Here is a 57,671-nt window from a genome sequence, read left to right on the forward strand (position 1 = left end):
GAGGAAAAAGCAGTAGTTCTGGAGGCTGGCTGCGATGATTTTGTCCGCAAGCCTTTTCGCGAAGAAATAATTTTTGAAAAAATGGCACAGTACCTCGGCGTACGCTATCTCTACGAAGCGATTCCCTCAGAGGATAAACTTGAGTCGGAAAGCGTAGAGCGATTAACAGCTTCGGCTCTAGCGATTATGCCCGAGCAATGGCTCAGAAATCTGTCCGAAGCAGCTATTTTGACTGACGAGCAAATGATAAATCGGTTGTTATTACAAATTCCGGAGTCGCATCGAACTTTAGCTACAGCTATTCAGAAAGAGGTTGACAATTTCGATTTCGATCGCTTGATGAGTCTCGCGCAAGAGGCGGCTAACCTATGAATAATACGCAACCAAATTCTATGGGTGGAAGTATTTTAGTCGTAGATGATAATCCTGACAATTTACGAGTTTTGTCTGCATCGCTAACCGAGAGAGGCTATCAAGTGCGGTGTGTTAAAAATGGTGCGATGGCATTAATCACAGCCCAAAAATTACCTCCTAACCTGATTCTGCTAGATATTAGTATGCCAGGTATGGATGGCTATGAAGTCTGCCAGCAATTAAAATCTGACGATCGCACTCGCGATATTCCAGTAATTTTTCTCAGCGCTCTAGATGACGCACTTGACAAGGTAAAAGCTTTTCAGGTGGGTGGAACAGACTATATTACCAAGCCTTTCCAAATTGAAGAGATTATCGTTCGGATCCAACATCAATTAGCTCTACAAGTTGCACGAGCAGAAATCGAGCAGCTAAATAGCCAACTGGAACAAAAAGTCAAACAAAGAACTGCTGAATTAGAAGAGGTCGTTCGCCAACTCAATCAAGAAGTTGCCCAGCACCAAAAGACTCAAAAAGCTCTGCTCGAACAGGCTTTACAGGATGCTTTGACTGGTTTGCCCAATCGCACCTTGCTGATGGAGCATTTGCAAAAAGCGCTTTATCGCTATCAAAGAAATAAAAGTTATTTATTTGCTGTTTTATTTATCGATCTAGATCGCTTCAAAGTTATTAACGATAGTTTGGGACATGCTGTTGGCGATCGCCTTCTGGTTGCTGTTTCGCATATCCTTAAAGGCTGTACTCGCGAAACAGATACGGTAGCCCGTTTGAGTGGAGATGAATTTGCTATTCTGCTCGAAGATATCCAGGATCGTCAAACTGCGCTCGCGATCGCGGAGCGATTGCTAGAGCAACTTACCGCTCCAGTTTACCTTGACGATCGCAAGATCTTTACTGGTGCTAGTATTGGTATTGTGTTTGGGGCAGCTAACTATCAAAACGGGACGGAATTGCTGCGCGATGCCGATATTGCCATGTACCGTTCCAAGGCTTTAGGTAGGGGACGTTACGCGATCTTCGATCGTGAAATGTACGCGCAGACGCTCTATCTGTCACAAATCGAGACCGATCTGCGCCATGCGATCGAGCGTCAAGAATTTTTGCTTCACTATCAACCCATTGTTTCGCTCTCTACAGATAAAGTGACGGGTTTTGAAGCATTGCTGCGCTGGCAACATCCAGAGAAAGGATTAGTTTATCCAGGAGACTTTATCACGATCGCCGAAGATACAGGTTTAATTGTCACAATTGGTGAATGGGTTTTACAAGAAGCCTGCCAACAGCTATGGAACTGGCAACAAACAATTCCCTCCGCTGCATCTGTACATGTTAGCGTCAATCTTTCCAGCCGCCAAATTAAACAATTAAACTTTGTGGATAAGTTAACTCAAATCCTTAACGACACTGGCTTAAATGGTTCAAGTCTGAGGTTGGAGCTAACTGAAAGTATGCTGATGGATAAAGGAGAGCGAACAATTGAGCTTTTGTCTAAAATAAAAGCCCAAAACATCCAACTCAGTATTGACGACTTTGGCACGGGTTACTCATCCCTTAGTTATCTTCACCGCTTCCCAATTGATGCCCTAAAGATCGATCGTTCGTTTATCAATCTTATCGATCCCAATGGAGAGAATTGTGAAATTGTGAATACGATTATTATTCTGGCTCATTCCTTAGGCATTAAAGCGATCGCCGAAGGAGTAGAAACAGCCGAGCAATTAGATCGGCTCAAAAAACTCGGCTGCGATGAAGCCCAAGGCTATTTCTTCTCCAAACCCGTCAGTCACGAGCGCGCCGAAGCGCTATTAAACCAACTCTCTAATTAGCTATAGCGGTTTTCAGATCGGAAAGAGTAGGGGGTTTGGGGGCGTTGCCCCCAAGAAGGGGAGGCAGGGCGGTCTTGGGGGTTCCCCCCTAGAGCCACTGCCGTGTTCCACCCCTTCACCCCAAAAATAAAACCCGTTCTCAAGTGAAAACCGCTATAAGTCGGCGGGAAGACCCGCGCTGTATGCGTAGCATCAGCGTCGGGATTCGTCACGAAGAATGTTGCAGTAATGGATAACGCACTGGGATTTCCGTTACCCTGGTAATGCGATCGCTAAACGTCTTTAACACTTCGGTCGTGACTTGCTTTAGTTGCTTAGCAGGATAGGAGCAAGCTTGGGGAAGATTATTTCCTCGCGCTTCCAATTCATGCGTGAGAGGGCGAGGTCGGGTTGGCGTGTTGAGTTGAATTTCGTCCGGCTGTAATGTTTGCATTTGCCGGATGTACTCTTCCTGCTCTCGCTCGCTCCAGACCGCAAGCAGCATTGTCTGAACTGCCAGATGTCCTGTATAGATTTGGCGAAATTGCAGTAATCCCGCCCAAATTTCCTGGAGGTTGATGGCTGGTACGGGATGGTTAATGCGACGGAATAGATCGCCAGAAGTGGCATCAACTTTGACAGCAACCCAATCGGCGATCGCCAGTTCTTCACGTACAACTGGATCGCTCAGCAAGCTACCGTTGGTCAGTACGCCGACGGGCTTCGCAGTCATCTCCTTTACTACTGTCAGAATTTCACCTAAATTCTGAGCTAGAGTTGGCTCGCCGCTACCGCTGAGGGTAATCGCGTCCACATTGCCGAGAGGGAACAGTTGGAGATCCTGATGGATTTTCTTGGTGGATATAAAAAACTGGCGATTGCTACTCTGGTGCTCGATCCTGCCCAACTGGCAGTATACACAGTTGAAAGAGCAGGCAGACATCGGTCCAATCGGATCGATTCCTAGCGATCGCCCGAACCGCCAGGATTGCACTGGACCGTAAACAGAGGTGAAGGGTGCAGTGACTGTAGACATCGCTTCAGATTAACCTCCAGGTATTGACGATCGAGAATTCTGCATCACAATTTTAATTATAACTGAACTTACGTGGAAGATCCTGGAACCCTTACCCCTAAGACCAAATCCGCGTTAACTATCCCTCATATTGCCTGGCGACTGAAAGTTGCGCCTAGACAAGCAAAGTCCGCGAAGGCGGACTTCAAGTAAAAGGGGGTAACTAAACAGGACTAAGTTGGCGGCATTACCACTTTTTGGGCAACTCCCAGCTTCTTTAACAGCCAGATCGCCCACCAGGTTGGATCGTACTCCCACCAGCGCCAGCCTGCTTTGGCAACGTTAGGATAGGCGTGATGGTTATTGTGCCAGCCTTCACCATAGGTGAGAATAGCTGCCCACCAGAGATTGCGCGAGTTGTCATTTGTGGTAAAGGTACGGTATCCCCACAGGTGCGTGACCGAGTTAATAAACCAGGTGCTATGCCAGAGCAAAACTGCGCGAACGAACATACCCCAAATGACGAACGACCATCCCCCCAACACGTACAGCAACAGTCCTAACGGGATTTGCAGCAACAAAAAGTAGCGATTTAGCCAGCAATAAAATCGATCGCGTGCGAGGTCAGGAGCAAACCGCTGGTACTTCTGATAATCGAAGAATTCAGAGTTAGGATAGAAAATCCACAACATATGACTCCACCAGAATCCCCGTTTGGCCGAGTAGGGGTCTTGTTCGATATCTTCCGTGTGCGCGTGGTGGAGGCGATGACCGGCCACCCAGAAAATCGGCCCTCCTTGTAAAGCTAGGGCACCAATCAGGGCGATCGCGTACTCTAACCATTTGGGCACCTGAAAACTGCGATGGCTCAATAGGCGGTGATAGCCCAAACAAATGCCAATACTGCCAAATAACCAGTGCAAAAAGATAGTCGCAATTAGCGCAGACCAGGAGAAGAACCAGGGAGCTAAAAGTGCAAGGGCGTGAACGATCGTGAAAAAGCATACCGCTGTCCAATCAAGCGGATAGCGAGTCGGAGTTGTTTGCAACTGTTTAGCAGTCATTAAATTACCTCACAAAATAAAAAATTGTTTCTGTAAACATCCATTGGTTAAGGGTAGATTTTGTACGATTGCTGCCGATCGAAATCGAAAGTTTCTGGCTAAACCTGCCCCTACCAGCCTTACTGACTGCACTTCAACGCAAACCTTGCTAGCGTGAAAACTTGGGGACTAAACTTACGAGAGAGCCGGAATCGCAGTTACTAGTTAAATAAATGCGCCCATCTGGTTGAACTGTATCTGGTTGAACTGTAAGTGAATACCATTGGGATTGAGCTGCTCGGTGTTTATGGGAAGCCGTTGAGCGATCGCCGAATCGATATACTTACTCCCCGCATAGATGTGGCGAATCGCTTCAGCCATTTCTTCAACGGATGCATTCTTGCGACAGTAACCTTCCGCTCGCACGGCCCATGCATCCAGGAGTCTCTGTGGATCGCCGAGATCGAGCAGAATTAATAATTTAGAGATAGTTATCCCTGAATCTACCTGGCGTTCGCGCATTTGTTGGGTAAATTCTGCAATTGACATATCGGGCAAATCAGCATCGACGATCGCTACATCGACATCGATCGATTCCAGCAACACTAAGCCCGTCGTTCCATTTGTGGCCTCGCTCGCCACTTCGATTCCAGGCTGCGATCGCAAAGCTACCCGCAGCGCTACCCGAGTCTGTTCGTTAGTTTCAATTAGAATTGTTTGGATATCGTTCATGGTTAGTTTAAATATGCATTATGGGTTCAGCCTCGGTGTCTTTTGGTGGTTCCTCTGCTCCCAAAGCCTCGCAATGGTATTCCGGTAAATCGTTCGGAGCACCGCAGGCAGAAATGCTACTGGCTAACGTACCCTCCACGCTCGGCGTCCAGGTGGGCATTTCACTCGTGACAGCAACTGCTGCCTTGGAAGATTGTTTGAGAGCGGCTAGCTGTTCTGGGGTGAGAATGCGATCGCGATCGAAGCCAAATTCGATTTCCGTATGCCATCCTTTTTGTTTCAGTCGTTTGAGATTGTAGAAACGCTTATTGAGCGTGGTCTGCACGAAGGCTTTTAAGCATCCCAACAGATACTTGCGCTTGAATGGATCTTTAACGAACCAATATTCCAGCATTTTGTGCGAATAGAAGCGGGCATAGTTACGCAGGATGCCTTTTAAAAGTTCTTCGCGGGTGATGGCATCGGGCTTCATAATTGGCGTGACAAAATTGTAGTGGGAATAATCCCGTACTTCCACCTTGTCTCCCAATTCTTCAAATAGTTCCGAAAACGGCCAGGGCGTGTAGATATTCCAATTAGTCATATCGGCTTGCCAGTCCCGCGCCATCCGATAGGTTTCTTCTATCGTTTCCAACGTTTCATTGGGCAACCCCATAATAAATTGGACTTCTGCCACAATGCCATTTTCCCGCAATAATCGCACCGCTCGTTTGTTATCTTCGATCGTAGTTTCCTTGCGGAACAAATTGAGATTTAACTGTGCCGCTGCCTCAGTTCCCAAAGAAACGTGGATCAGACCCGCCTGACGATACAGCGGCAGTTCTTTCTCATCGCGGAGAATGTCAGTGACGCGGGTGTTAATGCCCCAGTACACTCCTAGGTTGCGCTCGACCAACTCATGGCACAAGGCCATAAACCGCGATTTGTTAATCGTGGGTTCCTCATCCGCCAGAATAAAAAATCCAACGTTATATTGCTTGACGAGCGTTTCAATTTCATCCACGAACTGCTTCGGCGATCGGGAACGATATTTGCGCCAGAATTTCCATTGGGAACAGAAGCGGCATCGGAACGGACAACCCCTGGCAAAGTTGGGCACGGCAACCCGCACATTGAGCGGTGTATAAATGTACGTCTTCCAATCCAATAAGCTCCAATCGGGACAGAGGGTGTTGAGATCTTTAATCGGTGGATGATCCGGCGTAGCAACTATTTGTCCATTTTCGAGGAATGATAATCCCAGAATTTCGCGCCGATCGCATCGGTCGGTACCGTTTGCGATCGCCCGCATTAAATTCACTGTAATCTCTTCTCCCTCTCCCCGAATGATGTAATCCACCCAGGGGGCTTCCTTGAGGACTTCTTCATACATGTAGGTGGGATGCACGCCACCCATAATTGTAGTAGCCTGGGGACAGACTTGCTTCACGATTTTAAGTGTAGCTTGGGATTGATAAATCATGGGCGTGATTGCTGTTGCCAGCACCACGTCTGGTTGATGCTGGGCAACGATTTGAGCTAGGGCATCATCCGGGATGTAATTTGTCATGGCATCGACAAACCGAATATCGGTAAAGCCAGCAGCCTTCAAAGCTCCGCCTACATATGGTACCCAGCTAGGGGGCCAATTCCCAGCAATTTCTGCACCCCCAGAATGATAGTTGGGTTGAATCATCAAAATTCGCATGGCAGCACTCCCAGTTCTTAAAACGCAGGTATAGGTGTGAAACCCAGAATTCCCATTCAGTTCAGGCAAGTTGCCAGATCGGCATCAGGGGTGGTAATGGGCTGTAAGTTGTATTGCTCCGACAGGAGTTTGAATACATTCGGAGAAATGAACGCCGAGTTTTGTGAGGGCTAAAACTTTTGGGACAATTCATACGGACTTGGAAAAACCTCGGATAGCTTCGGGTTTGAGATAGGTGTCAAATACAGAGGCAATATTGCGAATTAACAAGCGTCCGAGGGGAGTCACCTCAATCCCATCGCCCCGGCGCTCGATTAAGCGATCGGTTTCTAGAGCATCTAATCTGACAAGTTCTTCGGCGAAATAATCGTTAAAATCCAGATCGAAACCAAGATGATATTTCTCTTCCAGATCGGGCGCTGATAACTTGAACTGACACATCAATTCCGCGATCGCAGTGCGTCGAATCAGATCGTCTCGGTTGAGTTGAATGCCTTTTTCGATGGGCAATTCACCCGCGTCGATCGCTTGATAAAAGTCCTTTAATTTTTTGTGGTTTTGGCAATAGACATCTTGCAACATGCTGATGGAAGTGATGCCAAAGCCCAACAAATCGGATTCGGGTTTGGTGGTATAGCCCTGGAAATTACGATGGAGTTGACCCGCCTGCTGCGCGATCGCTAGTTCATCGTCGGGCTTGGCAAAGTGATCCATACCAATAAATACGTAGCCATGTTGGGTTAATTGAGCGATCGTGCTTTGCAGAATCTCCAGCTTTTCGGCAGCATCTGGCATTGCAGATGTCGGCATCCGCTTCTGAACTGGTTTGATCCAGGGAACGTAGGCAAAATTAAATACGGCAATGCGATCGGGATTTAATTGCACGGTCTTCTGCACGGTGTCTTTAAACGTCGCGTCTGTCTGGAAGGGTAATCCATAAATCAAATCCACATTCACGCTCTCAAACCCGGCTTCCCGCATCCAGGCCATCACGTTAAACAACATCGCCTCAGGTTGCACGCGATTGATGGCCTCCTGTACTTGCGGATTGAAGTCTTGAATGCCAAAGCTAATGCGGTTAAAACCTAATTGGCGCAGAAACAGAATGTAGTCGCGATCGACATAACGAGGATTAACTTCAATCGATATTTCTGCGGCAGTATCGAAGCTAAAATACCGATTAAATTGATTCCAGAGAAACTCCACCTGCGCTCGATCCAAATAATTCGGAGTGCCTCCACCCCAATGCAACTGATGTACCCGCCGATTCGCATCCACCAGACTGGCAACCTGCCGAATTTGGCGAGCGAGATAACCTAAGTAGGGCTCTGCCACCTCTTTGCGCTGGGTGATAATGGTATTGCAGCCACAGAAATAACAAGGTGTTTCGCAAAACGGGATGTGGCAATAGAGAGATAAGGGAGTTTGCTTGCGATTGCCGACAGCGATCGCGGTTTGAAATGCGTCGCGGTCGAAGTCAGATTTTAATTCTGTGGCGGGAGGGTAACTGGTGTAGCGAGGTAAGGGCTGGTTGTATTTATGCAACAATGCCGCATCAAATGCCACCGTTTGCGATAACTTTCTCATTAATTAAAATTTATCCTTTATTATAATAGCGGTTTTCAGATCGAAAAAAGTAGAGAAGTTGGGGGCAGCACCCCCAAGAAGCGGAGACGGGGAGTTATTGGGGGTGCCCCGCTACAGCCACTGCCTTGTTCCACCCCTTCACCCCAAACAACCTGTTCTCAATTGAAAACCGCTATAGCTTTTATAGCGACAGCGTAACGCACGGAGGTTGCTGTCAGCGATGCGTTAGCGATCGATGTAACGCATCCTACCCAATTGGAGAGGGGGCAAGGGCACAGCCCCCATTTTGGTTCTATTCCTCTCTCCCTCTGGGAGAGGGTTTAGGAGTGAGGGTTTGGAATTCCCCGCGTCAGATGACAAGAAATTAATCCGTTCTAAATCGCAATCGATTCGCGTTCGGCTCCATGATGGTGACGTTCGGTACTGCCAGGGCGGTCTTGTCGCGTAAGCAGATCGAATGTATGTTCTCCGATCGCCGCTTTTACGTCGGCTTCGAGTTCGTGTACGACATCGCGATTGAGACCAAAAGCACAATTCGCTTCAGCAACGATACGATCTACCGTGGCGCTATCTAAAGGCAGAGCATCCAGTGCTTGACGGTAGCGCTCCTTAAATGTTCGCCTCGCTTCCGGGGTTGAAATCCGATCGAACTCGTAAAACTCAGTGCCTTTACCCGGTGGCAAAGGTAAAGCCGATCTAATTACGTTCTTCAGGCTTTGTCCGCCGGATAAATCTCCCATGTAGCGCGTGTAGGCATGGGCAATCAGCAGAACAGGATCTGTAGCTGAGAGCAGTTGAATGCGATCGCGATACACCTGACCCGCTGGCGAAGCCACAATTTGTTCCTGCCAATTTTCACCGTAATAGAATGCGAGATCGCGACCGAGATTTTCAGTGCGATTCAGCTCCGGGAAATAGAGAGCGCTTAAAATTGGATGATTGGCATGTAGTTGCAAAGCAGTTTCCAGGGCATTGTAGACAAAATACAGATCGGCAAATAACTTGCGAAGGGGTTCCTGTTCCACAATGCCTTTCATAAAGCATTTCATAAATGCTGTATTTTCGGCGGCAGTATGGGATTTCTGGGTACCTTCCCGAAGGCTCGTCGATAGGTTAATCATATTAATATCTCCTAATTAATTGAGTTTCTAGAAGCTTCAGCGTCAACAGAAGGCAGTAAATAAATCCGCAACAACTGCCACACAATTACAGCGATCCAGGGTATCTTTTGCCAGAATTTGATGGCGGGATGATTCTGGCGACTAGAGATGTCCGTTAATTTCTGATTGGCGATCGAGCATTGCTCTAGACGTGGGAAAAATTCTGGATGATTAGTGTCTAAGATACTGGGGAACGCACTTTTCGCCGTTTCATTGGTGTGCTGAATCACTTGTTGATTGTATTCATGGGGATCGATCCCAATTGATTCGTAAAAGTCTGCGCGTTCCAACACTGTCAAAGTGTGGGTGGCAAACACTGTCAGCAGGAAAAAGCGCGACCAGAGCCTCGATTGCCAGGTATTCCAGAGTTTGGGCTGCGATCGCAACAACACCTTAAAGAAATCCCCATGCCGATTTTCGTCCTGGCACCAATTCTCAAAGTAATTGAACAGGGGATAAAAGCGATGTTCTGGATGCTGTTTGAGGTGACGATGCACTAGAATGTATCGCCAGTACCCAATTTTTTCAGACAGATAAACCGTGTAGATCACCCATTCGGGCGGGAAGAAGGTATATGTGCGTTTCTTCGTTAGTTCGACCAGATCCAGTGACAAGCCAAAATCTGCCATGGCTTTATTCAAAAAACCGGCATGACGTGCTTCGTCCCTTGCTAGGAGCTGAAATGCCTCCGACAATAACGGATTGCGGTCTTTCAGCTTACGAGACAGTTCTTTGAACAATAAAAAGCCAGAAAACTCTGAGGTGCAGGAGCGCTCTAGGAAATCAATGAACGCTCGTCGCGTTTCGCCATCCACTCGATCCCAACATTGCTTGAATTCCTCATCCCGGACGAAATGATAGCGGTTATAGTCGGTACGCAATTCTGCCAAAACTGCGTCTAGCTCTTCCCGTTGTGCCGACAGATCCATCTGGGCAACGGCATCAAAATCGGTAGTGTAAAAACGTGGTGTTAAAAGGGTTTCTTGAACGGGTTCTTTAATACCGGCTGGTAGCTCGGCTGTATCGGATTTTGTTACGGAACTAACCATAGAGTAAATGGTTCAGAATAGATGACTGTAAATCACTTTGCTTGAATCTGCGATCGCCTACAAGTCAGTTACCAGAGTCATCCTATAGTTACCGCAGGTAAAGCATAGAGGTGAATTGGTGGCTAGAGCCATTTATAAAGAAATATTGAAATTCCGATCTGGTGAATCAAAACGAGTTTTAAGCATCTTAAGATCTAGAGATAGTAAAGATCGCGCTGCTATCAAGCCGCTATCTATCCTTGGGGTTATGTAGTGCGAAGGAGTCCCAACCGTAGTATGTGTTAGGCGTTAGCCGTAACACGTCACAGGTATCTTAGCTTTCATGCAAGTCCCTTAGTATCGCGCTGTTGTTTATCCTTGGGGTATGTAGTGTGACGGGAGTTTATGTCAGAAGTCATCCAGTTTTCAGAGGTTAAGTGTTCGGAAATTAAATGCCCGATTCAGTTTGTCCTGGACTTGTTAGACAATAAGTGGTCGATTTTGGTTCTCCGCGAACTATTTGGCGGCACTCGACGCACCCATGAATTGCTTGCCGCTCTCCCCGGCATCAGTACCAAAACCCTAACCCAACGCCTGCGAGAACTGGAAACGCAAGGGCTGGTCGAGCGCCTTGTCTATGCCGAAATTCCACCTCGCGTCGAATATTCCCTCACGCCTAAAGGTCGCCAGATCCAGCCAGTAATGGCAGCCCTGCATCAAGTAGGATCGCAATGGCTGGAGCAGGAAACTTGTGTTTGTCCCCTAATACCAAATCTGTAGTAGCTACGACATTTAAGAGAGAAGCATCAACCTGTGTTTAGAGTTTCAGGATCGGGCTACTAGCGAAAGTTAGCCAAAGCTTGGATTTCGCCAATTCTAGGGTGTTGTCAGTGCTGTTTTTGCCTAGCAGCATTCCGATTGCCAATAAATCTAATTCCAAGGAAAAGCAACCGCTGCTTTACTTGAACTGATTCCTATGGCTTGAGGAGTAATAATAGCTGAGTCATGGTGATTGCACTCTAACCTAACCAGAACGAAATAGTTGATATTGATAAAACCCTCGCTTTCAAGGGCTTGTTTTAGGCAATGAGCACTTATACCAGTTCGGAGAAAATCATCGATCAACGTTATTTTCGTACTTTTGGGCAGTCTGAAAATAGCTTCTCTAACTACTGGAGTTTAGACTAAAAGGCAACAAGAAGCATCTCGCTAGATAGAAACTAGCGAGAGAGAGGATAAAAGGGAAGAAGTTGAGCTAAGCAGTTGCAGCGGAAGCTTTTTTGAGGGGCTTGGCATAGCGTTTTTTGACAGTAGGATAACGAATCCGTTGGGTTCGTTTTTTCCCAAGAGGCCAACCTGGAGACTTACCGCGAGGTTTAGGGTCAGGGGAAGGAGAGCCAATCCTGACCAAAACTAAAGCAAAAGCATTTGCAACTCGACCAGGAGACAATTTAGTCATCGGTTTCTGCCAAGGCAGAGGAGAGTCTTGGACAAGTTCACGAGCGAGCCACAATTGCCAAGTAAGTAAAGGCATCAAGTCCGACCAAGTCTCCATCTGAGCAGGGGTAGAAAGCTGAGGGATTGTCCAATGGAGACGTTGACGCACCAAGCGATACCAATGCTCAATGGCAAATCTGCGCAGATATTTTTGCCATACCTCACTCAAGATTGGCTCGTCTTTAGCGACCCAAATCAACCACAGGGGTTTCGATTCAGGCATATCAAGACGTTCGACCAGAATGAGTGTAAAGGGATGGTCTGCGGCTTGCTTTAAGTGCAGGTTTGGCCATCGACGAATTTGCAATCGTCCCAGTTTAGGCTCTGCAATTGTGATGTCTGCTTGGGGAATAGACCAAGTGTCAGAGTCTTTGAGGCTAAATTTCTCTCCATGCTTATGGGGTCGCCCATGCCCCTCGTAATCCTTTGGGGCATGATACAGAACCCGGTTGGGGCGTAGCCTGAGCAGCTTGATACACGGGATGTCTGCTGTTTGCTGCAAAAATGGTGCGCACCCATACTCGCCATCCCCCAGGAAAAGCACAGTCCCAGGAATTTCCGCACAAACCAAGCGTAACTGACTAGCGGCTTTCTGAATCGGGTTCTCGAAACTGGTGATCCGCTCATGCCGCAACGGTAAGGCAAAACTCCCTTCTGACTCTGGAATCCAGGCAATTGTGCTGTATCCTTGCCCCACCGTAACAGGTTTGCTTCCTACTCCCGGTTGAGGTTGATGTTCGTAGGTGCGTTCTTGTAATGTCACCGCATAGGGACGCGACCAGGCTGTATGGTCGCCCGCCAATATCGTCACCTCTGCTGCCGGCATTTGCTGTATGTATTGCTTCATCAAGTCTTCACGTGGAGGATGACTATCTTGCAGTGCTTCATAGATACTCGACCACTCCCTCCGAAATAATGGGCTTAACGAAAGTTCCACAAACGATGAAACACTCCGACTCGTCAGTACCGCATCCATCAAGTCGAACAGCGCATCTCTCCCGTTCCCTATAATTTCGTACGTGTACTTGCGAAATTGCTCAAGTTTATCCAAACTAATCATGATGAAGCTGTTGATTTTATAGTCTTTTCAGCTTCCATCATCAAGCGGTCAGTCTGCAATGGCTGGCTGCTTTTTACCACTTTTTAGTCTAAACTCCAGTAACTAGTAAAGCATCTCCACTTAGTAGAGGAACTACTCTATACTCTGAGTCGTAAATTGGCTCACTAGACTTCAAGGAAAATCGATAGCAAGTTGAGACTGTGCAAAGCTGGTGCTTTATAGAGGGCTGCAGCCAGTTCGCCAAAATTCCTGCCTGTGGCGATAGCCCTACTAAAATCTCACAGGGAGCACATACTAGACTTTCGCGTAAACGTCCTACACCATGAGAGACATCTTTCCAACTTAGCCTTAATTCAGTTGGAGCCTCAGGCAGATCTACTCCACTCTTTGGCTCTAGCTTAATTAGTTTAATGAAATGGGAAACAAAGAAAAAAAGGATCTCAAGACCCCTCTCAAAAAATGGCGAGATTAACATAGCTCGGATCTCCAGCTTAAGCGCTTTAACTATTGCGTAGCGTAACAATATGAGCCAATAGAATATGTAGCATTCAATACAAATAGTGCAAATTGTACATAAATTATTGCGTTTAATATAAATAATACTGTACAAATTGCACACTATTATGTGCATACTATTTTTGATTAGATGGTCTGAAATGCTATTTCTTCAAGAATTTAGAAGGTTACACCTTTTATAACAATAGAAAATTTTTTAATTACAAAGGCTGAAAGCCTTTTAAAATAAGAGTTATACTATTAAGAGCCCAAAAAGTGCTTATTGAACATAAGGTACGCTTAAGCTATGCTCTAATAGATTAAATGATTGTACATAAAAAGTATGCCTGAGTCAGCATTGGACATTTCTGGTGATCGTGAAAGAACACGTTCAGTATATAAATATCTGCTCTATCTAACTGATCCCAATCTTGCAACATCCAAACTACTGGAGAAACCTAACGAATCAAAAATTGCTGAGCAATGGGGAGATAATAGAATTTTTATCCGTCGTGTTTTACGTTCAGTTTTTCCTGAACTGTATCCCGAAGAAAAAAATGAAAGGCCCCCCTTACCAGGGTTAACGCTTGGTAGATTAATAAAAATTATTTCCTCTCTACAGAGCTATTGGAATTCACAATTATCATCATCCGACAATGACCGAATGGATAATTATATTATCTCTAGAGAGAAGAAATATCACGCTCTAAATCTATTTACACAATTAATACCAGAAGAAAGAAAAGAAATTGGTCTGGCAGAACATCCGGGAGAAGCATTAATACAGCAAATGTTGGAAATTGCCACAGATCCAGTTAAAGGTCTTGGTATTAAAGAAATAAACAATATATACGAACAGTTTCTTCGTCAAGAGCTTACTGCGAACAAAGAAGCCAACAAAGAATTTAAGCAAGATCAAGAGAAGTTATTAAATGATGATCTGATTAAATATACTATTATAGAGTATTTTAGAAATTTGTATCAAACCCATGAAAAGGAAATCCAGAGTTCCAAGATTGAAGATTATTTAACTAGAGTAAAAAGGGAAATTAGTCGGATAGAGTTTCAGTCTGGACTAAAACAGATTGAGATTATTTATAATAACCAATTGAAGCCCGATCTTGAGAGAAAATATAATAAATATCTGTCGCCTGAATTTATACAAAGATTGACATTCTTAGTGCTTGATAATCAAATTATAAATGATGATTTTCCAATTTATTTAAAGTATTATAATATTGAAAAGATAAGCCCTCTTCCTTTATACGTAAAGAATGAATACCAAAAAAATGGTTTATTGAATCCTGATCTTTTAGAAGAAGATGAAGATCTGGAAAGCATTAGTGGTCTTGAAAGGCAATTTGTCTATAAAGCCAAAGTGCATTTTTATATTAAATTATATGATGATTATCAACCTAAATTAAAATGTACGGAGATAAATACATTAGTAAATAATGAAAGAAGGCTTGAGTTCATTGAAGAAATTACCGGAATTGGTAGTCCAATATCACTAGTAGTTGCGGCAATCAATAGAGTTTTACTGCGAGACATTCCTGTATTAAAAGAATACTTTTACATTGTCCACGAGAAAATCAACTCAGTTGAATTAACAGGTGGCAGTAATAGCAATTTGGTCTGGAGTCATACACTAGTTGAACTCTGCAAAAATGAAGATATTGAGAAATCGATAAAATCTAACCAACCATATAGTCAACTAGCCAGAAGTATTGGATTAGCGTATGGTGAATATTGCGGTTTCGACTTAGTAGAAGTGGCTACGAAATCAGCATTATATGCAAGGCTCAGGGCAATTAAAAAAACAGGAATTAATCCAAGGGAATATTTGCAACATATTTGTAATAGAGTAGAGGAAGAGAATGCAATTAATATTAGTAAAAATTTAATCAATTATTATCCATTTTCACTAATAGCTATGGAAGGAGCAATTAATGATTATCTTCTAAATATTAATTATAGATCTATAGTTAAATCAAAGGATAATATATATTTTAAAGATGACTTAAATAAGCCATGGAGCATGGTTGCTTATGCTGCTCATTTAGAAATTACTGAGGCTTACCTCAAAGAGGGTTTATATAGGGTAGCTAAAAAATATCTAGAGGTAATGATATCGCATATTGAAACCTATGGTAGTTCTATAATTAGTGATTTAATGCTTGCAAGATACTATCTGTGTCGGTTTAGATACTGTTATTTATACGATCTAAATGAAGATGACCGCGAATTCAGTGATCGTAATAAAGCAGTTCGTGCAGCTTTAAGTTATTTGAATGATGCTGAGAAATGTTTGAGAACTCGTGTTGAAAAGTTGTACTGTATCGATCAAGTTGAGCAAAGTAATTTTAATCCTTTTTTCTTCATTTTATCTAGAATATATGAACATCGTGCAAAGCTTTATATGTTTTTTGGTTCATATATGCCAAGTGATCCCAATAAGGATGAAGATAATGATAAATTATTTTTAAAGCCAATTCAATTATTTGAAAAAGCTAGAATATATGCAGCTAGGGATGGAAATTCTGATATTTATTCTTGTAATTCTGCTTATCAGAGTTGGTGTTATCTCAGATTAGCGTTTTCTTTGGAGAATGGTGATGAGAGAAAGTTAGAATATATAAACTGGGCAAAGAGATTAGTCGATCATGCTAAGCTTTGCTATTCAAGGCTTGGCAAAAAGTGTTATCAAGATATTAAGAATAATAGTGGGAAAATTGATATAGCCAGTTTGGCTGAAGAACAGGTATTGCTTACATATGAGACTTTTGATTCTGATTCTTTTCAAATCAAAGGTCTTCCTGTAATACAGGAATTGCAGCATACAGATGAATTGATGGAGTTTTATGATCGTAAAAAACAGGTTTTGTATCTCGATTTTTCAATATTAAAACATATCAATCAAAAAAACAGAGATAAGTCAATTTATCTATTTGGACCTCACTCTAGTATAATTTTATTTGCAATGGGGTTGCTAGAAGTTTGTGAAGAAGTTGAAAATGACCAACAAATTTTAATCAATGTGAAATCAGCTATGAGAAAGTTTTATTGTTCCTCAGTTATTGCAATGGATGGGGGCACAAAAGATGGAGATAACAATAGTAATCACAAAATATGTCTCTCAAGAATTTTTGAAAATGATGGTAACCCTGACTCTTTACTGCGTGGTCTTTATATTCACAGGCTAACTCAGTTCGCAGACTTTGGGAATATATTTAGAGTTGCGTGCCATTTAATATTAATTATTAATAGCTATATTATTGAAAACAGTAAAGACATGGATAAGCAGCTTGATGAAGTAAAACTTATTATTAAGTCGCTTATCGATAATAACAATTTTACAACAATAGAAAGTAACCTAGGACAAAAGCGCTATAATGGGCATTTTGCTGACCATTATAAAAATCTTGAGCGGTATTTTAATAATTTAACCGCTAATATAGCTAAGCACACTTATAGATTTAAGAAGTCTAATGAAAGCTTGCCTAGTATTGTGGGCATTCGAAATAGAATTATTGTAGATTTCTTCAGAATTCTAAGTGGTATGCCAGTTGATATATCCTAAGTCATTTATGCTTGCCAGTTTAGCACTGAAGTGCAACTTTATTTCCCCTCATCCTGTAATATATTCACACCATTATGACAGCAATTCTCATTTTGGGGCATTTGTACTGTTTTTTGGTCTTAAAGCCTCTTGATTCGACACCGAGCGAACGAGCGAATAGGCATTTCAGCCCCAGCAATTGACCAAAAAACGAGAGCTACTCTCACAAATAGAATTGCTGCCTTCACGATTCACGATTCTAGCGATCGAATGCTTTAATCGCTAAGGGTCGAATTCCCTGCCCCTTGGGGCGTGATAAAATTGTTGTGGTTCGCAGCCCACCGATTGAGAGTGAAAGTCAGGCATTGCCGGGACCTCCAAAGTTCGGGAATTGTATTGTACCCAGGGACTCTGGGGAAGGGAAACAGTCTGTCAAGTCGGTCTGTCGGGGAGTACGTCATGAGGCGGCTCTAGATCAGTGGCGTTGGGCAGAAATGTCTAATCGTGAGGTTAGGATGCCCCGTCCGCTTGCGGCGGGGAGGATGTCACTTGGTAGGAAATAATGATAAGCTAGAAAAGTTGTAAAAATTCACACGCTTGGGGCTTCGGGTGTTTTGAATAACGGCTCGCTAGTTTTTCTAGTGACGCGTAGATCGAGATACGCCCAGGCGGAAGGATTAACCCGAACGCAAGGAGATAAGTTAATTTATGCCAGTTGTTTCTCTAGACCAGTTGCTAGAGTCTGGGGTTCACTTTGGGCACCAAACTCGTCGTTGGAATCCCAAGATGGAACCCTACATATTTACCGAGCGCAATGGCGTGCACATCATCGACCTGGTGCAAACCGCTCAGTATATGGAAGAAGCCTACGAATACATGCGCCAAGCATCGGAGCAAGGTAAGAAAGTATTGTTTGTGGGTACTAAGCGCCAGGCTGCTGGAATTGTTGCCCAAGAAGCATCGCGCTGCGGCAGCTACTACGTCAACCAACGTTGGTTGGGCGGTATGTTGACCAACTGGGCGACGATTAAGACCCGCATCGAGCGCCTCAAAGAGCTAGAACGCCGTGAAGAAAGTGGTGCTCTAGATCGCCTACCCAAAAAAGAGGCATCGGTACTGCGCCGAGAAATGGAGAAGTTGCTGAAGTATCTGGGCGGTATTAAAAGCATGCGCAAGCCGCCCGACATCGTCGTGATCGTAGATCAAAAGCGCGAATATAACGCTGTACAGGAATGCCAAAAGCTAAAACTGCCCATCGTGTCGATGCTCGATACTAACTGCGACCCCGATACCGTAGACATTGCAATTCCTGCCAACGATGACGCGATCCGCTCGATTAAGTTGGTGATTGGCAAACTAGCCGATGCGATTTATGAGGGTCGTCACGGTCAAATTGATGAAGTTGACTACGAAAGCGCCGATGACTTCGAGGATGAAGTATATGAAGATGTTGCTGACGAGGATGTGACGGCTGAGGACTTAGACATAGAAGAAGAAGATTCTGCTGTCTAACTAATACATTGCTCTTCTCTGGTTACTCCGTAAGTACTCTAAATTTGGCCCCCCTAGCCCCCCCTACCTGGGGGGATCTAGATATAAATTCCCCAGAGATGGGGGATTTAGGGGGCTGAATACCCCAAGCTCATTAGAAGCAGATTTCGTACCCTGTGGCAAAGGGCATAGGGAGTGAGGATCGCAATATCTTCCGCGTAAGATATAAAAACGCCCATCTCTCGTAATTATAGCTATAGCCAACAGGCTTAGGACGGGGTGCAGGGGTTTCACCCCTGCGTGGGGGCGCAGCCCCACACCCCCTGTCCTAACAGATCTGTCCATGGCTATATTAGATCGTTAAGATTGTTAATCTAGATCGTTTGTGGACAAATAATCATCATGGCAGAAATCACCACCCAGCAGGTTCAAGAGCTCCGTGCCAGAACCGGAGCAGGTATCAAAGACTGTAAGAAGGCTCTCCAGGAAACCAATGGTGATGCCACCAAAGCTGCTGAGTATTTGCGTCAAAAAGGCTTGGCTTCGGCAGTGAAAAAAGCAAGTCGCGTGGCGACTGAAGGTATCGTACACAGCTACATCCACTTTGGCGCTCGCATCGGCGTTCTCGTTGAAGTGAACTGTGAAACTGACTTTGTGGCTCGCCGCGAAGAACTCAAAGAACTAGCAGATAATGTGGCAAAGCAAATTGCTGCTTGCCCTAATGTGGAATATGTCAGCACGGCAGATATTCCAGCCGCGATCGCCGATAAAGAACGCGAAATAGAAGCTGGTAAGGACGATTTAGCCAATAAGCCAGAGGCAATTCGCGACAAGATCGTGCAAGGTCGGATCGAGAAGCGACTTAAGGAAATGGCTCTACTCGATCAGCCTTACATTAAGGATCAATCCATTACCGTTGACGAACTAGTTAAAACGACTGCGGCTAAGCTCAGCGAGAACATTAAAGTACGCCGCTTCGTGCGGTTTGTAGTTGGCGAAGGCACGGAGGAAGAAGTACCATCTACCTCTGTACCACAACAGGAAGCACCTCAGCCAGAAGCACCTCAACCAGAAGCACCTCAGCCAGAAGCACCTGCTGAAGGTCCCAAAGCGGAAGCTCCAGCAGAAACTCCGCCAGCAGAAGCTCCGCCAGCAGCCCCGCCAGCGGCAAAGCCAAACGCCTCCAAGTCCGCACCTAAAGGTGGCAAAAAGAAAAAGAAATAACCTGAAAGGCTATTTCTAGTACATCAAATTCCTGTAGGGGCAGTTTTAGCTAAAACTCAATGGCTCTAGCCTTAGACTAACTGCAAAACCTGCCCCTGCCCCAAGGGTATTTCTATCTCTCAAAACTCTCTTTGCTAGCTATTAGTAAGGTATGCTCAGACGCATCGAGCAGGAAATTGAGAAAATCGAACAGGCGATCGCTGCTACCAAAGCAAAACAAGCGTCTATCTATCATGAGTACGTCCAGGTATTTAGTCAGGCTTTACAGCAAGAGTCGATCCTGAGTGTATATCGCGTTTGCACGCAGGATTATCCAGATCGGTTTCTCGCCTTGAGTATGTCGGCGCGTCAAGAGCTACAGCACGACGTACAAATTTTGGCGCGGGCAATGGCGGACGATGCCAGGAAAACTCTAGACAATCTTGGCAGCGACAACGCCAATAATCCACCGAGCCAGGATCGGTCAGGTCAAGCAGAGCTTGACACTCTCTTGGCCAAGATTTTAGAGGACGCCACCGATGCGGCGAACCAGCTTTTAGTCAAGACCCATATACTCAAAACACCCGTTGAGGAAAATGATGCGTTAGTGAGCTTAACTCCCGCAGAGCTAGAGTTTACACATCAAGAGCTTATGACCAAACACAATGAGTGGCGATCGCTGCACAAGCGTTTATTGCAGCTACAGGATGAGCTAGCCCAACAACGGCAAAATCAAGCGATCGCTGAAGCCGAGCAAACCTGGCGAGCCACCTGGTCTGAAATTTAGAACCGCTGACCGCTCGCTAACTACCGATCGCTTGCTATATTTGATTCAGGACGATTGTTAAGGAGAAGCAACGATGAACCACTTTGGTGGCATTGTCCAGAAAGCATTTTACTTGGGGTTAGGATTAGCCTCTTTAGCTGGTGAGAAGGCAGGCTCAACCCTAACGGAAATCCGCAATCAGGCCACAAAACTCGCTGAAGATCTGGTGGAACGGGGCGAAATGACCTCGGAAGAAGCTCGTAAGTTTGTCGATGACCTGATCGAGAAGGCCCAACAACCGATCGGGCAAGAAAAAATTGACGATAAGTCCGCGCAGGCACCCCGCTCGATCGAAATTCTCAACGACGACGACATACCTCCTGCAGCCGATCCAGATGACGTGCAAAAGCTAAAAGATAAGGTGCAGCAGCTACAAGAAGAGTTGAAAAAGCTAAAACAATAAATAATCAGCCGATCGCTGCTTCCGGCCACTCTCGCCATTCCGCAGCTTGCGCGTAGCGATCTGCTGTTTGCTCGCTTTGGTTAGCTGCCAAAAACTTGGAACTTACATTCCAGTCCAATAGGCGATTAAACTGTTGCAAGTCAATAAAACTCAACTGCAACAAAACCATCAACAGTGGTCCCTCTTGTCTTGCCTGGATTTTTTTAGCCAGAGTTAACTGTTCTAGATCGACCAAAGCCGACTCTAGCAAATAGCCCTCCAGTGCCTCTTGAGTGCTTTCAACAGGACTCTCAATAGTAAAAGTGGAAAATGGGTAACTCATTAAACCTGGGTTTAACTGATGGGGATCGCTAAGCAATGGAGATCGCTAACAGCGGGGATCGCTAAGCGATTTGAATGAATAGCGTAGCGCACCCTATCACATCTGGCAACCTTTTTTAATATTTTTATTTTTCCTAAAGATTTGTGTGGGGTGATTCCACCCAAAAAGCACGGATAGCTTCTAGGAAAAATTGTCTTAAGCTATAGCCAATAGGCTCAGGACGGGGTGCAGGGGTGGCCCCCCTGCGTGGGAGCGCAGACCCCACACCCCCTGTAATAACCGAATCGGTCTACAGCTATAAGATCGCCCAGATTGGTTTAGGGCAGGCACAGAGGCACTGCTTCTAAATCGCTTGAAATTGTTGTACCGCAAGCACAGGGCCGATCGCCGCGATCGTCATCACATCATCTCGAATTTCACCCGTAATGGTTACTGTCATTCCTTCTCGTAGTAGATCCTGTGGAGCGGGCTGTAACAATTCGTATTGTTCGCCGCTAGATGCGACCAGTGCCCAGATGCCCATTCCTAAGTCGATATATCTAATCGTGCCTGCGAGCTTAATTTCTTGATTCATAGGGGTGGGGGTTCGGTGATAGGGGTGGAATGTTGTTGGTTTTGTAGGGGCAGCGCCTTCTGCCCTAAACCTATGGTGGGTTCAAGCGGCAGTTGGGGATTGGGGTTGCGACATTAGGTGGGAGCGACCTCTGTCTTAATTGCTAACTGGGCGAGTTTGACACACAGAAGCGCGTTAATTGCTAAAAAGCTGCGTGCTGCGAAACCATCGCCCAGCCATGTAAGGGCGGGAGCCAGGACAGTACTTACGCCCAAACAGCCAGCTACCCCGATCGCGGTTCCTATGGCAAACCATTTGCCATCTTTATGTCCTAACAAGCATAGAACTAAGATTAGGGGTAATAAAACGCTGGCAAAAAAGGGGTTGAGTACCTGACTGCCCGCGATCGCGCCGCCCAGTTCTGGTAGCGAGCTACCCATCAGGCGAAACGGCCATTGGGGCAGATCAAACACATAGAAGCCTCTGAGGAAAAATAAGCCCACGCTGCCCAGGAGCAAGCCACCCGTAAATGACCAGTTCCAACGGAAGGGGAACCATCGGCGTAGTAGCCAGGCGAAAAGGTACGAAGCTATAATCATCAGGAGTTTTGGGATCAAAGCAACTACACCCCCATCGATCCAAAAGCGGGGGTTGAGATAGCCGTTATCGCGCAGCCAGCGGAAAAAGTCCTTAAAGCCAATCTGTCCCTGACTGGCTAATTTCACTGCCTCCGCCGCATCTAAATTGCCCGCCCCAAAGTAGTTCAGTCCGTCATCTTCCACCTTGCGGGCCGATTGTTGCAAGATGCTCAGGACTTCATCTGGCTTTTTAATCCCAGCGGCTTCGATCAGCGCTGCTACGCCAGCGACGTGGGGAGCGGCCATGCTAGTACCTTGGAAGGATGAAAATACCGATTGGTTTGTTCTCGGATCGATCGTATTCTGCAAGATACCGCCGGATCTATCTTCACCAGCGATCGCCCCACCTGGAGCGGCTATATCGACACCAGCACCATAGTTGGAATAGGGAGCTTTGGCATTGCTTGGGGCGGTGGCGGATACGCCGATGACATGGGGATAGCGAGCGGGGTAGGCAGCAGCATTACTACCGGAGTTGCCCGCAGCAGCAATTATGACTGCACCCTTTTGGTTGGCATAATTAATCGCCTCTTTCATGATGCTGCTTTCGCCGCCACCACCCAGGCTCATGTTAATGACATTAGCGCCATTGTCAGCCGCAAATCGAATCGCCTCCGCAATATCCGCAACCGTGCCGCCTCCAAAGGAAGACAAAACCTTGAGCGGCATGAGACTGGCTTCATAAGCGATCCCAGCTACGCCAAACTGATTGTTGGTCGATTCGGCGATCGTGCCAGCGACATGGGTACCGTGACCGTTATCGTCCAAAGCCTGCTCGCGATCGTTGACAAAGTCATAACCTTTAACAAACTTGGTATTTTTCAGATCCTCAACCGGGCTGATGCCAGTATCGATTACCGCAACGGTTACTCCCTGACCTTTGCTAGTTTCCCAAGCCGCTTCCACATTGATATTACGTAGATTCCACTGCTTGCTGTACAAGGGATCGTTGGGTACAAAACTCGTGGAGTATACATAATTTGGCTCAATATATTCAGACAGTTTACCCAGTTCCGACTGTCTGAGTCTTGCCAGCAGAGCGGCATCCCCGTCAACAATGAATATATGGTCAGATCGCGAGAATTTGCTGTTAAGACGCGGCTTGAGATTGTATTGCCCTGCGATCGCTTGCAATTGCCTCTCTAGATCGCGCTCTAATCCAGGTTCTGTCTGGCCGTTCAATTCTGAGCTAACTCTATCTTCACGCAGATCGATTACCAGTGAGTCATACTTACCCTGCGTAGCCAGACCGCCAAAACTCGCAAGCGCCAACCACAAACCAACTGCAAATAAAAACAGGATTAATAGTTTTTTCATAGGTTTTGGGGGGTAGGGGTTGGGGAATGAGCTTTAGCTCTTGGTTTTTGATGAGGTAGATTTAGGAATATGAGTTTTGCAATCGCATAAACATTAAAAATATTATATTTCTCCTCACTAACCCCCAACCCTCATAACTCACCCCCCATAACCCACCATGAAACATACTCCCGACGCTCCCCTATCGGGAAAGCGCGGGGCTTCCCACCCGGTAAGCTAAAAATCTCTTAATAGACGAATCTGCGCCAGGAGAAAGATTACAGGAATTATGCGAGCGTAGTTGGTAGAAATAGCTCGCCAGCCTAAATCTGCAAAGAATACGCCCCATAAAGCTGGAGTAATCACCGAAAATACGGTGCGCACTGTACCATAGCGGGCGGCAGCGACGGCAACGCCATGCCGCGCTAAATAGGTAGAAAAGTAGGCCTGCACTCTGGTGGCGATCGCCGTTCCCCCAGCTTTTAGCACCTCCTTCCCTGCCTGATATGTGGCCAAATGCCAAGCTAGCTGCTTTGCCAGTAAGGCCATGACCGCTGGTTGAATCACGGTACTCATAGCGAGCGCTCCACCACCTTTAATAACTAACCCCAGGGGATTGCGCTGGGCATCGGGTGGTAGCGATTTGTGCAGGTCAGCCTCTGTAAGGGCTGATTGCAGGTCGGTGTTGAGTTGCTTGCGCTCCCGTGCTGACATTTTCTGCCAGGAGCGACTGAGCAGGTGCAGGAATAACTCAGACTCGATATCGGCGACGGATTGGGTTTGAGAATATTTGATTTTTAGGTATTGACAAACCCGCTCTAAAACTTGACGATACGTCAGTCGATCGCTCTGGCGGCGCAGGACGGTGAAACCATCGGCGGCCAGAAACCGGAATCGCTCGGCGATCGCCTGTACTAAAGCATCGCGATCCAAGCTTTGCACCTCAACCACATCAGGCGTAGCAATGTAGTCCAGCGGATTAAACTTGCGCCTGAATAAAATATCTGCGAGATAGCCCAGTTCCTCATCTGAAGCTAACTCTAGAGCCAGTAATAACTCATCCTCCATAAGCTTGCTCTCTGCGCCAATTATGTACAAGTACACTAAGACAAATTCTAAAGCAACTGCTGAATAATAGGTAACTGTATCTAGAATTATTAGAACCTACGCATTGCCAACCCGATTTATAGCGCAATTTATTATGAGTGCATCGCCTGCCGTTTACGAATCCCTTGCCAAACTGATCGCCTACGTCGATAACAATCCCGCATTTCAAACCCAGGTGGCGGCATTTTTGAATTCCGCTGGTTATCGCATCGATCGCAGCTTTGACGATCCGACTACGGGATTTCATGCTGTGGGATTGGTATCGACTACGCCCGATAAGCCGCCAGTTTTGGTATTTCGCGGCACTGATGGTTTGGCGGACGATCCGGCTCTGGGCGATCGGCGCGCGATTGGCTTCAATCAATTTGAGGCAAATAGAGCGGCAATCTCGGACTGGCTGACCCGAATTGTCCAGGATGCATCAAATCCCGATCGCCTCCTACCAGATGCGATCGGACACAGCCTCGGTGGGGCACTCGTTCAACTCACAGGGGCGCAGCTAACATCTCTGGTTGGCGAGCTAGTTACCTTTAATTCCGCTGGCACCAGTCGCGCTAATGTCGATGCTTTCCTGCGCAATGGTGGAGGTAGCGATCGCGTTACTCACTATGTGGTGAATGGCGACATTGTTAGTTTGGCAGGGGAAGCTTTCCTGCCCGGCAAGGTAATTTTACAGTCATTCACCGATCCCAAGATCGATCCGACCCTCGTGCTGCCTGGCGATCCGATCGCGGCACGGGATAAACACACGCGGCGCGACCTGCTCTCGAATCCTCCCGTTGGGTTCAGTCAGGCGGAAATTCCAGTCGAGCAGTTGAACAGTCCTGCTTTCACCTTTACGACTGATTCTAACTTTAGAGAATTCAGCCTTGCCTTAGCTGTTGCCGACCCGCTACTACTGGCAGCATCGAGTACGAGAGGGGCTTTAGAACGGACGCGCACATCAGACGGGTTCTCCTTCTTTGGCCTCACAAATCTCGCTCAGACAACTTTGAGTCCGCTCAGGCCGAATTTTCTGGTGGGCGACGATCTGAATAATCTGGCGCTGGCTTCGCAGGGCGATGACAGCGTTTTTGGTGGAGTTGGTAATGACTCGTTGTTTGGCAGTCAGAATAATGACCTGTTACTGGGCGGTAGAAATGACGATTTGCTATCCGGCGATCGCGGTGCAGACAGCATTTATGGAGGTAGGGGCAACGACGCGCTTTCAGGTGGCAACGGCAACGACTTTCTCAGCGGCGATTTTGGCATCGATGTCTTAACTGGGGGCAGCGGCTCCGATCGATTTGCCATCCAGGCCAGCAGGGGTACCGATACGGTTTTGGATTTTACTGCGGGCGAAGACTTGTTAGAGCTTGTGGATGGCTTGCAATTTAGCGATGTTGCAATTGAGCAGAGTGGCTCGAATACAATTATCAGGCGCAATTTAGATCGCGCCGAATTGATGGTACTGAATGACGTTTCAGCGAGCGCGATCGATGCCAGCACTTTCCTATCGCAGCCTTTGCCATTGCCGTAATTGCACTAAGCGATCGCAGAAATACTCGCGATATTGAGATATTCCCTGTAATGTCTAGCTCTGCCTGCACTTACGCGCTCGTCCATGGAGCGATCGCCGAAAAATTTACATAGAGCGGACATTTGACATAATATTAGGTACCCACGATTGCTGGCCTCGGGTTTAGATTTCAAGCACGGCAATAGTTTTTATACCTATGTCAGGTCATCGTCTACATCCAGACACGATCGCCGAGGTTAACCAAAGAGTTGACCTGGTAGATGTCGTATCCGAGCATGTAGTTCTGCGTAAAAGTGGGGCAACCTTTCGGGGTGCTTGTCCGTTCCACAAGGGCAGTAACCCAACGGCGATGACGGTTAACCCCGGCAAGCAAACTTATTACTGCTTTAACTGTCAGGCCAGCGGCAACGCGATTAAGTTTTTGATGGAGATCGGTAACCGCTCGTTTCAAGACGTGGTAATCGATCTGGCTCAAAAGTACGGCATTCCCGTACGTACCCAATCGCCGGAAAAGACACAGGAATTGCAGCGGCAGCTATCGCATCGCGAGAAACTGCACGAAATTATGAGTCTGGCGGCGAGTTTCTACGAACATGCGCTCCATGCCCCACAAGGTAGACAAGCCTATGAATACTTGCTCGAAAAACGCCAGTTTAGCAAGGAAACTGCCCAGACATTTCAGCTTGGTTATGCGCCACCCGGTTGGGATACGCTCTACGGTTATCTAGTCGATCGCAAACATCAACCTGCGGCTTTGGTGGAGCAGGCAGGCTTGATCGTGCCGCGCAAAACTGGTGGCGGTTATTACGATCGCTTTCGAGATCGCCTGATTATTCCCATTCAAGATGCTAAGGGACAGGTAATTGCTTTTGGCGGTCGCGCCCTCGACAACTCTGAGCCGAAATACATCAACTCGCCCGAAACGGAGCTATTCAAAAAGGGATTGGTGTTGTACGGCATGGACAAAGCCAGGGATGCCATTAGTCGAAGCGATCGCTCAATTGTAGTAGAGGGTTACTTTGATGCGATCGCTCTGCATCAGGCAGGCATCCCCGAAACCGTAGCGACTATGGGTGTAGCCTTGAATGGCGAGCAAATGCGGCAATTGTTGCGCTACACCGAGTCTAAAAGGGTAATCTTGAACTTTGATGCCGATAAAGCCGGAATTACGGCAGCGGAAAAAGCGATCGCAGGGTTTAAGGATCTCGTCTTTAGCGGGGCGGCGCAGTTGCGCGTCCTGACAATGCCGGATGGCAAGGATGCCGATGAATTTCTCAAGCAGCACAGCGCCCAGGACTACATTGAACTTGCGGAGGCAGCGCCGCTATTTCTGGACTGGCAGATCGAGCAAATTCTGGCTGGACAAAACCTCAACCAGGCCGACCAATTTCAAAAGTGCAGTCAGGCAATTACCCAACTGCTGAATAACTTACCCGATACATTTATTCGCACCCACTACATCCATACCAGCGCCCAGCGCCTGGCCCAGGGGAACTCCCACTTAGCCCTGCGCTTGGAACAGGATCTGCGCAAGCAACTGCGCAACACCCGTTGGTACGGTCACAAACATTCCTCTGTCCCCGCTACGCCCACTTCAGCTCTGCAAATTGCTGAAACTCAGTTGCTCCAGATTTACCTGCACTTCCCCGAACATCGGCGCATGGTGTGGGAACAGCTAGAAGCTGAGGATATTGGCTTCAGCCTGTCGCATCACCGCCAACTGTGGCAAATGATTCTGGATATGTTGGAGGAGGGTAAAACCTCCCTAGACGAAACCGAACCAGCCCCGCAGCACTTAATGCAGCAGTTACAGACCATTTGTGCCGAAATGCCAGACCTGGCGAAACAATTGGGACATCTATTGTGGTTGGATGAGAATGCCCATGTGGCGCTCCTGCGTCCGGCGATGGTGATCAAAGCTGCGATCGCCAGAATTCAGGTAGTCATGAGCGACAAGAAATATCGCTATTGGCGCGATCTGTGGGAGAAAACCGATCTCAAAGCCCATCCCGATCTGGGGCATTACTACCAAACTAAAATCCAGGAAGCGAAAGCGCGGACTTTAGAACTGAAGCGCCAAATCGAGGTGACGTTTGCCGACCTCACTGAAACTGAATGGCAAGGCGACGACTGGCAGGAAATCTAATATTTATAGCTATAATCAACAGGCTTAGGTCGGGGTGCAGGGGTTCTACACGGCAGTGGCTCTAGCGGGGAACCCCCAAGACCGCCCTGCCTCCCCTGCGTGGGGGCGCAGCCCCCACACCCCCTGTACTAACGGATCTGTTTACAGCTACATCAATAAATATGAGTGGTAAGGTTTACATCGTCGGTGCGGGAGTGGGTGGCATTGAATATCTGACCCTGAGAGCGCAAGCCTTGCTAAGCCGCGCTGAAACAGTTATCTACGATGCGCTTGCCGATGAAGCTTTATTAGATTTGGTGCCGGAAACATGCGATCGCATATATGTGGGAAAGCGAGGTGGGAAAGCCGCTATACCGCAGCCACAAATTGACGCTCTACTCGTTCGACAATGCTTGGATGGCAAACAGGTAGTACGCCTCAAGAGCGGCGATCCGCTAATTTTTGGGCGTGCCGTTTCCGAACTGCAAGCTCTGGTGCAAGCGCGTTGCGAGTTTGAACTAGTTCCTGGGATCTCCAGCGCGATCGCTGCCCCCTTATTTGCTGGTATTCCCCTCACCGATGCTGAGGTTAGCTCCTGCTTTGCGGTTTTTACCGGACACGATCTGGAAATTCTGCCCTGGGATGCACTCGCGAGCATTCCCACACTAGTAATTTTGATGGGTACGGCTAATCTCTCAGGTATAATTGCCAAATTGCAATTCCGCAAGCCGCCAAACACTGATATTGCGGTTATTCAGTGGTGCGGGCGAACGCGGCAACAGATCTGGACGGGAACGCTATCGGATATCCACATCAAACTGCCCGATCGATCGCTATCGCCTGCGGTAATTGCGATCGGGGCAGTGGTAAAACATCATGCCTGGATGCATTGGTATAAATTGTCAGTTACAGATATGGATGCAAATATAGATACAGATCGAACAAAACCTGCTAAACCTCTAGATGGTAAGAGAATTCTCGTCACCAGAGCTGCTGGGCAATCGGGGCAGTTCGCTGAATTGCTGGTAGGGCAGGGAGCGCAGGTAATCGAGATGCCAACGCTCGCAATCTTACCACCCACTAGTTGGGAGAAATTAGATGCCGCGATCGCGGCGATCGATACCTATGACTGGCTGATTCTCACTTCTGCCAATGCGGTGGAGAGCTTCTTCCAGAGGTTGCGAGATCGCGGTCGAGATGTCCGCGCCCTAGCCCAACTCAAAATCGCGGTGGTAGGTCGCAAAACCGCCGATTTACTCGCGAAATATAATATTATTCCCGATTTAATTCCACCAGATTTCATCGCCGATGCTCTCGTGGAGAATTTCCCGCCAGCTAAAGACCTGAAGATTCTCTTCCCGCGCGTGCAGTCTGGTGGCAGAGAGGTACTGGTCGATCGACTCGCGCAGCAAGGTGCGATTGTAGATGCGGTTCCCGCCTACGAATCGGGTTGCCCGGAACAAATCGATCCTGTGGCATTAGAAGCCATCCAAGCGCAGCAAATAGATGTTATTACTTTTGCTAGTTCTAAAACTGTTAAACACTTCCATCAATTACTTTCGGGCGCGATCGCACCCGAGATTTGGCAAACCTGGATCGCAAATGTAAAGATTGCCTCCATTGGACCTCAAACTTCGGCAACCTGCATCGAACTTTTGGGAAGAGTAGATATTGAAGCAGGAGAGTATACATTGGAAGGATTGACTGAGGCGATCTCTAACCACAGCTTATGAATCGCTATAAGACTAATTCTGGTTTGAGCGATCGCTGACAATCAAACTCACAAGACTATTAACGATTCGCTCGGACTCTAAGGGAATGCTTTCTTTGCCATACAAAATCTCTTGTGCCAACACGTAGGAAACGAGAGAGCCGAGGAAAATTTGGGCGATGGCTTCTGAGTCTGTAAAGTTTAGTTCGGGATGTGCGTCAAAATATCGGCAGAGCAGTTCGCGTCCGCGCTCGATCACGGTTTGGGTGTAGAGTTTGGCGAATTCTGGAAAGCGTTTTGATTCGGAAATGATGATTCGCAGGAGCGAAAGATACTCCGGATCGGATTTTAAGGTCAAAAATGTTTCTGCTACCTGACGCAGAACGATCGCTGGCTCTCCGTTCAGTTTCTCATCATTGCAAAAAAAAGGACGGAAACGGTTAATGGTCACTCGCTCCATCAAGGCTTTAAATAAGCCTTCCTTATCGCCAAAATGACTGTAAATTGTCTGTTTGGAGACTCCTGCCACTGCCGCCACCCGATCCATACTGGTTTCGGCATAGCCGATCTCTAGGAAAACTTGCATTGCCCCGCGCAGAATTTGCTCCTGCTTTTGGTGGGGTATGGCGATGGGTCTTTCTAAATCGAAATTTCCTAGAGGTGGCTCCAGAGAATTTAAGGGAGAGGCGTTCAGCATGGCAGGTGGGTAAACAATTTTTAATCTTTACACGTTTGCAATTTTATCATACTAGACTGTATAGTATGATTCGTATAAAATTCTGTCACCGGATCTAGTCATGTCCCTCGATACTATGTCACCTGGTCCTTTGGAAACAGCAACTAAGCCAGCGCCTTCTCCCGATCTGGATTCAGGATTGGAGATCCCCTCCCAGCGCAAGTCACCACCTCGATTGCTCATCCCTCTGGGGATTCTAGCGATCGCTGGCGCAGGATTTGCCGCCTGGTCTTTGTTAAAGCCGCCCGCAGATCGTGGGTTGCATGCGAGCGGGCGGCTCGAAGGTTATGAAACCGATGTCGCAGCCAAGACGGGGGGACGGATTAGTTTTATTGCGGTACGGGAAGGGGATAAGGTCAAGCAGGGACAGGTATTGGTTCGCATTGATGATTCGGAGGTACAGGCGCAACTCAGGGGCGCAAAAGCCCAGGTTGCTTCCGCTCAGGATTCAGTCCAGCAAGTGTTCTGGCAAATTAATACGATTGAAAATCAAATACGGGCTTCTCAGCTTAATGTCAGTCAATCTCAACAAGACGCGCAAGGACGATCTTTGCAGGCTCAGGCCAATGTGGCAGCTACCGAAGCTCAATTGCAGCAGTCCCTAGCGCAGCTCAAGCTGGCAAAACAAGACCGCGATCGCTACGCCCAATTAGTCAAAGAAGGAGCCGTTACCAGCCAGAGGTTCGACCAGGCGCAGACGACCTATGAATCGGCCCTAGCCACCGTTGCAGCCAATCAGAAACAGGTGAATGCTGCCAAGGGAGCGCTAACTCTGGCAGAATCGTCGCAGTACAATCCCTCGATTCAAAGCGCGCAATTGGATGCTTTGCTCAGCCAGCAAAAGCAGGTCAACGCCCAACTAAAAGCTGCTCAGTCCAACGTCAAAAATGCCCTGGCTAACCAACAGCTAATCGAGGCTCAAATTGCTTACCTGACGATCGCCAGTCCCATTGATGGTGTGGTGACTGCCCGTACCCGCGAGCCGGGAGCAGTCGTTACCAACGGACAAACGGTATTGACCCTGGTCGATCTCAATTCAGTTTATTTGCGCGCCTACGTTCCGCAAGGGGATATCGGTCGCGTTCGCGTTGGACAGACCGCGCGGGTATTTCTCGACTCCGATCCACAGCGTCCCCTGGCGGCTAAAGTGGCAGCGATCGATGCAGAAGCTTCATTCACGCCTGAAAACATCTATTTCCAAAAGGATCGCGTCAAACAGGTGTTTGGCATCAAAATTACAATCGACAATCCAGGTGGATTTGCCAAGCCCGGAATGCCTGCAGATGCGGAGATTCAGTTGAATTGATAACGATCGGAGATTTACGGATCGAACTACAGGTAGGAGAAGGAAGAAGCTCCCATGGCGATTTCTCAATTCAATCCCCCATCAGGTAGTTCAAGTCAGTTGGACTATGCCAGCGATCGCCCCGACATCATCCAGGTGCAAGGGTTGTACAAGCGCTATGGCAAATTTACCGCCGTTAAGGGTATCGATTTCTCCGTTGCTCCTGGAGAAGTGTTTGGCTTGATCGGCCCCGACGGGGCTGGCAAGACGACGACGTTCCACATTCTGGGCGGTATTATGGAGTCCAGTCATGGAACGGTGCGGGTGCTGGGCAAGCTACCTCGGGTTGCCCGTTTGGATATCGGTTATCTCACGCAACAGTTTTCCCTCTATCTCGATCTCAGTATCGACCAGAATCTGCGCTACATTGCCGGACTGCGCAAGGTTCCCGATCGCCTCTTTGCCGAACGTCGGGCTAAATACCTGCGGTTGATGAATTTGGTGGAATTTGGCGATCGCCTCGCCGGGCAGCTTTCGGGGGGAATGAAACAAAAGCTGGCGCTGTGCTGTTCTCTGATGTATAAACCAGAGGTGTTGTTGCTGGACGAACCCACCACCGGAGTCGATCCGGTTTCGCGGCGGGAGTTTTGGGACGTGCTGGCCGCTCTTGCCAGTGAAGGAGTCACGATTGTGGTGGCAACACCTTATCTGGACGAGGCCGAGCGCTGCAATCGGGTTGCCCTGATGTATGGCGGACAGATTCAGCAAATCGGCACCCCCGCAGAACTAAAAGCCAGCCTGGGGTTGCATCGTTTAGAAGTGCGGCTCGGTCGATTAGAACAGGCCGAGCAGGTATTGCAACAATCCTCTGTTGCTGCTGGAAATAGAGATTCTCAGATTGTTGACGTGCAAACCTTTGGCGATCGCCTGGACGTACTCGTGAGAGACGATCGCATTGGGGAGAAAGAGGTTTGCGATCTGCTCGATCGTCACAATTTAATGCTTGACGGTATCGATCCTTCCCAACCGACTCTAGAGAACGTGTTTGTAACGCGCCTGCGCCAGCAAGGTTCCGAACCTCCCTTTATCCCATTTCCGCGATCGCGTAGAGATAGATTCCAGCCAGATGCTTCTAACCGACCCGCGATTTATGCCAGGCGACTCAACCGGGTATTTGGCACTTTCCAGGCAGTCAAAAACGTGAATGTGGAAGTGCATTATGGCGAAATTTTTGGTCTGTTGGGAGCCAATGGTGCTGGGAAAACCACAACGATCAAAATGCTTTGCGGCTTACTGGAAGCCAGTTCTGGAGAAATCTCTCTTGGCGGTGAAACGGGCAATCTGCGCAGTCAGGATTTGCGGCGACGGCTCGGTTATATGAGCCAGAAATTTACCCTCTATGACGACTTGACCATCCTGCAAAATCTGGAATTTTATGCAGGTGTCTATGGCATTCCCAAACGCTGGCGATCGGAAAAGATCGAGTGGGTAATTGCTACCTGCGGCCTGGAAGGACAAGAGACTCTGATTACCGGCCAGTTGCCCGGCGGCTGGAAACAGCGCGTTGCGTTTGGGGCTTCGGTGATGCACGAACCAGAGATTCTATTTTTAGACGAACCCACCTCAGGCGTAGACCCCTTAGCCAGACGGCAGTTTTGGAAACTGATTAATGAATTCGCCCGTCAGGGTACCGCGATTCTGGTCACTACCCACTATCTGGAGGAAGCCGAACAATGCAATCGCATGTGTTTTATGGTTGCGGGCGAAACAGTCCTGGAAGGGTCGCCCCGTCAAATTAAAGCTGCCCAACCCGGTCGCTTGATCGAAGTCGTTCCCGATCGCAACCAGGCGGCCTCCGACCTGCTGAAGCAAGCTTTGGAACCCTGGCGAGTTTCCATCTTTGCCGATCGCCTGCACGTAGTCGTTGACGATCCGCAGACCGATATCCCTAAGCTGCACGATTTGTTGGAACCTGTGGGGATTGCCATCCAGTCCCTGCGACCGATTCCATATTCCCTGGAAGATGCATTTATCGGTACGGTGCAGCGCGCCCAGACGCAACTTTGAGAGCAATTTAGGGACAATTTAATAGCAATTTGAACGGTAAACACGACAGATCGAACGGGGTGAAGGGGTTCTACCCCTTCGTGGGGGCAACGCCCCCACCCCCCATCTGTAACCACAACAATTTAAATTGGTATAAGGAGCAATTTTAAGGAGCGATCGTGAAACGAATTCTGGCTCAATGTATAAAGGAACTGGTGCAATTTCGGCGCGATCGCCTGACTTTGGGATTGGCCTTTATCTTGCCCCTGCTGACCCTGTTTATCTTTGGATTTGCCATTCGTTTAGAGGCGAAAAATATTCCTCTCTACGTCCAGGATTTCGATCGCAGCAATTTAAGTCAGACCTATATCGACCGACTGTTTGCAACCAATCAGTTCGTTCCCATTCCCTGGACGGATAGCAGGGCAGAACAATCTCCAGAGCGATTCATTGACGAGGGAATTGCCAAAGCTGTGGTAATTATTCCACCCAACTTCAGTCGCAACATCAAATCCCGCAAGCCCAGCACCGTTCAAACTTTGGTGGATGGCACGGATGTCAATAATGCCCGCGTGATTAAAAATAGCATTCAAGCCACAACCAGATTCTTTCTGTCCAATGATACCGACACTGGTATCCAGACAAATAATCTCGTCGCTGCCCACGTGCGCCTGTGGTTCAATCCAGGTCGCCAGGAGTCGTTCTACATCGTGCCAGGCGTGTATGCCGTGGTGTTGTGGATTTTTCCCTCTTTGCTGGCGGCGATCGCCATGGTGCGCGAAAAAGAAAAAGGAACGATTTTGCAAGTTTACGCCTCCAGTCTTACTGCGGCGGAGTTAATCCTGGGTAAAGCCCTGGCTTATCTGGTAGTTGGGCTTTGCGAAGCTCTCGTCGTCATCGGCTTGGGAAGCTTAACATTTTGGGTTGGCTTCGCGGGCGACCCTACGCCTTTTGCGATCGGCACCACTCTCTTTCTTGCAGATGCAGTGCTGTTTGGACTGCTGCTAGGTATCCGCACCAGCAATCAAAATGCTGCCGTGCAGGGGGTCTCTTTGGTTGGCTTTATTACAGCCCTACTGCTCTCGGGATTTATCTATCCTCTCAGCAATATTCCATTTCCCCTATCCCTCGTGCCCAATATCATCCCTGCTCGATATTACATCATCATCAGTCGAGATGCCTTTGTGCGAGGAATTGGTTGGAGCAGCGTCTGGTTTGACGAATTGATATTGATAGTTATCGGGTTGATTTTATTTAACGTTGCCCGCCACGCCCTCAGCCGAATGCAACTACCCGATTAACCTCCAACTCCAATCCCCAAACCCTAATCCCCAACCAACCCCCAATGAAACCATTATTTATCTTCCTAATCAATTTCTTCGACAGCCGTTTCTGGGCGCTGGTACAAAAGGAGATCGGCCAAATTTTACGCAATAAGCAACTGCTGATTTTGCTAATTGTGCCGCCGACAGTTCAACTCTTGCTGTATGGCTTTGCTCTCAATCCGGACGTTCACAACATAAAATTGGGAGTGGTGGATTATGCTCAGGTTTCAGCCAGTCGGGAGTTGGTTTCGGCCTTAACTGAAAACAAACTGTTTGTAGTTGACACTTATCCAGCCAATGAGAAGCAACTCTCACAAATGGTGGAAACTGGTGCGATCGCGGCGGGAATGATAATTCCATCAGACTTCAACCGCAAGATTAATGCGGGAAAATCGGCGGACATCCAAATCTTTATCGATGGAGTCGATGCCAACACGGCTGGAATTGCCAATGGTTATATTTCCCAAATCGTAAATCGATATAATCGCCAACTCTCAGGTGGTCAGATAACGCCCGCCGTTACTGCTCAGGTTGTCTTTCTCTATAATCCCGGTCTGAATAGCAGTTGGTTTTTCGTGCCAGGCGTAATGGGATTGGTACTCACGCTGATCGGCACGTTGGTCTCAGCTGTCACCGTGGTGCGAGAGAAAGATACGGGCACCCTAGAGCAGTTGTTAATGACTCCAGCCGAAGCTTGGGAAATTCTGCTGGCAAAGATCGTGCCTCTATTTTTTCTGCTGATGGGGGATGTCATGTTGGCTCTGATCTTGGGAACGGTTGTCTTCGGGTTGCCATTCCGGGGCAGTTTTCTGCTGTTTGTAGGTCTGTCGAGCCTATATTTATTTGTCGGGATCGGCCTTGGCATTATGCTGGCGACGGTTTCCCAATCTCAGCAACAAGTGGTGCTGACGGCTTTCTTTATCAACCTACCTATGGTGCAAACTTCTGGCGCGATCGCTCCCATCGAAACCATGCCAACCTTTTTCCAAATTCTATCCCTGTTGAATCCATTACGCCATTACATCACAATCGTGCGCGGTATTTTGCTCAAAGGAGTTGGGTTGGAAGTATTGTGGATGCACGTGCTGGCACTATTAGCATTTGCCGTAGTGCTAATGGCGATCGCCATTAGCAAATTTCGGAGCCAGTTGAGCTTATGAAATTTCTTCGCTGAACGCTGACCGCCGATCGCTAACTTTCACAAATCATTTCAGATTGCTATATATAGCGGTTTTCAGATCAGAAGAGGTAGGGGGTTTGGGGGCGTTGCCCCCAAGAAGGGGAGGCAGGGCGGTCTTGGGGGTTCCCCGCTAGAGCCACTGCCGTGTGGAACCCCTTCACCCCGATCGATAAAATCCGTTCTCAATTGAAAAGCGCTATAACATTAGACATAAAGCGTTTAGAAGCTGATTACGTGTATTTCAGCCAGTTTCTGACATTCCGCCCGCTTTGGGACTGGAATGTCCTTTTTTAATCCTCTACCTGCCATCAGAAGGAGAACTTCGCACTGTCTAGTTGCATAAGTTATAGCCGTTGACAGATCTGTTGGGACAGGGGTGTGGGGGCTGCGCCCCCACGCAGGGGTGGAACCCCTGCACCCCGTCCAAGCCCGTTGACTATAGCTATATGTAGAAATAAAAGCTTTGCATGTATACCCCAATTTGTTAAGATTTGTATATTGGGATTTAACTGTTTTAGCTTACCTTAGTCCAGTTTTTAGTTCACTAACCTATGTTTCCTCTGCTGCCCACCCCCATTGCCCAAATAGCACCGGCAACAACTCCTTTACCCTCAACATTAACAACACCAACACCACTTTTGCCAAAGGGGTACATACAGCAAACCCACGAGATTAGGGAGCTGCCAGGCAAACTAAATGAGGTATTGGTATTCAATAGTAATAGTCCTGAAGTAGTCCAGTCAGATGGGATCTTACTTTCGACATTCCCGCCCTCCGGCAAGTTATATGCCTCGGCACATCTCGATCGGTCTTTTTCCAAGCGCTTCGATCTATTCACCCATCACATCGCCAGGCCGATCGACGGGCGCACCATATATCAGGGCGTAATTGTCTACAATCCCAATTCAGAGACTGTCAAACTTGATGTTTTGCAAGCCGTAAGCTACCTCACGAATCCTGATGCTCCTTTTATCGATCTACCGCCTCAGGTGGAAAATCCATACGGTAGGGTGTACTCAGGCCCCGGTTCGCGCCTTACTCAAGATATATTGCGCGGCGTGAATCAACTTGGCTTCCCCTCTCAAATTTTGATTCCCCCCAATCAGAGCCGTATGTTGTTGAACTTACCGATCGCCAACGGCACGGCACGGTCTACTTATATGCGCCTGCATAGCGATCGCCCCGTTTATATGGCGAATTTAGCCATGCAACCCCCTTCAGGCCGCTTACCCGAATTGGCACAATGGGAAGAGTTACTGAGAATTGGTAGATTGGCTACACCCCGCGATCGCATACCTACAGAACCAGACAAAATTGAAGCAACGCTGAAAGCGCGCCTGCGGAAAATATACGGTCGAGTCGCAGGGGTTGCTCAAGGTTCAGAATGGCAGGGAGAAATTACCGATCCGCCCAATGGAAAAAGTCTGACAATTCCACAACGAGGTCAAGCGCTTAGCTATCCGCTCAGTTCGGTGATATTGGGAACGCTCAACACCGGGCAGGTGCAGAGCGCGCCGATGGTGGTGCGCTACCCAGATACAGCCTATCGCGCTCATGGCAATTACGGCGTGCGCTACAACCTCACCATACCTTTAGAGAACAATACGAAGCAGGCGCAGACAGTTATTCTAGCTATCCAAACTCCGCTCAAACACGAAAGAGGTAAGAATGTCTTGTGGTTTTACGAGCCGCCCGGACAGGTGTTTTTTCGAGGCACGGTGCAGGTGAGTTTCAAAGACGATCGCGGCGTACCCCAAAAACGTTATTTTCATTTAGTACAGCGCCAAGGGGAGCAGGGGCAACCATTGATGACATTGAATATGCCACCTGGCGATCGCCGCTTGGTAGGCGTGAGTTTTCTCTACCCTCCTGATGCTACACCACCCCAGGCCTTGACGATTAGAACCCTGGAGTCATCCTCTCAGCTATCCGCCAATCGCTCGGTGAACTGGCGATCGAACCCCATCCGATGAATTTTCCCATTCTCTATTCCTTTAACCGTTGCCCCTATGCGATTCGCGCCCGCATGGCACTTGCCTATGCTGGAATTACCTGCGAGCTGCGGGAAGTGGCTTTGAGAAATAAGCCCGCAGAGATGCTCGCCATTTCCCCCAAAGGGACGACACCCGTGCTGCAACTGTTAGACGGTCAGGTCTTGGAAGAAAGCCTGGATATTATGTACTGGGCGATAGAGCAACACGATCCAGCAGGCTGGCAGGGACAATCGGGATTAAACTCAGAGCTAGGTCAGAACCTTATTACGGCCAACGATCGCTTGTTTAAGCCCTACCTCGATCGCTACAAATATGCCGTACGCTTTCCCGAACAACCGCAGGAAGTGTATCGAGGACAGGCGGAAATCTACTTGCAAAATTTGGACGATCTGTTGCGATCGCATCAATTTTTGATAAGCGATCTCATGACTATGGCTGACGTGGCAATATTCCCATTTGTGCGACAGTTTGCCCATGTCGATCTGGAATGGTTCTACAGCACAACCTACAAGCATCTCCAGGCATGGTTAACGTGGCATGAAAGCAGCACTCTCTTTCTACATGTTATGCAAAAAAGACCTGCCTGGCGGCTCGGGCAGCCAATTACCTTACAGTCACCACTGCCGCCGCAAAATGTATTGGTTACCCAGTAAGCTATATTGGGATAGTTTTTGCAGGTAACGCGGATGGATAGTCAAGAACTTCAACACGCTCAAACTGAAAGCAAGCGAGAAGATACAGAGCAAATTGTGGTAGCAGCTTTCTATCACTTTACGTCTCTACCTGACTATCAAGACATGCGATCGCCTCTGAAATCTTTCTGTCAGTCGCACCACCTCAAAGGGACAATTCTGCTGGCGAGTGAAGGCATTAATTCTACAATCGCTGGCAGTCGTTCCGGCATTGATGCCTTGCTTGCCCATCTGCGTTCTGACCCGCGCCTGCAAACCTTAGAGCATAAAGAATCCTACTGCGATCGGATGCCTTTTCAGCGCCTGAAAGTAAGGTTAAAAAAAGAAATCGTCACGCTTGGGGTTGCAGGCATCGATCCGACTCAAACCGTTGGCAAGTACGTCGAGCCAAAGGACTGGAACGCGCTCATTTCCGATCCGAGCGTAGTTGTAATTGATACGCGCAACCAATACGAAGTTGAGATAGGTACGTTCGATCGCGCGATCGATCCCCATCTTGATGCCTTTGGCGAATTTCCCAATTTCGTGCAACAGAATCTTCACCCCGACAAACATCAAAAAGTGGCGATGTTCTGCACGGGCGGGATTCGCTGCGAGAAAGCCAGCGCTTACATGCTCGAACAAGGCTTTAAGGAGGTTTACCACCTCAAAGGCGGGATTCTCAAATATCTCGAAGAGATTCCTCCCTCAGAGAGTCTCTGGCAAGGCGAATGCTTTGTGTTTGACGAACGCATTAGCGTCAATCGTCATTCATGAATTTACTGCTGTTAATTCTTTGATTTAGTAGTTAACTTTTCGCCTGATGCAGTTTCTGAAGAATAGCAGCCTGGATTTTCGCATCGAAGTCAGGATCTCCTACTTTAGTAATGATTCCAGAAGTGCGTCGTCTGCGTCGCTCTAAATATGCCTGTAATGCGTCTTCATCATTCCGATGATTGAGGAAATACCGCTTTAGCTCTAGATCTGACATAGCAGCATAATCAACCTGACTCATCAAAACACCTCCCCATCTGGAGTAATTTCGATCTCTATCTCTTCATTATACCCTGCTAGTATAAGCTGTAGCTCGCTAGCTCACTAAACGATTGAGATAGCGTTCGACTAAAATAATGGCGACAATATCGTCAACAGGGCGGCTGGGAGATCGCATGCCCAAAGGTACTAGCTTCATAATCCCCTTGGGTGGGTAAAGCTCCCAATAACGCTGGCGAGCTTCCTGACTGCTATGGCTCTCATCTACTGTAACTACCAATAGATTGGGAAAATTCTCTTTCAGTTTGGCTTGCCATTGCTTAGAAGTAGTTAGATTGCCCATCACCAAAAGCGAGATGGGATACTTGCCGAGCAGATCTTGAATTTGAGCGATCGCCTCGCTACTGGGCACGACGGCCAGAAACTGCCGTTGGCGATCGAGTCCAATTACCGCTACACCACACTTATCTTTGCCGGGATCGAATCCTAGTAGCACTACTACCTAACCTTTGCTTCTAGCCACTTAATTACTATCTCTCCTAAATTCAATCCATGCAGGCGATCGATCTCGCGGACACCAGTGGGACTGGTGACATTCACTTCCGTAAGATAGCCACCAATGACATCAATTCCCACAAACATCAAGCCGTCTCGCTGTAATGTGGGAGCTAATTGAGTGCAAATCTGACGTTCTCTTTCCGTAATTTCGGTTTGAGCAACGCTGCCACCCGCTGCCATATTACCGCGAAACTCCCCACCACTGGGAATGCGATTGACAGCTCCAATCGGTTCGCCATCCAGCAGAATGATGCGTTTATCTCCTGCTTGAGCGTCGGGCAGGTAAACCTGCACCATCACGGGGGTTTTACCGAAATTCGTGCTAATTTCGATCATAGAGTTGAAATTGCGATCGCTCGGCTCCAGAAACAAAATCCCCTCACCACCCTTACCGCCCAGGGGCTTAAGCACCGCCTTACCCTTGTCAATGACAAATCTACGAATAAGTTCTTTATCGCTGGAAACGATAGTCTCTGGCATGGCAGCGCCAAATCTCAGACCGTATAACTTCTCATTGGCATTGCGAATCCCTGCGGGGGAGTTAACTACAAGCGTGCGCTGCGGATCGATATAGTCGAGAATATATGTAGTGTAGAGATATTCCGTCGTGACGGGTGGATCGGGTCGCATCCACACCACCTGCATATTTTCTAGCGGTTGCAACTCGCTGTTCCGCAGTTCGTACCAGGGATTAGGAGCTTGCCACTTCCCATCTACCAGTTTGACGGGATGCACGATCGCAGGCTGCAACCAACCCCAAGCCTTACTATTAATAATACTCAACGCTGTCATCTCTGCAATCCAGACCTCATGACCAAAGCGACAAGCTGCTTCCATTAACGCCACGCTGGTATCGTGCGTGGGGTCGAGTTTAGCGATCGGATCGATGATAAAGGCTAATTTCATGCTTACAGATTGATGAATTTTACACCAGAGTTTTGAGAGACTGAGGAAACATATTAATTTCCCTTACTCCCAAAGTAAAAACCGAGGGCACTGCTTGCTAGGGTCACCAGTGAAGTCCAAACTAAAGTTATAAGTTCTCTATTTGTAACATCATCTTTATTGAGGGCAATATATACTGCTATTCCTATAAGGCTACCGCCAAGCAGTAATAGCAATCCCATTGCTAATCTAGCTCTTGTCTTTTCTTGGGACTCTTCTAATACAAAAGGGGGACGTTTATTTTCAATGACTTCATTTTGTCTACCTTCATCAAGATCGACAGTTTCAGGAGTTAGTTGCACATCGGGGGCTTGATTTTGGCTACTTTCATCAAGATCGACAGTGTCACCCTTTGTTTGACTGGGAAACTCTTGCATCACCTAAAAAAAAATAACTTCCTGAATAGAACTATCTGTATTCTTAATCATGATTTTCTTGCCTGCCCTAATCTGACTTTTAATAAAATCTTCCGTTACTATCGCTTTGCGCAAGGCATCAGCAGCTTTTATTCCCTGTTTGGAAGCTAAACGCTGTAGTATGGCATACTCTTCACCTGATAAAGTAACAGAAATCTTAACGGGCTGTAGATCTTCAGCCAGTTCTTGCAGTTTATCGTTCAGTTCTTTTTTTACACTTCGCATAGTTTTTACTGCAATTGTGTTAATCCCTGCTAACAATATTAATGGGTCAAGCTAGTAATTGGTCTAGTTTGCCCTCGGCATCGAGATCGTATAGGGAATCGCAGCCACCTATGTGGCGATCGTTGATAAATATTTGCGGTACGGAGCGCCTGCCATCAGATCCTCTTTCTACCATGGCATCCCGAGCAGCTTCATCGCCGTCGATCGCGTATTCAATATATTGCACTCCTTTTTTATCTAATAAATGTTTAGCGCGAATGCAAAACGGACAGAAGCGCCAGGTGTAAATCTCTACTTTTGCCATATGGTGCTAACAACTATACAAAAATTAATTTATCTTAATCTTATCAAAGTCCCTCCCTTACTAACTCGACTAGTACACCAAAACAAAAGTTTTGGAGGGGGTGGAGGGGGTGAAATCCCCTTCTGGGGGCTCTGCCCCCATTCCCCCATGTTGCAAAATTTATGATTTGCAACACTAGTGCGAGTTGGCATCTGGTGCAGGGTTAGTTGAGGTCGATGTCGTAGCAGCAGGATTGTCAGCAGATGGGCTGGGCTTGGTGAGTAAAGCATCTGAGTTTAGCTCTTGCAGGTGGCTAGGGGGAATCTTATCCGCAACGATAATATCTTCAATCACAGCTTTAACGATCGGAGCCGCCACCGTAGAACCAAACGCATCGGCACCTACGGGTTCGTCAATGACTGCAAGCGCTACATATCGTGGTTCTACGGCGGGAAAAATGCCAACAAAGCTAGTAATTTTGCCGCTGGTATATCCGCCATTATTGGGATTGGCTTTCTGGGCAGTACCAGTCTTGCCCCCAAGGCGATAGCCTGGAATGCGAGCGGGTTTACCAGTACCCTCCTCTACAACTGCCACCATCATTTCCAGCACCTTAGTCGTCGTAGCGGGAGAAAATATTTGACGCGGTGGATTTAGTTTGGGCTGGTAGGCTTCTTCTCCTTCTTCATTAACCACCCCTTTGACAACATGTGGCGTTAATAGCTTGCCACCACTGGCAAGGATACCGTGCATTTGCAGTAACTGCACGGGTGTAAGTGAAAAGCCCTGACCAAAAGCAGCGGTAGCGGGTTCAATGACGTAGGTGGTGAACTGCTCCTGGGGTTTGAGCGTGCTCGGGGTTTCAGCAGGTAAATCGATACCGGATATGTCACCCAAACCAACTCGTTCTAGCCAGCCGTAGTATACCGAGGGTTTCATTTGCTGAATAATATGCACCATGCCAACATTGCTGGAGCGCTGCAGGATTTGACTGATACTTAATGGCCCTACGGCACCTCTTGATTCAAAGTCAAAATTAGCGACGGGCCAACCGCCGACTGTCAGCGCGCCTTCATCATTAAAAACCGTGTCGCTTTGAATTGCGCCTGCTTCCAGGGCGATCGCCACGTTAATAGGTTTGAATGTAGAACCCGGTTCGTACAAATCCGATACCGCCCAGTTTTTAAATACTTCGTATTTTTCCTTAGGTACTCGATCGAACTGATTGGGATCGTAGGTAGGTTCGGTCACTAATGTCCGCAGTTCGCCATTTTTTGCATCCATCACCAGGACGGCACCGCGCTTGGCATTAAATTTTTTCATCTGCGATCGCAGTTCCTGACGTGCCACGCGCTGAGTTCTGGCATCGATCGTCAACTGCAGCCGCGTGCGATCGACGCGCAATACACCAGCAGGTAAGCTGCTGGGAATTAGTCTGCCTCTGCCATCTTGAACTACATCGGATGCTTGATCGGTGCGCTCCAGTAGTTTTTCCTGACTGAATTCTACACCTGCTTGTCCGTGATGGTCGATATTGACATAGCCCAACACCTCGGCTGCTAGATCTTTGTGGGGATAGAGCCGATGCCGTTGCGGTGCCAGATCGAGCCCATCAATTCTTAAATTAAAAATATTATCGGCAACGTCTTCAGTGAGCCAACTGTCGATCTTAGTGGTACTGGAGGGCTGAGATAAGAGGGGCAGCAGTTTAGCCGCAGGTTTGTTTAAAACCGGAGCCAGTTTTTCGGCAATTTCTTCAGGCTTGAGCTTGTAAAGTTTGGGGTGAGCAAACAGAGTGTAGGCTGGCTTGTCAATAGCCATCACCTCATCATTGCGATCGGTAATCGTGCGTCTGGGAATGAATGGTCGGAGTTGGAACATCTGCTGCCATTTGGCTTTTTCTAGCAGTTCTGCCGATGTCCATACTTGCAGGTACACTAAGCGCACAATCAGACCGATCGCTGCCAGTAAGAGGATAAGCCCGACCAGAAGCGTTCTTTGCCTCAGATGGCGTTGCGATCGCAGCGATGTCTGTAATGCCATGTTCCCAAAGGATAATAAGCAACAACGGCGCTATCATAACATCCCTGCCAACATTCCGACGAGTCAGCGATCGGCATCTCAGCGGTCAGCTATCCCGAACTTTTCCCGCTATAGCGGTTTTCACTTGAGAACGGGTTTTATTTTTGGGGTGAAGGGGTGGAACCCCTTCTTGGGGGCAACGCCCCCAAACCCCCTACTCTTTCTGATCTGAAAACCGCTATATCTTTTCGTGCGAGCCGCGATCTAGATCGCGGCAGTTTCATCCACCAGCCCTCAACACTTGGTCGGCAGTCAATTTCAGACCTGGGAAGGTTGGAGAAACGATCGCCCGATCGCCCTGAAACTAGGGAGAGGGATAACCAGAGTGGGGACTGCGTCCCTGCGACCTTTATGTGTAAAGGCACATACAGGTTAAAAGAGATGATGATTCCGCGTGACAGTCAGCTATTAAAACAGCCCGGATTCGGTTAGAGCCTGCTGCAAAGGCTCTGTTACGCCTATGGTATTTGCCCACCCCCACAGATAACTAAAATCCAGGCTTTCACCCTGCAACTTCATCACCCCTAAAATATCGCGCCATTGCTTTTGCGACTCGTTTCTGGTCATCTTAAGCCAAACTAGCTTTTGCAGAATAATGTCCTCAGCCGAACAAAGATAGAAAGCAGCATCTGTTTTATCTTGAGACTTATAGAGTAAACGACGTGACATCTTAGAGCGGGAGAAAGCATCATTTCTCAGAATAAAGATATCGGCTTTTTCGATTGTGGCTTGATGAATAGTATTAAAAGAAGAAGTTCTACCTGATAGAGCGTCATCAACTGCTACATCGCTGATATAAAACTCTCCCGACATCTCATTAATTAATAAATCGGCTTGCGATCGCGTCAGATCCGCTACTAGATCTAGATCTTCCGTTGCTCTTATCTCTCCCTGTAACGAACTAGCAACCGAACCGCCTACATAGTAGGGAATAGCCAATCTATCGAAAATTCGAGCGATCTTTGCTGCCAGCCACAGAGCATCTTCTAGCATTAGTTCTCCATCATAGTTAGTGTCAGTCATATGATTAACTCTTTCTTGCCATGCTCTGCGCCTGATGTAATGCTGACGGATTGTGCGACCGTTCGCATGGGGGAAGTCGTGCTGAATGCCAAGTAAAGCATATTGGTGGCATTTCCAGTTGGCTCTTTGAACGAGTTGTCCGCGTTCGGTCATTGTTTTATGCCGCAGCAGGTCAAACAGCACTAGCTCGGCTTCGACGCTGGTATCGGCTGACTGGGTTTTGTATCCTACGGGCGGCATACTGTTATGTCGATCGCGTCGAACTATCTATCTCTTCTACTTTAGCCTCTGGGATGAACGATCGCGATACCTGTTTGGGCAGAGCCAAAAAGGCGAAATTGCGGCGCCACCCAATGGCAGTTATGACTAATGCTATGACTGTAATGCCACTACCGATCCAGTCAGAGAGCGTGCCCAGGTAACTCACCTCCACCAGATGTTTCCCGGCTGGCACGGTCACCTTTAGCTGTCCCATTTGCGTCACCTCTAGGGGCACAAATTTGCCATCAATTTGGACAAACCAGGCAGGATAATAAAGCATCCGCAATAACAACTCCGCAGTCGCTGGAGCGTTAACTGCAAACCGTCGAAATCCATATCCCCACTGCAAAATTTGGACATCGGCTACGCTACCTGATGCGACAGAAACTAATGGTTGATTGCGTGGAGGCGGGATGGGAAAACTTCTAGAGATATCAGTGCGATATTCTGGGACATCGCCCAGGGCAACACCGTCCGCATATAACCTGTGCCAATCGAAGAAAGGCTGGCTGCTACCGTCGGTATTTGGCTCGATCGGGAACCGTTTCTGCATAATTGCCGCCTCAAATTTATTGAGGAATGCTCCATCATACCAAGCCCGATTTGCGAGTTGATTGGTAATCCTAAACTGTAGGATTGAAAGTAGAGCGATGACTGTGACGATCGCTACCTGCTTGAGTTTGGGTTGCCAATTCCCTTTTGCGATCGCGATTTGGAGTTTGTATAGGAGATAACCGCATAGCAGGGGCACCGTCACGACTGTAATGGCAAACCAGCGCCACGAAAATTGGATGCGCTCTAGTAATAAATGGGATAATGGATAGAGCCAGCCCAACACGTCCGTCATCATCAGAATTGCCAAAATACTGCTCGGCAACCAGAAGCGAAAACCTGCCTCTAAAATGGGATCGATTGCGGGATCGGATTGATTTGACGTACTGGTAATAGATTCAGTGATGCGATCGCGATCGCGCCAAACGCGATATAACCACCAGCCACTCGCCAGAGCGATCGCGGCGATTGCACTCCACCACACGGGTAAGAGGACGGGATCGAACCAGTGATCGGAAAATTTGGGATGTAAGGATAGAACGCCATCCACAATCAGGCGATTTTGCGGGCGATACTCGGGATCTTCCGTCACGAATTCGATGTAAACAAAGCTTTGATCCAGTAGAACGGGTAGCAGGAAAAACGCCGTACAACCAAATGCCAGTATGGCTCCGCTGTAACAGCGCCTGACATTAACTCCCAAAGAAGCGCTCGGGGAAGTGCGATCGCTCATTACCCAGGGATAAAAGACCCACACAATCGTAAATATCACCAGCGTGGGCAGATGAGACAGCGCCATCAAGCCATAACTGATAATTAAAGCCAGCAGCGGATAGCGGCGCTCTGGCAAGTCAAGCGCGCGCTGTGTTGCCCACAGTACCCAAGGGATAAACACAATACCCCATACCTCCGCGATCGCGGCGCGATGGTACATATCCACCGCCAGATAGGGTGACATCATCCCCAAACCGCTAACGACTACAGACAGCCACACTGGGAAAAAGCGACGACTGTAAAGATATAAACCCAAGCCCAAAATGACAGCAGCCAGCCACATGCTGGCAATTAAAGAACCGAGCAGGTTAAACCCCAACACCCGAAACGGTAAAGTCATCACCATGCAGATGGGTGGATAAAAGGCAAACGTGGCATTACCAAAGCCAAAATTCGATGACTCCAGCCAACGGGGATAGAACTGCCCGCCCAAAAACTGCTGCTGATACTGAAATGCCCAACTGAGGTTAAATTTAGTCGAGTGCCCGATCGGGTAGTTGCGCAAAAGCATGGGCGCGATCGCGAGCAGGGCAACAATCGCGATCGCCGATGCAACAACAATGTAATGTGGTTTGTAATTTGTTTTCAGTTCCGATCTAGCGCTAGTGTCATTCATTAATCGCAATTTCTAAAACTGTGAGGTTATTTGTATTAGGGGCAGCATCCAGGCGCAGGGTAAAATCAATAGCCATAATTAATAATGTGCTGAAACCTAGCCCATTTATTAAAGAGTACTCTGTAAAGTTTTCCCAAATTAGAACATTGTAAGTACAGTTATTTGACAGTTTATACGGGCAATGCTAAAAGCAATGTACGCTCGTGCCAATTTTTATAGAGGTTTTGCGCTTAGATTATCAGTAATAAAATCATAGCGTTTATCCATCGGTCGATTTAAGTTGGGGATCGTTACACCGTAGCCCTCTCTGTGCTTGAGTTTCTTAACATGGAGTTAAGTTATGACTGCTTTTAATTTAACTTTTTTATTCGCAGGTTTTTTGATAGCCACAGCCCTGTGCGTATTTGTTTTTAAATTAGTTGCTAAATGGGACATTCTGGATCGATTAACTGAGAAGCTACTAGTTGCAATATTGCCAGTTCCCTTGCTAATCGTCACTGGTTGGATATTCAACGATATTCTCGGCTCGTCTTGGGAAATGTGGAATGGAGCGCGCCTCGCTCCCACGATTGGTTTAGTACATGGCTATAAGCTTTATTACGGTATCGATCCGGGGCCTATACTCGGCACTGTATACACGCCTTTGAATTATTTAGTCTATTTACCAGCCGCGATCGCTTCATCTCCCACTGTGGCAATCTTGATTGGTATATCAATCGCTATGGCTTTCTATTTTCTGCCCGTGGCCTGGTTATTGCTGGGAGAGTATCTGGATACATATCGTAAGAAGGGGATTGCCCTGGCAAGCTTTGTGGGCTTTTGGTTTCTTATTTACTTAATCTATGAGATTAGTGGGGGAGGGCTAGCTTCGATTTTTAGTGCGATTTGTTATTTTTCTGCACCTTTACTATGGCTGAATTCCAAGCTTTTGCTAGAAAAATGCAGAGCAGTAATCTTTGGAATTTGGGGGTTCGCACTTTTTTGCTTATTTACATACTATTTCGAGTCTCTAGCAGGTGTCTTGCGCCTCCATGCCGATGCTCCTGCCCTAGGAATTAGCGCTTTAGCCGGAGCGGCTCTCTATTTCCGCGATGAGAAAAATAACTTTCGAGCGCTGGCAATTTCAGCAACTGTAGCGATCGCGGCATTTTGGACAAAACAACAAGCTTTGCCGTTAATTTTTGGTCTGAGTACCTACGTGTATTTGGCAGATGGCAGGCGTTGTTTCTGGCGTTATTTAGCTTGCCTGGGAGTAGCGGCTGTCAGTATATCTACCGTATTACTGCTCGTTTTCGATCCAAAGCAGTTGATTCTTAATGCTTTTACATTTCCCAGTAATTTACCTTTAACTGGCGAACCTAAGGAAGTCTTGTTCAATGCTTTTAGGGAAATCGTGCAGCAGTCAATTCTATTCGTGACGATCGTAGCTTTTCTCGCACCCCACTTAAATCCACCAGTGAGAGAAGATCGGCTGCTATCGTGGCTGATTTACAACCGTTGGGCAATGTTTTTAATCGTCGCCTTGTTCGCGATCCCAAGTGCCTTATTAGCTCGCACTAGAATAGGCGGCAATTTTAACAATCTCTCTTTTACGGTCTACTTTATTGCGATCGCAGCAATTCTGGCGATCGTCAAAGCAGCTTCTATGCCGGAATTGCAGCGTTCCGTGCAAACTGTGGTTCTGTGTTTGTCCGTATGCCTGTTACTAATTCATGTCCCCTTAACTGTTAATACTTTCAACACCTTGCCCAATCAGAAAGCTATTTTAGCTACCAATCCCCAGGAATATTTCTATCGATACGCTAAAGCAAATCCCGGCAAGGCGTTTTTCCCTTGGGTACCTTTAGCTAATGTCATGGGAGAAGGAAAGCTATATCACTTCGACTATGGAGTTACGGACAGGATCCTCTCTGGAGGTGAGGTCAGCGAGCAAGCATTTCGCGCGGGCATTCCGAAGGATATGAAATTCCTGGTTTATCCCGCTGCTATTCCTTCCCACATTGGCAATGTCGAAGAAACTGGGGTAATGAAAGCAGTCCGTAAATATTTGCCCGATGTGTCTAAGTCGCCAGTTGAGTCAACGGAGATTAAGTTGCCAGGGTGGCAAGTTTATACCTCACCCTAAATGGCGCGATCGCTGCCTGATTGAGATCTTTATCTAATGAGGTTTACGGGAGAAGATGCATCTATTTTTGAGAAAGTGGGTAAAGTCACTGCTAAACATTTAACATAATCAAGTTTAGGTAGTGCGATCGAGCATATTATTAGGGGTTCATTACTCGTGGTACAGCTAAAGTTACAGCTAAATAAGGCATTACAGATAGCGAAAGACTCGCGCTTACAGCAAGTTCTGCTGTTTACGTTCAACCTCAAACTCATATTTCTAGGGTTTGCCAATGCTCTGTTTGACTTTGCGTGGGCGCAACCTATTCTCGGTCATACGATCGCTGACATGTGGTATTGGGTTGGTTTCTGGCAAAAGACACAAAAAGGCTTAGTCCCCTATGTAGATTTTGATTATGTCTACCCACCACTTTCAGGTCTGCTCTACTGGTTCTTGGGGAATTTTATCGACCTGACTGAGGGTAGGTGGAAGTCGATTCTATTTACGCATGGCGCGTTCATGTCGCTGCTGGATGTAATTAACGCTGGGTTAATCTACTTAATTTTGAAAGAGATTAACCCCAAACGCGCCAGGCTTCTGGCAATTTTATTTGCGGCATCCCTAACCAGCCTGTTTCTTGCCCCTGTTCGTTATGAATCAGCCGTAGTGACCTTTGCCCTGATTGGCTATTGGTTTCATCTCAAAGACAAGCCATTCTGGGCTACGTTTTTCTGGTCGTTAGGATGCTGGCTCAAGTGGTATACCTTCTTCTTTATCATAGCTGCCGAAGTTAAAGCTTTCTGGATCGACAAAAAACGCAGTCAATGGCTGCAAACTATAATTACCTTCACAGCTATAGCGGTTTTACTAAACCTTCCCTTCATGCTAGCCTGCTGGAGCAAAAACGGTAATTTGAACAACTGGCTCACTACTTACACATTTCACACCTCGCGACCGTTCTCTTGGGATACGCTACTGGGCTTGGGGGTACTGTGGTTTGGGAATCCCCCCTTGGAAGGTCTGGCAAACAACAGCACGGTCATTCTCATGACTCTAGCGATCGTACTCAGACCCGAATTAAAACTTGAGTATAAAGGGGTACTGATATGCATTGCCTCTATCTTTTTTAATCGCATCTACTCGCCACAGTTTCATCTCTGGTTCTATCCATTTTTAATGTTTGTGATAGCACAGGAAACTGATAAAAGATGGCGGTGGTTTCTGTGGCTTTATCTGGTAGTAGATTTGATTAACGTGATTGTCTTTCCCATCTCGTTTGCCTACGCGATCGAAGAAATGAAGGGACTTGGCGCTCTATTTGCCAGAGAAAAGGGCAAAATTTGGACAGTTGTTTATACGCTGTCAATTATTAGCCGTACGTTCCTATTGGCTGGAATCTCAGGTTTAATTTTGCGTACTCGCTACCGACCCGAAGAACAGTCAACCCAGTTGGCTCTTGATTTGCAGTCCTGATTTACATATTGCCATGTCTAACGCCCAAACTTTCTGGCTGGAAAATCTCAAACTAGCAGATAACTACAATAATTGGATCTTTGCGCAGATATTGCCTCACTTAGGTAACTCCGTGATGGAAGTTGGTTGTGGCAACGGGAACTTCACAGTTTTACTAGCCGAGCATTGCGATCGCGCGATCGCCGTAGATATGGACACCAGCTATGTCGCCCGCGCAAAATCTCGCCTGGCTCATAAGCCAAATGTCAATGTCATACAAGCTGATATCACTCAGACCCACTGGCGATCGCAATTCGACTCTAAGTTTGACTCTGTAGTGATGTTGGACGTACTGGAGCATATTGAAGATGACGTGGATTTGCTGCGATCGCTTTCCGACTACCTGCAACCGGGCGGCAAATTGGTTGTCAAGGTACCAGCCCTGGAGTGGCTTTATAGTCCTATGGATCGAGAGATCGGTCACTATCGGCGTTATAGTAAAGCCAGGCTCAGCGAAACATTTAACTCCGCCGGGTTTGCTAATCCCAGCATTTGGTATTTCAATATGGCTGGCATTCCAGGCTGGTGGTTCAATGGTAAAGTACTGGGTCGCACGACCCCAGGCACAGAGCAAGTCGGTTTATTTAACAAACTGGTGCCGATGTTTCAGGGCGTGGAAAACGTATTGCCAGTTCCCACAGGCCTGTCTCTTTATGCCGTGGGCACAAAGATGTAATACCAATTCCCTGGGGCAGTGTCTTGTGCCTGCCCTAAACCTCTAGCAATTACGAGAAATCTCCTACATGCTTTCATGAAACCCAAAGCCCATGAGTAAACCTATGTTCTAGCAATCCCTGCACGGCTAAAGAGAGCAGACTGAGAAGTATTAACAAGAATGCAATTGGTATAGTCACCCGCTTTTGCTTAAACATCTGTGGGAAAGGTATAACTGTCAAGAGATAGGCGATCGCTAAGACGAGTAAAACATAGGTAGGGAAAGAGTGGCGGATCATGCTGCCCAAAGCCCGATTTGCCATGCCTGTGGCTGAGATATAAAAGATCGTCCAGCTACAAAAATATAGACCCAAGCGCTGTTTCCAGGTCTGGTCTTTTTTAAGGGTGGCGATCGCGATCTCAACGAGCAGGCAAATGAGGAAAACACCCAGACTAAATGGGATAGTTAGACGACTGAATTCATCGCTGTAGGGAAAGTGCAAGCCACCAAACTCTGCTAGTTTCAGGTCTGGATCTAGCCCCCGCGAAAATAATTTTGCCATCCATTGAAAAAACCACGGTCTGGATAACACAAAGTAGTCGGGAATGACCCACCAGCCATTGCGAGTGCTTTGCATGTAAAGATCCCAATAGCCAAATCGCCATTGACAAAAGACAAAGAACAGCAAACCACCCAGCATTGAAATAGCAGCGATCGCAAAATACTTGAGATTATCTTTCACCCAGACGCGCAGACCTGAGAGGCTCCACTGGGGCTTGGGTCGGTTAATTAAGGCAATCAAAGGGAAGAGAGCCAGTGGCAAGCCAACCAGTCGAGTGGCCGACATCATAAATCCACTAATTGCTGCCCATACCCAGGCTGACTTTTGGGGTGCATCTGTCCAATAAATCAGTCCCATTAAACTGACCAGGAATAAAGGCTCGGAATAGGCGGCAACTAAGTAAAACGAGCCTGGATGTACTAGAATCGCCACAATGCTACCCACGACGAGCTGCTTGGGAATTTGCAGGCGATCGAATAACAATAGTAAATACGTCCAGAATCCCCAGCCTGCAAGCTGAGCTGTTAGCAATAAGGAGTGTTCTGTAGATAGTTTGAGAATTTGTTGAACCAGGAAAGCTAATGCTGGATAGCCAGGAAAAAAAGAAACATTAGAATACTTCCCCCACTCGCTCATGTCCGGTGGAATCGTAGTGAAATATCCGTTATTAATGATATTGGCGTACCAGAGGCTGTCCCATTCAAATAATGTGAGATACGACTTAGCCAGCGAACTCCTGCCTGATAACCAGCACGCAACGGCTATTTGCAGCAAGGTAATGGCTAATGCCCACAAACTAGCTTGAACTACTACTTTAGAGCTAATCTTAGCCCAGTTCGGCTTATTTGGATCGTTGGGATGGCTCGGCGATCGCAATGCAGAGTCTAATTTTGTTTCCATGTTCGCGTAGTTCTTCCTATCAATCTCAATAATTCCACAATTGTTAAGATTAGCGATCGGGATCGCACGATTTAGTTGATGTGCTTTATTTACGAGCATTATGGCCAGGTTTAGCTAAAAGTTGTCGCTTTTTATGGATAGAGTTCCGACAAAACCTGCACCGACATCAACTATCTGGCGTTTTCACTTCTGTATTCGTAATAGTATTAGCCAGAAGTGTTTGCGCTTGCAGAGGTTTGCGCGCCCAAAGGTTGTATTTCAAGATGCAATAAATTGCCCTGAACCCGTCTTTCCAGCCAATCTTCTTGCCCTCCTGATACGTGCGCCCGTAGTATGAAATCCCCACTTCATAAATGCGGCAGTCCATTTTGGCTACTTTAGCTGTAATCTCCGGTTCAAAGCCAAACCGCTTTTCCTCAATCTCAATTGCTTGAATGACTTCGCGGCGAAAGGCTTTGTAGCACGTTTCCATGTCTGTAAGGTTGATATTTGTAAACATGTTGGAAAGCGTAGTTAAAAACTGATTGCCCACCATGTGCCAGTAGTAGACCACGCGGTGCGGCTGACTGCCGACAAAACGCGACCCAAATACCACATCGGCTTTACCATCGACGATTGGTTGCATCAGCACGGGATACTCCTGCGGATTGTACTCCAGATCCGCATCCTGCACGATCGCTATATCCCCCGTTGCCAAGGCAAATCCCGTCTTGAGTGCTGCCCCCTTACCCATATTTTTGTCATGGAAAATCACCTTATCTACGATTGGCACGATCTGGTCTGCTAATATTTCCCTGGTGCCATCGGTAGAACCGTCATCCACTATGATAATTTCGCAGTTTTCTACAGGTGATGCCTTAATCGCTTTTACGACCGTAGAAATCGTTTTAGCTTCGTTATAGCACGGTACAATGACGCTTAGCTTCATCTGCGATACCAATGCAATCCTCCTCCAAGCTCGTACAATCTTTACCCAGGACTATTTATTTCTGGCTACCCATGCTGGCCATATGCTTAGGCTATAGCTTCTTGGGACGCTACTGGCGCGTTGTTTATGTTAATTATATTAACCAGGACTCGCCGACTAGATTTACTCTAATGCTAATCATAATGGCGATCGCTGGCATATGGTCTTTGCCAATTGGGTTTGGGGGAATAATCGGGGCTGTGGTTGCCATAGTCTATACTTTTGCCACTGAGGGGACGAATACAGGCTTAATTGCCCTCGTTGTAGCTGCTGCGACGATCTGGCTGGGTTTTCAGGAAACCGATACGGAAAAAGATGCAGATCGGCGCATTACCTGGCAAGAATGGCTTGCCTTAGTCGTGACTGCGATCGCACCCTTAGGTTTGGCAGCAGCGGTATTTAGATTTACTTCAGATATTATGTCTGGCGCGATCGTGGGTATAATCGCTGGCGCAGTTACAGTCATCGGTGCCCAGATTAAATCCTCAGCGCTGACCCGCAAACAGGCATGGCAGCTATTTACCGCACTGGCGATCGCCAGTTTAGCGATCGGATTTATTTACGGTATCTTTACTTATCGATACCTGCCGCCCGGATAAAGTTTTAAATTTTAAGACTCTGTCATCTCGTCTGGCACCGTGCGTGCATTTATATGCATTACCATGCTTAATCCCACATTCTCAGGCTAAAGTATGAACTCCATCGAACCAACTAAAATATCGATTAACTTGACGTTAAATCCTAAACGGCTCTCCATCGGGTTTACGATTCTCGTCCTTGCGATTTCATACTTTACTTATTTTCACAACTACGCCTATCCACCAGCAGGTTATTGGGATGAGAGTTACCACATTGCCAGCGCTCAGAAATATTTAAACGGCATTTTCTTTATGGAGCCGCACCCACCGTTGGGTAAGATGCTGCTAGCTCTAGGCGAAAAAATCTTCCACGCTAACCCTACGAATAATGACTTTATCGGTACGGACTTCGCTAAGGACTTACCAGCAGGTTTTTCCTTCGCCGGTTACCGCTTTTTCCCCGTCCTGCTATCCTGGCTGGCTGCCCCTTTACTGTTTTGGGTGTTTCTACTACTAACTGAGAATCATTTTTTTGCCCTCCTCCTCAGCAGTTTCTACCTATTTGATAACGCTTTGATCGTGCATCTACGCGGTGCAATGCTAGAGGGCATTTTGCTCTTTTTCTTGTTATTAACCATACTGTTTTGCCTTTTGAGCGTGAAATGGCGCGATCGCCCCAAGCAACTATTTATTGGTGCTGCCTGCTTTGGTATTGCCCTCGGCTTATTAGTCACCACCAAGGTCACTGGGTATATTGCCCTACTCCTATTGCCAATTGTCCCAACCAGGCTGTGGCCGGACTGGCGGCAAGCACTGCGTTACCTGGGTATTAGTTTTGCTGGCTTTGCGATCGTGTTTGTCACGGTATGGCAGTTGCATTTCTCCATTGCCTCGCACATCAATCCACCCCTCTCCCACGAGGGCTACTACGACGCTTCGCCCGCCTACAAACAAATTCTTGATGAGGGACGCACTAGTTCGTTGCTATCTTTTCCGGTCATGCTGCGCGACTCGTTCAACTTTACGCGCATCTACAACAGCTACGTTCCCAAACTGGATCTATGCCACAAAGATGAAGGGGGTAGCCCGTCGTTCTTTTGGCCGTTAGGCGCGCGCGCCATCAACTATCGTTGGGAAACCCCCGATGGCAATACCTACCGCTACCTTTACCTACAGGTTAATCCAGTAATTTGGGCATTTGGTTTATTGGGTCTGATTTGTTCCGGCTCTTTACTGCTCGGTTCTATGTTTCTGGGCGTGCCGTTACAAAATAGTTTGATTATGGGGATATTCATGTCCATGTACTTGGCGTATATGCTCGTGATGACTCAAATTGGGCGCGTCATGTACCTGTATCACTATTTTCCACCGCTGATATTTAGCTTTTTACTGTTTGGCATGTCATTGGTAGAAATTAAGAAACTATTCAAGTGGGACGTGGGTGACACACCCAAGACCATATTTATGTCCGTAGCGGTTGTCTTTATCTTTTTATCCTACAGTTTCTTTAGTCCCCTCACCTATTACAAACCCATTGACGATTTTGAATTTCAAAAGCGCATGATTTTCCCGCTGTGGCAATTGCGCTGCGTTAAATGCGAACCTCAACCCGTCTTAGTTCTAACTGAACCCCAAGAAAGCAGCCAATCAGCGGCACCAGACCCATCAGACACCTAATTTCTAAATTAATTAAGCCAAAATTTTAACTTTTGTTAAGCTTGCAAACTGGTGTTAATTTCTTCAACATAGTCGGGTACTATCTGGGAGCTTAGTTTTAGGCAGTTATTTTTCATTTGTAACTTTTAAATCTTTGGGCTTTTCTCTAGGGGTCATTAGGGGTAATTATGTCTAATCGAAATCAAAGGCAAATTAACCAATTCTTTGCAAATTTGATCGCCAAAATCAGGAAATGGCTGATTAAAATTGGCAGCCCCTTCAGGATTAGTCGGCGCTTTGTCCGCAGTTTGTTTAACCAAACCAGAGGCACGGGCAAAGCTAAACGCGGTACGCAAATGGGTTTTGTTTTGCCCACAGTGGTAATGGTGACAACCGTCGTCACCCTGCTGGTGGTGCTGATGGTAGCCAGATCCTCAGAGCGCGCCAGAACTGCATCAAACGCTAGAGTCGAACAGGCAGTCAGGTTAGCTACCACCCCAGCGGTTGACCGCGCCAGAATTAAGCTCGATGCTTT

48 protein-coding genes (2 of these 48 only partly in view) are annotated in these 57,671 nt (G+C 47.3%); 24 read left to right on the top strand and 24 right to left on the bottom strand.

What is annotated here, in order from left to right:
- Both PSE6802_RS0109410 and PSE6802_RS0109415 read left to right on the top strand, forming a co-directional pair.
- On the top strand, positions 1-372 hold the final stretch of the coding sequence (locus PSE6802_RS0109410; protein WP_019499807.1) for an ATP-binding protein. The gene continues 2,457 nt to the left of window position 1, outside the view; the window shows 372 of its 2,829 coding nt (coding positions 2,458-2,829); the start codon falls outside the window, past its left edge; its stop codon occupies positions 370-372.
- Complete coding sequence (locus PSE6802_RS0109415) at positions 369-2,201, top strand: two-component system response regulator (RefSeq protein WP_019499808.1); 1,833 nt, start codon at positions 369-371, stop codon at positions 2,199-2,201. The genes PSE6802_RS0109410 and PSE6802_RS0109415 overlap by 4 nt, the downstream gene beginning before the upstream one ends.
- 208 nt (positions 2,202-2,409) lie before the next feature.
- Here the strand turns inward: PSE6802_RS0109415 and PSE6802_RS0109420 are convergent, their stop codons facing one another.
- The 7 genes from PSE6802_RS0109420 to acsF form a co-directional block, all read right to left on the bottom strand.
- Positions 2,410-3,216, bottom strand: a complete 807-nt coding sequence (locus tag PSE6802_RS0109420) for a radical SAM protein (RefSeq protein ID WP_019499809.1) — start codon at positions 3,214-3,216, stop codon at positions 2,410-2,412.
- Between the two features lie 212 nt (positions 3,217-3,428).
- Positions 3,429-4,259, bottom strand: a complete 831-nt coding sequence (locus tag PSE6802_RS0109425) for an acyl-CoA desaturase (protein WP_019499810.1) — start codon at positions 4,257-4,259, stop codon at positions 3,429-3,431.
- Between the two features lie 204 nt (positions 4,260-4,463).
- The gene (locus tag PSE6802_RS28380) at positions 4,464-4,970 is read right to left on the bottom strand and encodes a response regulator (protein WP_019499811.1); all 507 of its coding nucleotides are present in this window, start codon (positions 4,968-4,970) and stop codon (positions 4,464-4,466) included.
- Positions 4,971-4,977: 7 nt separating this feature from the next.
- Positions 4,978-6,657, bottom strand: a complete 1,680-nt coding sequence (gene bchE / locus PSE6802_RS28385) for a magnesium-protoporphyrin IX monomethyl ester anaerobic oxidative cyclase (RefSeq protein WP_019499812.1) — start codon at positions 6,655-6,657, stop codon at positions 4,978-4,980.
- A 189-nt stretch (positions 6,658-6,846) separates the two neighbouring features.
- Entirely contained in the window at positions 6,847-8,244 is a 1,398-nt protein-coding gene (gene hemN, locus PSE6802_RS0109440) for an oxygen-independent coproporphyrinogen III oxidase (RefSeq protein ID WP_019499813.1), read from the bottom strand.
- Between the two features lie 374 nt (positions 8,245-8,618).
- Positions 8,619-9,365: a biliverdin-producing heme oxygenase gene (locus PSE6802_RS0109445; protein WP_019499814.1), complete on the bottom strand. Its 747-nt coding sequence runs from the start codon at positions 9,363-9,365 to the stop codon at positions 8,619-8,621.
- An 11-nt stretch (positions 9,366-9,376) separates the two neighbouring features.
- Entirely contained in the window at positions 9,377-10,453 is a 1,077-nt protein-coding gene (gene acsF / locus PSE6802_RS0109450; RefSeq protein ID WP_019499815.1) for a magnesium-protoporphyrin IX monomethyl ester (oxidative) cyclase, read from the bottom strand.
- Between the two features lie 384 nt (positions 10,454-10,837).
- On the opposite strand from acsF, the gene PSE6802_RS0109455 reads away from it, so the two are divergent.
- Entirely contained in the window at positions 10,838-11,212 is a 375-nt protein-coding gene (locus tag PSE6802_RS0109455) for a winged helix-turn-helix transcriptional regulator (RefSeq protein WP_019499816.1), read from the top strand.
- Positions 11,213-11,687: 475 nt separating this feature from the next.
- Here the strand turns inward: PSE6802_RS0109455 and PSE6802_RS0109465 are convergent, their stop codons facing one another.
- Positions 11,688-12,989 (bottom strand): NF041680 family putative transposase, encoded by a 1,302-nt coding sequence (locus tag PSE6802_RS0109465; RefSeq protein ID WP_019498766.1) that lies wholly within the window; start codon positions 12,987-12,989, stop codon positions 11,688-11,690.
- A gap of 838 nt (positions 12,990-13,827) precedes the next feature.
- Between PSE6802_RS0109465 and PSE6802_RS0109470 the strand changes: the two genes are divergently transcribed.
- The 5 genes from PSE6802_RS0109470 (at position 13,828) to PSE6802_RS0109490 (ending at position 20,966) form a co-directional block, all read left to right on the top strand.
- Entirely contained in the window at positions 13,828-17,064 is a 3,237-nt protein-coding gene (locus PSE6802_RS0109470) for a hypothetical protein (protein WP_019499818.1), read from the top strand.
- Positions 17,065-17,751: 687 nt separating this feature from the next.
- Entirely contained in the window at positions 17,752-18,555 is an 804-nt protein-coding gene (gene rpsB, locus PSE6802_RS0109475; RefSeq protein ID WP_019499819.1) for a 30S ribosomal protein S2, read from the top strand.
- 381 nt (positions 18,556-18,936) lie between these two features.
- A complete protein-coding gene (gene tsf, locus PSE6802_RS0109480) occupies positions 18,937-19,758 on the top strand; it encodes a translation elongation factor Ts (protein ID WP_019499820.1) in 822 nt (273 codons plus the stop codon).
- Positions 19,759-19,909: 151 nt separating this feature from the next.
- Positions 19,910-20,524, top strand: a complete 615-nt coding sequence (locus tag PSE6802_RS0109485; RefSeq protein ID WP_019499821.1) for a hypothetical protein — start codon at positions 19,910-19,912, stop codon at positions 20,522-20,524.
- A gap of 73 nt (positions 20,525-20,597) precedes the next feature.
- Positions 20,598-20,966, top strand: coding sequence for a phasin family protein (locus PSE6802_RS0109490; RefSeq protein ID WP_019499822.1), 369 nt, complete (start codon positions 20,598-20,600; stop codon positions 20,964-20,966).
- Between the two features lie 4 nt (positions 20,967-20,970).
- On the opposite strand, the gene PSE6802_RS28390 is transcribed toward PSE6802_RS0109490, so the two are convergent.
- From PSE6802_RS28390 to PSE6802_RS0109510, 4 genes are all read right to left on the bottom strand, one after another.
- A complete protein-coding gene (locus PSE6802_RS28390) occupies positions 20,971-21,288 on the bottom strand; it encodes a DUF2949 domain-containing protein (RefSeq protein WP_019499823.1) in 318 nt (105 codons plus the stop codon).
- A gap of 343 nt (positions 21,289-21,631) precedes the next feature.
- Positions 21,632-21,862: a hypothetical protein gene (locus tag PSE6802_RS0109500; RefSeq protein ID WP_019499824.1), complete on the bottom strand. Its 231-nt coding sequence runs from the start codon at positions 21,860-21,862 to the stop codon at positions 21,632-21,634.
- Between the two features lie 113 nt (positions 21,863-21,975).
- Entirely contained in the window at positions 21,976-23,796 is a 1,821-nt protein-coding gene (locus PSE6802_RS0109505) for a S8 family peptidase (protein ID WP_019499825.1), read from the bottom strand.
- Positions 23,797-24,012: 216 nt separating this feature from the next.
- Positions 24,013-24,843: a YaaW family protein gene (locus tag PSE6802_RS0109510; protein ID WP_019499826.1), complete on the bottom strand. Its 831-nt coding sequence runs from the start codon at positions 24,841-24,843 to the stop codon at positions 24,013-24,015.
- Positions 24,844-24,976: 133 nt separating this feature from the next.
- On the opposite strand from PSE6802_RS0109510, the gene PSE6802_RS0109515 reads away from it, so the two are divergent.
- The 3 genes from PSE6802_RS0109515 (at position 24,977) to cobA (ending at position 30,259) form a co-directional block, all read left to right on the top strand.
- Positions 24,977-26,401 (top strand): Tle-like phospholipase domain-containing protein, encoded by a 1,425-nt coding sequence (locus tag PSE6802_RS0109515; protein ID WP_019499827.1) that lies wholly within the window; start codon positions 24,977-24,979, stop codon positions 26,399-26,401.
- A 196-nt stretch (positions 26,402-26,597) separates the two neighbouring features.
- Positions 26,598-28,547: a DNA primase gene (gene dnaG / locus PSE6802_RS0109520; protein ID WP_019499828.1), complete on the top strand. Its 1,950-nt coding sequence runs from the start codon at positions 26,598-26,600 to the stop codon at positions 28,545-28,547.
- 161 nt (positions 28,548-28,708) lie between these two features.
- Positions 28,709-30,259 (top strand): uroporphyrinogen-III C-methyltransferase, encoded by a 1,551-nt coding sequence (cobA, locus tag PSE6802_RS0109525; RefSeq protein WP_019499829.1) that lies wholly within the window; start codon positions 28,709-28,711, stop codon positions 30,257-30,259.
- A 12-nt stretch (positions 30,260-30,271) separates the two neighbouring features.
- Here the strand turns inward: cobA and PSE6802_RS0109530 are convergent, their stop codons facing one another.
- Positions 30,272-30,934, bottom strand: a complete 663-nt coding sequence (locus PSE6802_RS0109530; protein ID WP_019499830.1) for a TetR/AcrR family transcriptional regulator — start codon at positions 30,932-30,934, stop codon at positions 30,272-30,274.
- A 100-nt stretch (positions 30,935-31,034) separates the two neighbouring features.
- Here PSE6802_RS0109530 and PSE6802_RS0109535 point away from each other — a divergent pair, with 100 nt between their 5' ends.
- From PSE6802_RS0109535 to trhO, 7 genes are all read left to right on the top strand, one after another.
- Complete coding sequence (locus PSE6802_RS0109535) at positions 31,035-32,279, top strand: HlyD family secretion protein (RefSeq protein WP_019499831.1); 1,245 nt, start codon at positions 31,035-31,037, stop codon at positions 32,277-32,279.
- Positions 32,280-32,333: 54 nt separating this feature from the next.
- Positions 32,334-34,325 (top strand): ATP-binding cassette domain-containing protein, encoded by a 1,992-nt coding sequence (locus tag PSE6802_RS0109540; protein ID WP_019499832.1) that lies wholly within the window; start codon positions 32,334-32,336, stop codon positions 34,323-34,325.
- Positions 34,326-34,483: 158 nt separating this feature from the next.
- On the top strand, positions 34,484-35,605 hold the full coding sequence (locus PSE6802_RS0109545; protein ID WP_019499833.1) for an ABC transporter permease: 1,122 nt from the start codon (positions 34,484-34,486) through the stop codon (positions 35,603-35,605).
- 44 nt (positions 35,606-35,649) lie between these two features.
- Positions 35,650-36,789 (top strand): ABC transporter permease, encoded by a 1,140-nt coding sequence (locus PSE6802_RS0109550; RefSeq protein ID WP_019499834.1) that lies wholly within the window; start codon positions 35,650-35,652, stop codon positions 36,787-36,789.
- 571 nt (positions 36,790-37,360) lie between these two features.
- Positions 37,361-38,782 carry a DUF3370 domain-containing protein gene (locus tag PSE6802_RS0109555; RefSeq protein ID WP_019499835.1) on the top strand — a complete coding sequence of 474 codons (1,422 nt, stop codon included), beginning with the start codon at positions 37,361-37,363 and terminating at the stop codon, positions 38,780-38,782.
- Positions 38,779-39,456, top strand: a complete 678-nt coding sequence (locus PSE6802_RS0109560) for a glutathione S-transferase (RefSeq protein ID WP_019499836.1) — start codon at positions 38,779-38,781, stop codon at positions 39,454-39,456. Before PSE6802_RS0109555 ends, PSE6802_RS0109560 begins: the two co-directional genes overlap by 4 nt.
- 33 nt (positions 39,457-39,489) lie before the next feature.
- Positions 39,490-40,251 carry an oxygen-dependent tRNA uridine(34) hydroxylase TrhO gene (gene trhO / locus PSE6802_RS28395; protein WP_019499837.1) on the top strand — a complete coding sequence of 254 codons (762 nt, stop codon included), beginning with the start codon at positions 39,490-39,492 and terminating at the stop codon, positions 40,249-40,251.
- Between the two features lie 31 nt (positions 40,252-40,282).
- Here the strand turns inward: trhO and PSE6802_RS0109570 are convergent, their stop codons facing one another.
- From PSE6802_RS0109570 to PSE6802_RS28400, 9 genes are all read right to left on the bottom strand, one after another.
- A complete protein-coding gene (locus PSE6802_RS0109570; protein WP_019499838.1) occupies positions 40,283-40,489 on the bottom strand; it encodes a DUF6887 family protein in 207 nt (68 codons plus the stop codon).
- A 75-nt stretch (positions 40,490-40,564) separates the two neighbouring features.
- Positions 40,565-40,963 (bottom strand): Holliday junction resolvase RuvX, encoded by a 399-nt coding sequence (gene ruvX, locus PSE6802_RS0109575; RefSeq protein ID WP_019499839.1) that lies wholly within the window; start codon positions 40,961-40,963, stop codon positions 40,565-40,567.
- Between the two features lie 2 nt (positions 40,964-40,965).
- Positions 40,966-41,931, bottom strand: coding sequence for a glutathione synthase (gene gshB, locus PSE6802_RS0109580; RefSeq protein WP_019499840.1), 966 nt, complete (start codon positions 41,929-41,931; stop codon positions 40,966-40,968).
- Positions 41,932-41,984: 53 nt separating this feature from the next.
- Complete coding sequence (locus tag PSE6802_RS0109585) at positions 41,985-42,347, bottom strand: hypothetical protein (RefSeq protein WP_019499841.1); 363 nt, start codon at positions 42,345-42,347, stop codon at positions 41,985-41,987.
- Positions 42,348-42,350: 3 nt separating this feature from the next.
- Positions 42,351-42,611 carry a hypothetical protein gene (locus PSE6802_RS0109590; RefSeq protein WP_019499842.1) on the bottom strand — a complete coding sequence of 87 codons (261 nt, stop codon included), beginning with the start codon at positions 42,609-42,611 and terminating at the stop codon, positions 42,351-42,353.
- 46 nt (positions 42,612-42,657) lie between these two features.
- Entirely contained in the window at positions 42,658-42,915 is a 258-nt protein-coding gene (gene grxC / locus PSE6802_RS0109595; protein WP_019499843.1) for a glutaredoxin 3, read from the bottom strand.
- Positions 42,916-43,089: 174 nt separating this feature from the next.
- On the bottom strand, positions 43,090-44,937 hold the full coding sequence (locus PSE6802_RS0109600) for a peptidoglycan D,D-transpeptidase FtsI family protein (RefSeq protein ID WP_019499844.1): 1,848 nt from the start codon (positions 44,935-44,937) through the stop codon (positions 43,090-43,092).
- Positions 44,938-45,384: 447 nt separating this feature from the next.
- On the bottom strand, positions 45,385-46,239 hold the full coding sequence (locus PSE6802_RS0109605; protein WP_019499845.1) for a hypothetical protein: 855 nt from the start codon (positions 46,237-46,239) through the stop codon (positions 45,385-45,387).
- Positions 46,240-46,243: 4 nt separating this feature from the next.
- Positions 46,244-48,202 carry a glycosyltransferase family protein gene (locus PSE6802_RS28400; RefSeq protein ID WP_019499846.1) on the bottom strand — a complete coding sequence of 653 codons (1,959 nt, stop codon included), beginning with the start codon at positions 48,200-48,202 and terminating at the stop codon, positions 46,244-46,246.
- A 340-nt stretch (positions 48,203-48,542) separates the two neighbouring features.
- Between PSE6802_RS28400 and PSE6802_RS0109620 the strand changes: the two genes are divergently transcribed.
- The 3 genes from PSE6802_RS0109620 (at position 48,543) to PSE6802_RS0109630 (ending at position 52,494) form a co-directional block, all read left to right on the top strand.
- Positions 48,543-50,327, top strand: coding sequence for a hypothetical protein (locus tag PSE6802_RS0109620; RefSeq protein ID WP_019499847.1), 1,785 nt, complete (start codon positions 48,543-48,545; stop codon positions 50,325-50,327).
- A gap of 156 nt (positions 50,328-50,483) precedes the next feature.
- Positions 50,484-51,779, top strand: a complete 1,296-nt coding sequence (locus PSE6802_RS0109625) for a hypothetical protein (protein WP_019499848.1) — start codon at positions 50,484-50,486, stop codon at positions 51,777-51,779.
- A gap of 13 nt (positions 51,780-51,792) precedes the next feature.
- Positions 51,793-52,494 (top strand): class I SAM-dependent methyltransferase, encoded by a 702-nt coding sequence (locus tag PSE6802_RS0109630; RefSeq protein WP_019499849.1) that lies wholly within the window; start codon positions 51,793-51,795, stop codon positions 52,492-52,494.
- Positions 52,495-52,567: 73 nt separating this feature from the next.
- Here PSE6802_RS0109630 and PSE6802_RS0109635 read toward each other — a convergent pair whose 3' ends face one another.
- Positions 52,568-53,935 (bottom strand): hypothetical protein, encoded by a 1,368-nt coding sequence (locus tag PSE6802_RS0109635; protein WP_156815477.1) that lies wholly within the window; start codon positions 53,933-53,935, stop codon positions 52,568-52,570.
- Between the two features lie 166 nt (positions 53,936-54,101).
- Positions 54,102-54,863 (bottom strand): glycosyltransferase family 2 protein, encoded by a 762-nt coding sequence (locus PSE6802_RS0109640; protein WP_019499851.1) that lies wholly within the window; start codon positions 54,861-54,863, stop codon positions 54,102-54,104.
- Positions 54,864-55,033: 170 nt separating this feature from the next.
- Between PSE6802_RS0109640 and PSE6802_RS0109645 the strand changes: the two genes are divergently transcribed.
- From PSE6802_RS0109645 to hpsA, 3 genes are all read left to right on the top strand, one after another.
- On the top strand, positions 55,034-55,501 hold the full coding sequence (locus PSE6802_RS0109645) for a hypothetical protein (RefSeq protein ID WP_156815478.1): 468 nt from the start codon (positions 55,034-55,036) through the stop codon (positions 55,499-55,501).
- A gap of 93 nt (positions 55,502-55,594) precedes the next feature.
- Complete coding sequence (locus PSE6802_RS0109650) at positions 55,595-57,157, top strand: phospholipid carrier-dependent glycosyltransferase (protein ID WP_019499853.1); 1,563 nt, start codon at positions 55,595-55,597, stop codon at positions 57,155-57,157.
- Between the two features lie 167 nt (positions 57,158-57,324).
- On the top strand, positions 57,325-57,671 hold the 5' portion of the coding sequence (gene hpsA, locus PSE6802_RS30920) for a hormogonium polysaccharide biosynthesis protein HpsA (RefSeq protein WP_019499854.1). Its footprint extends 7,180 nt past the window's final position; 347 of the gene's 7,527 nt are visible here — the first part of the coding sequence; the start codon lies at positions 57,325-57,327; its stop codon lies beyond the right edge, outside the window.

It is taken from the genome of Pseudanabaena sp. PCC 6802 (genome assembly GCF_000332175.1).
In the GTDB taxonomy this organism is placed as follows: Bacteria; Cyanobacteriota; Cyanobacteriia; order Pseudanabaenales; family Pseudanabaenaceae; genus PCC-6802.

Coding starts and splice junctions, on each gene's coding strand:
- PSE6802_RS0109415 (WP_019499808.1), top strand. CDS start 369: ATGAATAATACGCAACCAAATTCTATGGGTGGAAGTATTTTAGTCGTA.
- PSE6802_RS0109420 (WP_019499809.1), bottom strand. CDS start 3,216: ATGTCTACAGTCACTGCACCCTTCACCTCTGTTTACGGTCCAGTGCAA.
- PSE6802_RS0109425 (WP_019499810.1), bottom strand. CDS start 4,259: ATGACTGCTAAACAGTTGCAAACAACTCCGACTCGCTATCCGCTTGAT.
- PSE6802_RS28380 (WP_019499811.1), bottom strand. CDS start 4,970: ATGAACGATATCCAAACAATTCTAATTGAAACTAACGAACAGACTCGG.
- bchE (WP_019499812.1), bottom strand. CDS start 6,657: ATGCGAATTTTGATGATTCAACCCAACTATCATTCTGGGGGTGCAGAA.
- hemN (WP_019499813.1), bottom strand. CDS start 8,244: ATGAGAAAGTTATCGCAAACGGTGGCATTTGATGCGGCATTGTTGCAT.
- PSE6802_RS0109445 (WP_019499814.1), bottom strand. CDS start 9,365: ATGATTAACCTATCGACGAGCCTTCGGGAAGGTACCCAGAAATCCCAT.
- acsF (WP_019499815.1), bottom strand. CDS start 10,453: ATGGTTAGTTCCGTAACAAAATCCGATACAGCCGAGCTACCAGCCGGT.
- PSE6802_RS0109455 (WP_019499816.1), top strand. CDS start 10,838: ATGTCAGAAGTCATCCAGTTTTCAGAGGTTAAGTGTTCGGAAATTAAA.
- PSE6802_RS0109465 (WP_019498766.1), bottom strand. CDS start 12,989: ATGATTAGTTTGGATAAACTTGAGCAATTTCGCAAGTACACGTACGAA.
- PSE6802_RS0109470 (WP_019499818.1), top strand. CDS start 13,828: ATGCCTGAGTCAGCATTGGACATTTCTGGTGATCGTGAAAGAACACGT.
- rpsB (WP_019499819.1), top strand. CDS start 17,752: ATGCCAGTTGTTTCTCTAGACCAGTTGCTAGAGTCTGGGGTTCACTTT.
- tsf (WP_019499820.1), top strand. CDS start 18,937: ATGGCAGAAATCACCACCCAGCAGGTTCAAGAGCTCCGTGCCAGAACC.
- PSE6802_RS0109485 (WP_019499821.1), top strand. CDS start 19,910: ATGCTCAGACGCATCGAGCAGGAAATTGAGAAAATCGAACAGGCGATC.
- PSE6802_RS0109490 (WP_019499822.1), top strand. CDS start 20,598: ATGAACCACTTTGGTGGCATTGTCCAGAAAGCATTTTACTTGGGGTTA.
- PSE6802_RS28390 (WP_019499823.1), bottom strand. CDS start 21,288: ATGAGTTACCCATTTTCCACTTTTACTATTGAGAGTCCTGTTGAAAGC.
- PSE6802_RS0109500 (WP_019499824.1), bottom strand. CDS start 21,862: ATGAATCAAGAAATTAAGCTCGCAGGCACGATTAGATATATCGACTTA.
- PSE6802_RS0109505 (WP_019499825.1), bottom strand. CDS start 23,796: ATGAAAAAACTATTAATCCTGTTTTTATTTGCAGTTGGTTTGTGGTTG.
- PSE6802_RS0109510 (WP_019499826.1), bottom strand. CDS start 24,843: ATGGAGGATGAGTTATTACTGGCTCTAGAGTTAGCTTCAGATGAGGAA.
- PSE6802_RS0109515 (WP_019499827.1), top strand. CDS start 24,977: ATGAGTGCATCGCCTGCCGTTTACGAATCCCTTGCCAAACTGATCGCC.
- dnaG (WP_019499828.1), top strand. CDS start 26,598: ATGTCAGGTCATCGTCTACATCCAGACACGATCGCCGAGGTTAACCAA.
- cobA (WP_019499829.1), top strand. CDS start 28,709: ATGAGTGGTAAGGTTTACATCGTCGGTGCGGGAGTGGGTGGCATTGAA.
- PSE6802_RS0109530 (WP_019499830.1), bottom strand. CDS start 30,934: ATGCTGAACGCCTCTCCCTTAAATTCTCTGGAGCCACCTCTAGGAAAT.
- PSE6802_RS0109535 (WP_019499831.1), top strand. CDS start 31,035: ATGTCCCTCGATACTATGTCACCTGGTCCTTTGGAAACAGCAACTAAG.
- PSE6802_RS0109540 (WP_019499832.1), top strand. CDS start 32,334: ATGGCGATTTCTCAATTCAATCCCCCATCAGGTAGTTCAAGTCAGTTG.
- PSE6802_RS0109550 (WP_019499834.1), top strand. CDS start 35,650: ATGAAACCATTATTTATCTTCCTAATCAATTTCTTCGACAGCCGTTTC.
- PSE6802_RS0109555 (WP_019499835.1), top strand. CDS start 37,361: ATGTTTCCTCTGCTGCCCACCCCCATTGCCCAAATAGCACCGGCAACA.
- PSE6802_RS0109560 (WP_019499836.1), top strand. CDS start 38,779: ATGAATTTTCCCATTCTCTATTCCTTTAACCGTTGCCCCTATGCGATT.
- trhO (WP_019499837.1), top strand. CDS start 39,490: ATGGATAGTCAAGAACTTCAACACGCTCAAACTGAAAGCAAGCGAGAA.
- PSE6802_RS0109570 (WP_019499838.1), bottom strand. CDS start 40,489: ATGAGTCAGGTTGATTATGCTGCTATGTCAGATCTAGAGCTAAAGCGG.
- gshB (WP_019499840.1), bottom strand. CDS start 41,931: ATGAAATTAGCCTTTATCATCGATCCGATCGCTAAACTCGACCCCACG.
- PSE6802_RS0109585 (WP_019499841.1), bottom strand. CDS start 42,347: ATGCAAGAGTTTCCCAGTCAAACAAAGGGTGACACTGTCGATCTTGAT.
- PSE6802_RS0109590 (WP_019499842.1), bottom strand. CDS start 42,611: ATGCGAAGTGTAAAAAAAGAACTGAACGATAAACTGCAAGAACTGGCT.
- grxC (WP_019499843.1), bottom strand. CDS start 42,915: ATGGCAAAAGTAGAGATTTACACCTGGCGCTTCTGTCCGTTTTGCATT.
- PSE6802_RS0109600 (WP_019499844.1), bottom strand. CDS start 44,937: ATGGCATTACAGACATCGCTGCGATCGCAACGCCATCTGAGGCAAAGA.
- PSE6802_RS0109605 (WP_019499845.1), bottom strand. CDS start 46,239: ATGCCGCCCGTAGGATACAAAACCCAGTCAGCCGATACCAGCGTCGAA.
- PSE6802_RS28400 (WP_019499846.1), bottom strand. CDS start 48,202: ATGAATGACACTAGCGCTAGATCGGAACTGAAAACAAATTACAAACCA.
- PSE6802_RS0109620 (WP_019499847.1), top strand. CDS start 48,543: ATGACTGCTTTTAATTTAACTTTTTTATTCGCAGGTTTTTTGATAGCC.
- PSE6802_RS0109630 (WP_019499849.1), top strand. CDS start 51,793: ATGTCTAACGCCCAAACTTTCTGGCTGGAAAATCTCAAACTAGCAGAT.
- PSE6802_RS0109635 (WP_156815477.1), bottom strand. CDS start 53,935: ATGGAAACAAAATTAGACTCTGCATTGCGATCGCCGAGCCATCCCAAC.
- PSE6802_RS0109640 (WP_019499851.1), bottom strand. CDS start 54,863: ATGAAGCTAAGCGTCATTGTACCGTGCTATAACGAAGCTAAAACGATT.
- PSE6802_RS0109645 (WP_156815478.1), top strand. CDS start 55,034: ATGCTAATCATAATGGCGATCGCTGGCATATGGTCTTTGCCAATTGGG.
- PSE6802_RS0109650 (WP_019499853.1), top strand. CDS start 55,595: ATGAACTCCATCGAACCAACTAAAATATCGATTAACTTGACGTTAAAT.